This is a genomic window from Agrobacterium sp. 10MFCol1.1 (assembly GCF_000381165.1).
In the GTDB taxonomy this organism is placed as follows: Bacteria; Pseudomonadota; Alphaproteobacteria; order Rhizobiales; family Rhizobiaceae; genus Agrobacterium; species Agrobacterium tumefaciens.
On sequence record NZ_KB906079.1, the window covers coordinates 173,015 to 230,685 of the forward strand.

Genomic DNA, 57,671 nt, shown 5'->3' on the forward strand with positions numbered 1-57,671 from the left:
CAGTTTTCAATTGTCTGGCCATCAGCCCGCTTCATGGCGCCGCGGCTGCGCGCCTTCATCGATTTTGCGATCGAAAAGCTGTTTGTCGAAACCTGACTGGAGTATCTGCGCATGACATATGCCAGCGGGCTTATGCGCGCCGGTGGAGTTCGTCCATTGAAGCCATCGGCGGACTAGTACGGTGCATTTCTTGACCGATAAGACGATGGTGGGTAAATAAAGGATGCTGATGAGGAGTTTATGACCATGGACGAAGATCGCCGATAATCCGGACTTACGTCGATGACAGCGCAGTCTTTTCAAAACGACGCGTTGGCTGGCTCAGCATTTGCATCAAAGGAACATTCATGCCCAGACTTTCTGGAAAGACCGCACTCGTGACCGGCGCGGCGCGCGGAATTGGTGCGGCTATCGCCCAAGCGTTTGCTGACGAGGGGGCACAGGTCATCGTTACCGATATAGACGTGGATGGCGGCTTGTTGACCGCAAGCTCAATCGGCGGGAGGTTTGTCCGTCTCGACGTCGCATGCGAGGCAGACTGGGCGAAAATTGCTAGTCAATTTCCCAAGATGGACGTCGTCGTCAACAATGCGGGAATAACAGGCTTTGAAGGACCATTCGAAGGGGCCCCGCCAGCCCATGATCCAGAAAATGCCCAACTTGCTGATTGGCACAAGGTCCATGCGGTCAACCTGGATGGCACCTTTCTGGGCTGCCGTTATGCAATCCGCGCCATGCGAGCAAATGGTGCGGGGTCGATTATCAACATTTCCTCACGCTCAGGGCTTGTCGGAATTCCAATGGCAGCGGCCTATGCCTCATCCAAGGCCGCCATCCGCAACCACACCAAGAGCGTGGCCCTATACTGCGCCGGTCAGGGCCTGAACATCCGGTGCAATTCAATTCACCCTGCGGCCGTGATGACACCGATGTGGGAGCCGATGTTGGGAAATGGCCCGGATCGCAAAGATCGTGAAGCCGCGCTGGTCAAAGAAACGCCCATGCAACGCTTTGGCAGGGCCGAGGAGGTAGCCGCACTCGCAGTCCTGCTCGCATCTGACGAGGCAACTTATATGACTGGGGCCGAACTGAACATCGATGGCGGCATTCTTGCAGGATCAGCCGCAGCACCGGGAAACTAGAATAACGGGCTATGGAATGACCGCACCTTCTTGGTCCATTGCCCCCGATAGTAAAGGTCGAACTTCCACCGACCAGTTCTGTGGCACTCCCGGCAAACGCGTCAAAACCTTGGATCATTTGGGAAGAGTTCGGCCCAAATGATTTATGACGGCAATTGGCGCAAACCGATCAATCTATGCGTTGAAGATCGTCGCTAAAAACTCAAGACGCACCCAGACGGAAAAGGCCCTCCCGGTTCGGAGAGGGCCTGTTTTCATTACCATCGATAGTCGCGACGGTCTCGCCATTCGCGATGTTCGCGCCAATCTCTGCGCTCGCGCCATTCTCTGCGGGCCTGACGTTCACGCCACTCCCTGCGGGCTTCCCAGCGATCACGTCTGTCCCAGCCGCGCTCATATCTCGGCGGTCCATTGGGCCGGCAATATCCGCGCGGCGATAGATGAAAGCCGCGTCCGCAAGCATAGTCCACACTTTGAACGTTGGATGCCAGGGGTGCGGCCGGTTGACCGACAGGCATCGCGTTCGCGCCACTGCCGAACAGGGCACCGAGAATTATTCCAGCGCTTAAAATCATCTTACGCATTTCATCTCCCTCCTTCCGGGATGGAGGGATTTAGCGCCCTTGCCGGTGAACTGTGGCTGAATGAATCTTGATGTTTTCGTGGCAAAAACTCCACAATTGTGGCAGATGCCGGCTTCGCGTTCCGACCGCTGCGAAAGGGTTAAGCGGCGTCAAAGCGGCGCGGCTCACTGCCCCGCCCCAGTCAATGCAGACCTGTTATTCTTTTATGTGCCAGTGGGTTGAAGGGGCGCGATGTATCCCCTCCGGTTGCAGTCCCGCGGTTTTCGTCATAGTCCTCAAGCGAATGAGGAGACGGTGATTGAACCCCAATCTGGACACAAAGCCCGAACCAAAGCCAAAGAGCAAACGCCTCATCTGGCCTTGGGTGCTGTTGGCCGTTCTAACGCTTGCAGCCGTTCTCACGCTTGCGGGCATCTATATTTACAGGGAGCTGACATCGACGGCCGAGGATCTGGCTCGAACCTGGCGCGACCTCGTGCAATTGTTCTGGCTGATAATGCCGGACCGCCAGCCCTAGTCTAGGGTAACAGACAGGCGCTAGTGGCAAAGCCTCAGCGCAGCATGGAATCCCAAAAAAATTGAAGAGTTTGCGGCGGCGGTGTATCGGATCGCAAACTCTGTTTTTGGGAACCTGAATGCAACCGTCTTTTAGATTGCCGCCGCTGGAGGCGCTTGTTGTTTTTGAGGCAGCGTCCCGTTTGGGCAGCTTCTCCCGCGCGGGCAACGAGCTGGGCCTGACGCAGAGCGCCGTCAGCCGGCAGATCGGCAAGCTGGAAGCGTTCATTGGCTCCAAGCTTTTCGAGCGCGTGCCGACAGGCGTGCGACTGACGACCATCGGCGAAAACTACTCGATCGATATATCGCGGCTGATCCTCGATATCGCAAGTGTCACGGACGGCGTCCGCTCGTGGACCGGCGCCAGCCAGATCACTATTGCCTGCTCTCGCGGGATTGCGGATCAATGGTTCATGCCTCGCCTGCAGAAACTGAAACGCGATATTCCCGGCATCGAATTGCGGGTGCGGGTAACTGACGATGTGGCGCATCTGCGTCTGGATGAATTCGACCTGGCTATTTTCTATCGCAAGGAAAGACCGATTGGCGTCTGGCTATCGGAACTCGGCCAGGAGGAGGTCGTCCCCGTTTCTGCGCGCGGCATGACCAATCTTATGGAGCAGAGGGCACCGGTTTTGATCTCCATCGAAGATTCGATGCGGGAATGGCAGGATTGGAGCGACTGGTGGCGCTCGTCACACCTGTTGCCGCCACAGGATGCAATCCAGTGGAAACTCGGAGACTATGGCCTCTGCGTCGCGGCGGCGTCGCAGGGGCTTGGTGCAACGCTTGGGTGGACCTGGCTCATCCGCGACCAACTGGATAGCGGAGCGCTCGTTCCTGTGCATTCCCATGCCATGCGCTCGGAAGGCAAATTTTACCTGATGCGACCGGCAGATCGCCACCAGCGTAAAATTGTGCGCGAGGTGTCCGATTGGCTGATTGCAGACAACCATAAAACCGCGCGCTGAAACCCGTCATGCCTGCGCAGGAGGTGTCTTGCGGCGCCGGTCCAGGAGGAACCGCGCGTAGCCGATGATGGTGAACAGCAGCCAGGCGACCTGTGAAATCAGCGAGCCGAGGTTGAAATTCCATATCAGCGAGTAGATCAGAAACACGCCACCCAGAACGTTTAAGAGAGTGTAGCGCCAGTCTTCTATCGTCAGAAGTCGTAGCTGCAACAGGGCATAGGCGAAGAGATAAAAAAACGCTCCTGCAAGGCCGACAAGATCCGCTAGCCCCATTTGTATCCACTCCATAAACACGCCCGCCCGGCGAGCGCCTGCTACACCGGACCCGCTCCGGCGCATCCCTTTACTCCGCTTCGCAGATAACCGGATGCGCTCAGATTTCATGACCCCATGCGCAAAAATCATACCCCCCTGCGCGCATCGGTATCTAGTGCCGAACCGTCGAGTACGATACGCCACTGCCAGCCGCGCCTCGTCCGGCCCCGATAAAAAACAGGGAACCCAAACATGACATCCTCCCCCTTTTCCTTCTCGCTCGACCGGCGGCATTTTCTTGCCGGCGCGGCCAGCCTCGCGGCGCTTTCTGCCGGTTTCATCACAGACGCCAGTGCGCAAGGCGCGGACACACCGAAGAAGGGTGGCGTTTTGAAATTGGGTATCGGCGGCGGCAGCACCACGGATAACCTCGATCCCCGCATCCTGAAAGACTGGGTGCCGGTCAATCAGGCCTTCATGATCATGAACGGCCTTGTCGAGATCGATGCCAGCAATCACGCTGTGCCTGAATTGTTCGAAAGCTGGGAAGCGCAGCCCGGCGCCGTGGAGTGGGTCTTCAAGCTGCGTCAGGGTGTCACCTTCCACAACGGCAAGACCCTGACGGTGGAAGACGTCATCTACTCCATCAACCTGCACCGTGGCGAAACCACCTCTGCGGCACGCTCGGTCGCGTCTGCGCTCAAGAGCGTCGACAAGCTTTCCGACACCGAGGTCAAGATCGTCCTCGAAAGCGGCAATGCCGACCTTCCTTACATCCTGTCCGACTACCATTTCCTCGTTGTGCCCGAAGGCTGGACGGATTTCAGCAAACCTGTCGGCACCGGGCCGTTCGTGTTCGAAAGCTACGATCCGGGCGTTCGTTCGCGCTTTACCCGTAATCCGAATTACTGGAAGCCGAATGCCGCTCACGTTGACGCCGTGGAAGTCATCGTCATCAACGATATCGCCGCACGCACCAATGCCATGATGTCGGGTCAGGTCCATGCGATCAACCAACTCGACTTCAAGACAGTAGACCTGCTGCGCCGTAACCCCAACCTCAACATCGTCCAATCGGCTGGCGGCCAGCACTTCACATTCCTGATGGATTGCACGCAGGCGCCATACAAGGACAACAATATCCGCCTTGCCATCAAGCACGCCATCGACCGCGAGCAGCTTTTGAAAACCGCGCTGCGTGGCTACGGCCGCATCGGGAACGATCATCCGATCCCGAGTTCTGACCGCTTTTATGCCGCGGATCTGGCGCAGCGTCCCTACGACCCCGAGAAGGCGAAGTTTTATCTGAAGCAGGCTGGCCTCGATACGCTCAAGGTAGAGATTTCCGCTTCCGACGCCGCCTTCTCCGGCGCTGTGGATGCAGCGGCGATTTTCCGCACGAGTGCGGCCAAGGGCGGCATCGATGTTTCTATCAAGCGCGAACCCGCCGATGGCTACTGGGACAACGTCTGGATGAAAGCTCCATTCTGCATGTCATACTGGGGCGGACGCCCGACAGCAGACCAGATGCTGACCATCGCTTACCAGTCCACCTCGGCGCAAAATGATACGCACTGGAAGAACGAAAACTTCGACAGGAAACTCATTGAGGCGCGTGCACTTCTCGATGATGCGAAGCGCAAGGAAATCTATGCCGAGCTTCAGGCGCTCATCTCCAATGAGGGCGGCGCCATGATCCCGATGTTCGGAGATTATCTGGATGCGACATCCAAGAAACTGAAGGGCGTGACCACGCATCCGATGTTCAACTTCATGGGTGCCCGTCTCGCTGAAAAGGTCTGGTTGGACGCATAATGACTAAGCTTATCCTGAAGCGCATTGCTTTGGGTATTTTGACGCTTCTGCTGGTGTCGGCGCTTATTTTCGCCGGCACTCAGCTTCTTCCCGGAGATGTGGCGTCAGCAATACTCGGACAGAATGCGACGCCTGAATCTCTCGCAGTGCTGCGCGCCGATCTCGGTCTGGAGCAGCCCCTTCTGCAACGTTATCTTTCCTGGCTCGGCGGTTTCGTAACCGGCGACCTTGGAAATTCGCTGGCAAACCACCAGCCTGTCGCAGCTCTCTTATGGCCGCGGTTCTGGAACACCATGGCGCTGGCGCTGTATGCCGCCGTCGTGTCCGTTCCGGTTGCCGTACTTCTGGGTCTGTTCAGTGCCATCTGGCGCGGCAGCCTGTTCGATCGGGCTGTCAACATCGTTGCGCTGGGCTTTGTTTCCCTTCCGGAATATTTTCTGGGCCTGTTGCTGATCCTTTTCGTGTCCGTGCAGTACAATCTTTTGCCGAGCCTAGCCGACACTTATCCGGGCATGGGCTTTGCGGATTGGCTGAAAGCCACCACGCTTCCTGCTCTGACGCTGGTTCTGGTTACTGTGGCGCAGATGCTGCGCATGACCCGTACCGCCGTTCTTGCGGTGATGGATCAGGCCTATGTCGAAACAGCCTATCTCAAGGGATTGCGGACCAAACGCGTGGTTCTTCGCCACGCGCTTCCCAACGCCGCGGCCCCGATCGTCAACGTCGTATCGTTCAACATCGCCTATCTCATCACCGGTGTGGTTCTGGTAGAGGCCGTGTTCAACTATAACGGCCTTGGCCGTTTCATGGTCGATGCCGTTTCGAAGCGGGACCTTCCGCTGGTACAGGCAGCAGCCCTCGTTTTCGGCGCAACCTACGTCATTCTAAACATCATTGCCGATGTGTCGGCAATTGCGCTTAACCCGCGCCTGAGGCATCCGCGATGAAAATGCTCCGCACCATCACTCCAACCGCATGGGTCGGTCTTTTCATCATTTCGGTCAACATCGTCCTGTTCGCAGCCGGTCCGCATATCGCGCCTTTCGGGCAGGAGGAGATCGTCGGTTCGCCTTTCGATCCGCCTTCGGCAATGCACTGGTTTGGCCTTGATCAGAACGGACGCGATATGCTGTCGCGCCTTTTGGCCGGTGCGCAAATCTCCATCGGCGTTTCGCTGGCGGCGTCCCTGCTCTCCTTCACAATCGGCATCACGCTTGGTTTCATCGCGGCCATCTTTGGCGGCTGGCTCGATATGGTTCTTTCGCGCATCGTCGACACTGTCATGTGTATTCCAGTGCTGATCTCGGCTCTTGTCGTGCTGCAGGCGCTAGGCTCGTCCATCCCCGTGCTGATAGTGACCATTGCGCTTCTGGATTCCACCCGCGTCTTCCGTCTGGCGCGCATTGTCGCCCAGGGCGTGAATGTGCTGGAATATGCCGAGACCGCGCGCCTGCGCGGAGAAGGCCTGATCTGGCTGGTGTTCAGGGAGATACTGCCCAATGCCCTGCCGCCGCTCATTGCGGAATTCGGCTTGCGTTTCTGCTTCACCTTTCTGTTCGTGGCCGGTCTGTCCTTTCTCGGGCTTGGCGTTCAGCCGCCTTTCGCAGACTGGGGCGGCATGGTGAAGGACAACCAGCAGGCCATTCTTTACGGTCTCTACGCACCGCTATATCCGGCCGCTGCCATCGCCGTTCTCACCATCGGCGTCAATCTCGTCGTGGACTGGCTGCTGGCTGGCCGCAGCGCAATTCAGGGAGCAGACCGATGAGTAACAATGAGGTCCTGCAAATTCGCGGCCTGAAAGTTGCTGCACCGAATGGAGCAATTCTGGTTGATGGTATCGATCTGGATCTCAAGCGCGGTGAGGTCAAAGGGCTGATCGGTGAATCCGGCGCCGGTAAATCCACCATCGGGCTTGCCGCCATGGGATATGGCCGAAACGGTTGCCGAATCGTTGGTGGAGAAATCGTCGTGAATGGCGTTTCGCTGATGACGGTGGATCGCGCCGGTCGTGAGGCGGCGCGCGGTGCGCGCATCGCTTATGTGGCGCAAAGTGCAGCTGCGGCGTTCAACCCTGCCATGAAGATTGGCGAACAGATTATCGAGGGGCCGCTTTACCACGGCGTCATGAACCGGCGGGAAGCCGAAGCCTGGATGCTGGAACTGCTGCAAGCGCTGCAACTTCCCGATTATCAGAATTTCGGCGACCGTTACCCGCATCAGGTCTCCGGTGGGCAGTTACAGCGCGCGATGGTGGCCATGGCGATGTCATGCCGCCCTGACATACTCGTGCTGGACGAACCCACAACGGCACTCGATGTCACCACGCAGATAGAGGTTCTGGCCCTGCTCCGCAGCCTCATCCAGCGCTACAATACCGCCGCCCTCTACATCACGCATGACCTTGCCGTCGTCGCGCAGATTGCTGACAGCATCATGGTCTTGCGCCATGGCAAAAAGGTAGAAGCCGGTTCTGCCGAGGATATCCTCGAGCACCCGCAGGAAGACTACACGCGCCGTCTTGTTTCCGAACGCCAAGCCAGCATGTCCGGCGAATCCGTCCAGAACAGGGGTGGTGAAATCCTGCTGGAAGCGCGTGGCGTCACCGCCTACTACGGTCGCAAGAAGGTGCTGGACAACGTTCACTGCGAAATCCGAAAGGGCGAAACACTGGCAGTCGTGGGTGAATCCGGTTCGGGAAAATCCACTTTGGCCAGGGTTATTGCCGGGTTGCCGCCGCAATCCTCCGGAGTCATTTCGCTGGCTGGACACCGGCTTGCGGACAAGTACTCCAGGCGTTCGCGCGAAGATCTGCGCCGTATCCAGCTCGTCTACCAGCTTCCGGATGTGGCGCTCAATCCACGCCACACCGTTGGCGAGATCATCGGCCGTCCCATGTCGTTCTATTTCGGAATGAATGAAGATGAGCGCGCCTCCGAGGTGAACCGGTTGCTGGACCTGATCGGTCTGCCCCGGGAGTTTGCAGAGCGCCTGCCAAAAGCGCTTTCCGGGGGGCAGAAGCAGCGCGTGTGTATCGCACGCGCACTTGCCGCAAGACCCGATCTTATCATCTGCGACGAGGTGACATCGGCACTTGATCCTCTCGTGGCGGAAGAAATTCTCAGACTGTTGCGCTCGTTGCAGGATGAACTGGGCGTCTCCTATCTGTTCATCACCCATGACCTCGGCGTCGTTCGCCGGCTCGCCGACAGGACGATGGTGATGCAGCATGGCCGCATTGTCGAAACCGGCACGACCAAGGAGGTTTTTGCACCTCCTTACCAACCCTATACCGAACAGCTCATCACCTCGGTCCCCGAACTGCGGCGCGACTGGCTGGATGGCGTGCTGGCAAAACGTGGCCTCCCCGCCGCATGATCTGCGGGGCGGTTCACTCTTTGATGGGTGTCGCCTCGCATTCTTTCATTGTTGTCTCCCGGCAAAGCGATGCCCGCTTCAAATGACCCGACTGGAATACCCCAAATGACAATACGTGTTGAAGAACATATCTGGATTCCCATGAGCGATGGCGTACGCCTTGGTGCTCGCCTTTGGCTGCCGGAGGGCGCGGAACAATCGCCGGTTCCCGCCATTCTCGAGTATATTCCCTATCGCAAGCGAGACGGAACCCGCGGGCGCGACGAGCCGATGCACGGCTATTTTGCCAGCCAGGGATATGCCGCAATTCGCGTGGACATGCGCGGCACCGGCGAATCCGATGGCCACATGGCAGACGAATATCTGAAGCAGGAACAGGACGACGCACTCGAGGTGATCGACTGGATTTCCCGGCAGCCGTGGTGCAGCGGCAATGTCGGCATGATGGGTAAGAGCTGGGGCGGCTTCAACGGCCTGCAGGTCGCCGCCCGCCGTCCGCCGGCACTGAAAGCCGTTATCACCGCCTATTCGACCGACAACCGTTATACCGACGACATTCACTACATGGGCGGCCTGCTGCTGAACGACAATCTGTGGTGGGGCACCATCATGCTTGCTTATCAGAGCCGTCCGCTCGATCCGGAGATCGTCGGTGACACGTGGCGCGACAGCTGGATCGAGCGCCTGGAGAAGCTTCCCTTCTTTCCCGCACTCTGGCTGGAACACCAACGTTACGACGATTACTGGAAACACGGCTCGGTCTGCGAAGACTGGAGCGCAATTGAATGCCCGGTCCTTGCCATCGGCGCATGGGCGGACAGCTATACCAATGCCGTCCCGCGGCTTCTGGAGAACCTTCAGGTCCCGCGTCGCGGCATCATCGGTCCGTGGGGCCATATCTACCCCCAAGATGGTGTTCCCGGTCCCGCAATTGGCTTCCTGCAGGAAGCAACGCGCTGGTGGGACCATTGGCTGAAAGGCAAGGAAACCGGCGTCATGGACGAGCCGATGCTGCGCGCCTTCGTCAGCGACACGATCGAACCGACCGGTACGCGCACGACGACGCAAGGCCGCTGGGTTGGTGAAGCAACATGGCCTTCGCCTGAAATTGCAACCCGCTCGCTTTACCTCGGTGCAGCGAAGAAACTGCGCGATACGGCAAGCGAACCGGCAATTCTCAGCATTCGTTCGCCGCAAAGCCACGGCAAGGCGGGCGGGGAATGGATGGCGACCGGATGCCCCGGTGAACATCCAACCGATCAGCGGCTCGACAACGGTGGCGCGCTCGTTTTCGAAACCGCCTTGATGGAAGAGGATTTCGATATTCTCGGTGCGCCGGTAGCGCGTCTGCGCATTGCCGCAGATTGCCCTGTCGCGCAGATTTCACTGCGCCTCAACGACGTCTTGCCGGATGGTCGTGTCACACGTGTCAGTTATCAGGTTTTCAACCTGACCCACCGCGATAGCCACGAAAATCCGGAAGCGTTGGAACCCGGCAAATTTTACGATGTCGCAATCAAGCTCAATGATTGCGGTTATCGTTTTGCCAAAGGGCACCGGCTGCAACTCGCCATCGCCACGGCCTACTGGCCGATGGTATGGACATCGCCTTACGATGCGACGATCAGCGTTTCCGTTGCAGAAAGCGCGCTTGACCTGCCCGTGCGTGCCACCGGTGACGACAAGCCTGTGCGTTTCGAGTCCCCTGCCCACGGCCCATCGACACCCATGACGCAGGTCGATCCCGGCACGGTCCGCCGCTGGACCGAACAGGACCATGAGACGGGTATCAACACCTATGTCACGGAAGGCGTGGGCGGCTTGTTCGGCGAGGGCGTGTTGCGGTTTGACGACATCGACACCGAACTCAGCCATAGCCTGCGGCGTGAATTGACCATTCGCGACGGAGATCCCCTCTCCGCGAAATACGTCCTCACCCAGACATATGAAATTGGCCGGGATGGGTGGCGCATCAAGATCGAGAGCCGCACCGAGATGCGCTCCGACAGGGAAAATTTCTACCTGACCGGAGAACTTTCGGCACTCGAAAATGGCAACCTCGTCAAAACGCGGAAGTGGGATGAGCGCTACAAGCGCGACCTCATCTGATGTCGCATGGCCCTTGCAGCTATTTGCGGGGGCCTACAACATACCATTGCCTCGGTACCGTATCTGTCAGCTTTCCTGCTCAGGAGCGATCAATGTCACGGTTGGGAAACAGGATCGATATCGGCCTAGGTCTCGTGTCAGAAGCGGGAGACCTTGAACTGCGGCATGAGCCCCAACAAAAGAGTCTGGCAAAACGTCTGTGCGGGATCCGCCTGCACGGCGATACTGCGTGAAGACCTTCCCGCTAAAAACAATGCGGAGCGAGTAAAAGGGATGGCCAAGCACAACTTTTTGTCGAGACGCAAAAATTAGAAAAACTAATAGTTGACGCAACCGTGCAAGCACGCTATAACGAACCATCGAATTTGCTTGCTTAGCTTTGCTTGTTGCGCGATTGGCACCGCGTTCTGAACGAACCTTTCCTTTCAAAATCGCTATCAATGTTCGCAGCGCTTTTTAGTGCTGTGGCTCCTCTATCGCTATGAAAGGGTTCATCATGACCACTGGCACAGTTAAATGGTTTAATTCCACTAAAGGCTTCGGCTTCATTCAGCCTGACAACGGCGGCACAGATGCCTTCGTTCATATATCCGCCGTTGAGCGGGCTGGTATGCGCGAACTCGTCGAAGGCCAGAAGATCGGCTTCGACCTGGAACGCGACAACAAGTCCGGCAAAATGTCGGCCTGCAATCTGCAGGCTGCCTAACGGGTTTTGCTTCCCTTTGACCACGGATGTACTGGCACTGCCGGAAGCACCCCGAACCAATCAAGGCCAGGCAAATTGCCTGGCCTTTTGTTTTCCGCTCGCATGCCGAGCCTTACCACCGGAACACCCATGACAGAAAAATACAGTATCTCGCGCCAGAAGGCCGAGGTTGCCTTCAGCAACATCCAGACGCCGTTCTTCGCAAAAGACAAAGCGCTCGACGAGCTTGATTCGATCACGCAATCCCGCGACGCCAAGACCTTGCGCCTTCGGGAAGCACGTCTTGCAAAGGAACAGTCTGATCGCATTTCTGCGACATCCGCTCTTCTTGCCAAGCGTGCCCGTGCACGATGATGGTTTTGACGGCATCGTCAGAACAGGTGCCTGAAGCCAATTCGCATCAGACGGCGTCCTGACCATCCCGGTATATACAGACGCCGGGCCTTGAGCTGTTGCATGCCTGTCAACTCCCAGGCAAGCTTACGTTCCAGCTGCCCAAGCGCGGCGCCAGTTATATTAAATCACTAAATTAGAATTATATTTAAAAACCGAAGCTATCGGCGTTTACATCTCGCTCCAGGTCATCGTGTAACGCGTTCCCTTGGCCTGTTCCGGGTGCGTATGCGTTTGCTCGACGCGAGCACCAATGTTCTGAGCCATTGCCATAATCAGCTTTGTTCCGAGGCCAGTACCACGCGGAGATGCGTCGGGCTTTGAACCGACACCATCGTCTTCGACAACGAGAACAAATTGCCGATTTTCTTCCGAAAGTCCGACGCGAACCGTACCGGATTGATCTGGATAAGCGTATTTCAGCGCGTTGGTCAGCAGCTCGGTGATGATGACACCCAGAGCTACGGCATGGTCTGCCTTGAGGCTGATGTCACAAAGCGATGTTTCGACGGTAATGGACGAAGATCCGGGAACCGCCTGAAACAACCCATCGATGATCGACGTCAGGTACGAATTGAGCGATACCAGACCTATATTGTCGGTATTGTAAAGGCTGCGGTGAACGCCGGCGATCGCCGAAATCCTGCTTTGGGTTTCCAGCAAGGCGACTTCGGCTTCCTCAGACTTAATGGTGTTTATCTGCAGGCGAATCATGGCGGATACCAGCGAGAGGCTGTTGGCCACCCGATGGTTCATCTCCTTCACCATCATTTCCGCATGTTCCTTGGCCTTCACCAGCAACCGGTCGGATTCCTCCTTCGTCTGACGCAGACGATGGTTTTCCAGCGACTGATCGATAGCCGTAAGCAACAGCGGGAAAAAGTCGTCACCGACATTCTTTATGACGTAGTCGGCGGCACCCGCCTTGAGGGCGTCGATCGCGATCTGGGCTTCGTTCGATCCCGTTACATAAAGAACGGGAACCCGCCCCGGCAAGGACTGAATCGCGGCAAGGAACTCCATTCCCGTCGATGTCTGGAAGTAATGGTCCAGAACGACGATATCGAACTGCTCGTCTTGAAACATCTTGAGCCCGGACGCCACGGATGCGGCATGGACCACCTCCATTCCGTGACGACCGAGGATCCGGCTGGAAAGCCGCGCCAGAGCCGGATCATCATCAACATACAAAACGCGCAATGCCATCATGCCTTCAAGGTACTTGAATTACGGAGAAGAACAGGCCGAGGTTCTTTATCGCACTCGCAAAGCCTTCGTAGTCGACCGGCTTGGTTATATAGACATTTGCACCAAGGTCATAACATTTCTGAATCTCGGTTTCGTCATCCGTCGTCGTCAAAACGACCACCGGCAAACGGCGCGTATATTCGTTACTCTTGATCTCCTCGAGAATTCGGATACCCGACATATCAGGGAGGTTAAGATCGAGCAAAACGAGAAGATATCGATCTTTGCTGACAACGCCATCGCGGTTTTCACCGAGGATGTAGTCGAGTGCCTTTGCACCGAGCGTAAAGGGCATGATCTCGTTATTCACACCTGCGCGACGTACGTTCTTCTCGATCAGCCGAGCATGACCTTCGTCATCCTCGATCATAATGATCGTTACCTCTTGACCGGTTGCCTTCATTTTTCGCCTTCTTTCGTCACTTTTCTGAGATCGCTCGGCAACAGCAATGTAAATGTACTGCCTTTGCCAAGTTCGGAACTCACCTTAATGTCTCCTCCTAAACTTCTTATTAGCGACCGAACATGGGCAAGGCCGATGCCTTCCCCCGGCTGATCCTGATCACCGGCGCGGCGAAAGAGTTCGAACACCCGTTCCAGATCATGCTCGCCAATGCCACGCCCGTTGTCGCTGACTTCGATGCTGATGGCACCCCGCCCGGACGGATAAGCACGGGCAGTCAATCGCAGCGGTCGTCCCGGCATCTGGTATTTCACCGCATTGTCGAAAAGATTGCCAAGGATTTGGTCGAGAGAGATACGATCCGTCACGACTGTCAGCTTTGATGTCTCGACACTGATCTCGCCGCCATTGGCATTGATCTGGTGACGAACCGTCTCGGAGAGCGATGACAGCAATGTCTCTATGTCGACTTTTTCCGGTTGCAGCTTTCGCTGACCATCGCGCGATATCTTCAAGATCGCATTGATCAGCTGGTCCATCTTGCGTGTCGAAGAGCGGATGAAACTGATCGCCTCGGGAAGATCTTCCTCGACAGCCAGTCTGGCATCCCGAACCACGTCGTCGGAAGGCATTTTGCCGTCTGCGAGCACATAGGCGGTGACCGGCTTCAGGGACGTATCGAATTCGGAGAGGAACCCCATGATATTGACGAGCGGCGCACGCAAATCATGCGTGACGATATAGGCGAAGCGCTGAATTTCCTGATTGGCGCTGCGAAGATCACGGGTTCTTTCCTCAACCCGCTCCTCCAGATGGCGATTTAGCTCGTCAACATCTTCCCGAGACCGGTTCAACGCACGGATATATGTGAAGACCAGAAAGATTGAACCGCCGACAACAAGCAGGATCGCCAGCGTGCCGCCGAGCGTTACCCATTGCAATGTATTGGCGGCGCCAAGTTGGTCTCCGACGATGATTCGGAGCCGATCGTCGGTCTGCGATTGCAGCTTCGACAAGATCGCCCTGATTTCGTTCATGAACCGTTTGCCGTCATTCTCACGGACGACTTCGACTGCCTCGGTGATGCGTCCTGCCTTTTGCAGATCGATGGTTTCCTGGGTTTCAGCCAGCTTGTTGGCGACGGCATTACCGAGATCCGTCAGATCCTGCTCGTATTGCTTCTGGTCCTTCAGCACTTCGAGAAGTCTGGACTGCCTCTGCGGCAACAGGCTCAAGGCCTCCTGATAAGGGCCCAGATACTCGATGTTGTTGGTCAGCAGATAACCCCTCTGCCCCGTTTCAATGTCCTGCATCGACGTCAGGATATCGAGAATGGCTGCCCGCACACGGCGTAACTCGGCTGTTTCTTGCGAGTACCGGTTGTTCACCTGCACCAGCCACAGCGAAGTGGCGACCATTCCGGTCAATATTGCAACACCCACAGCGAGCATAAACAGGCTTCGCTGAGCAAAAGGCGAGAAACTAATCACAGTTGTAAATTCCCGGCATGCACCTCATTCGCGCGCAAACTAGAATATGCGGCGCATTGAATCGAACGTTTTATTTTCGATTCATATGGGAACAACTTTTGACGACGCGCGTTAAGCAAGGCTGTAAAAAATATTCCGCTCATAAAAGCGGATAGAGGTGCGAAACTTCACGGTTTTTCAATCCGCAATGCTAGAATTACCTTAAACAACCTGAACCAGATGGCCCGGGGAAACGGTTTTATAGTTTCGCGTCGGCGTTTGAAATCCCATCGGCCGTATCGGGCTTTTCAGTTCATCGTTGGATATGCCGCGCTTTATTCCGCGTCGCGCCGGATCGGGTACCGGCACTGCCGCCATGAGTTTCTTCGTGTAGGCATGTTGCGGATTGTCGAAAACAGCAGCGCGCGGACCGATCTCCACAATCTCACCGAGATACATCACCGCGACGCGATGGCTGACACGCTCCACCACCGCCATATCGTGGGAGATGAAGAGGAAAGCGAGATTGAGGCTCTGTTGCAGGTCGAGGAGCAGGTTGCAGACCTGCGCCTTGATCGAAACATCGAGAGCCGACACGCTTTCGTCGGCAACAATGACCTTCGGATCGAGGGCAAGCGCACGGGCAATCGCGATGCGCTGGCGCTGGCCGCCGGAAAATTCGTGAGGATAGCGGCTCGCCATGTCGGCGGTTAGACCAACCTTTTCGAGGAGATCGGCAGTCTTTTCTTTCGCCTGCTTCGTGGTGCCCAGTTTGTGCTTGATGAAGGGTTCGGAAATCGCCGTACCCACCGTCATGCGCGGATTGAGCGACGAGAACGGATCCTGAAAGATCATCTGTACGGACTTACGCATATTGCGCAGGCCGACGGTATCGAGCCGCATCACATCGTAACCATCGAGCGAAACCTCGCCGGCCGTCGGTTCGACAAGACGCATGATCGAGCGGCCGGTCGTCGACTTTCCGCAACCGGACTCGCCGACCAGTGCAAGCGTCTCCCCCTGAAACAGATCGAAGGAGACGTTTTCGACCGCGTGAACCGCACCCGTCTGCCGGGCCAAAAGGCCGGAGCGGATGGGAAACCGCGTCACGAGGTTCTTGACCGACAGGACAGGTGTCTGTCCGCTCGCAACCGTTTCGGCTATTTCTACCGGATCGGTCGACAGGCCGGTTTTCATGTCGAGGACCGGAAAGCGCGTCGGCCACTGCCGGTCGCGCATCGAGCCGAGCTTCGGCACCGCCGAAAGCAGCGCCCGCGTATAGGGATGCTTGCCGCGCTGGAATATATCCCCGGTTGGTCCGGTCTCGACCTCATCGCCCCGGAACATGACAATGGTGCGGTCGGCGATCTCCGCCACGACGCCCATATCATGAGTAATGAAGAGGACCGACATGCCCTCCTCTTCCTGAAGCAGTTTGATCAGATCGAGAATCTGGCCCTGAATGGTGACGTCGAGCGCGGTCGTCGGTTCATCGGCGATCAGCAGTTTCGGCCGGGAAGCGAGCGCCATTGCGATCATCACGCGCTGGCGCATGCCACCGGAAAACTGATGCGGATACTCGTCAAAGCGACCGGCCGCGTTGGGAATACGAACCTTTTCGAGAAGCCGGACCGTCTCCGCCCTTGCCTGCTGCTTCGAAAAGCCCTTGTGCCGGATGAGGACCTCGGAAATCTGGCGGCCGATCGTGAAGATCGGATTGAGCGACGTCATAGGCTCCTGAAATATCATCGAGACGTCGTTGCCCCGCACGCCCCGCATTTCCTTCTCGGAAAGCGCCAGAAGATTGCGCCCGTTCAAGAGAACTTCACCCCCAATCCGGCTGAAAGCGGGGCTAAGCAGACGCATTATGGACAGCGAGGTGACGGACTTTCCCGAACCGGACTCGCCGACAATCGCGACGGTTTCGCCCGGAGCAACATCGAAGGAGACGTTACGGACGACGCTCTTCCAAGCATCATCGACGAGAAAAGAAGTGGTCAGGTTTCTAACGGAGAGAACAGGTGTCGTATTCATGATGTCATCGTCCCACAGCATAGGCCTGCATCAGTCGCGGGGTTGCGGCGGCCCGCAGCAGGCCATCGGCATCCCGCTTTGCGGCAGTCAGGCGGCCCACCGACCACGCATCGGCAACGGTGACCTTGTGTCCGCGGCGGCGAAGCTCCTGCAGCGTGATATCACCCACGGTGCTTTCCACCATGATCTCGCCCGGCGAACTGGTGCGCGGATAAAACGAGCCCGGAAAATGCGAGGTATGGAACAGCGGCATGTCTATGGCCGCCTGCAGGTTCTTGCCGTGATGCGCATAACGCAGGAAGAAGGGCAGCTGCCACTGATCCTGCTGATCGCCGCCCGGAGTACCGAACACCATGGAAGGGCGTCCCTGATGCAGCGCAAGCGAGGGTGTCAACGTGGTGCGCGGGCGTTTTCCCGGTGCAAGCGAGGTCGGCAGGCCTTCCTTCAACCAGAACATCTGGGCGCGGGAATTAAGCGCAAAGCCCAATCCCGGAACGATTGGCGATGATTGCAGCCAGCCGCCGGACGGCGTGGTTGAGACCATGTTGCCCCAGCGGTCTATGACATCGATATGCACGGTATCGCCGCGTTTTTCGGTAAGATGCGACATGGTGGGCTCGTAGACGGTGCCCTTGCCGCTCATTTCGGCGAGCATGGCCATGGTGGCGTCCACCTGCTTCTCGTAACCCGGCACGATGCCGGGACGCAGATCGAGCGATGCCTCGCTGCCGATCAGTTTACGACGCCCGGCATTGTAGCTTTCAGAGAGAAGATATTCCGTCGGAATCTGGCCGAAATCAGGATCGCCGTAATAGACCTCACGGTCGGCAAAGGCGAGCTTCATGGCCTCAACGATGGTGTGGATGAAATCGGGGCCGGACGGGTCCATGGCCGCAAGATCGAAGCCTTTCAAAAGGGCGAGCGACTGCAACAGAACCGGTCCCTGCCCCCAGGCAGGCGTCTTTGCAATCGTCCAGTCATGATAATCAAGCGTCTGCGGCGCTTCGATGGTCGCGCTCCAGTCCGCCATATCCTGCGCCGTCAGCACGCCCTTGTGCTTGGTGCCGCTTGCATCCATGACTTCAGCGGTCTTGACGTAAGTGTCGATGGCTTCCGCTACGAAACCCCGATAGAAAGCGTCGCGTGCGGCTTCAATCTGGTTTTCGCGACCCGAACGCGCTTCGGATTCAGTGACGATCCGCTTGTAGGTTTCCGCAAGTACAGGATTCCTGAAAAGGGCGTGCGGCTCGGGTGCGGCACCACCCGGCAGCCAGGTCTCGTAGGATGTCGGCCATTCCTTCTCGAAGAATTCCGCCAGCCCCTTGATGGTGGCGGAAACGCGCGGCAGAGTCGGATGTCCGTATTCCGCATAATAGATGGCTGGTTCCAGCACCTCGCGCACGCTCATCGTGCCGTAGTCGCGCAGCATCAGCATCCAGCCATCGAAGGCTCCGGGAATGACGGTTGCAAGCAGACCATCGCCGGGGATCAGCTTGAGCCCCTCCGAGGTATAGTGCTCGATGGTGGCGCCACTCGGAGCAGGCCCCTGCGCGCAGATGACTTCGACCTTGTCCTTCTTCTTTGAATAAAAGACGGCAGGCATGTCGCCGCCGGGACCACAGAGATGCGGTTCGACGATCTGCAGCACGAAGCCGGTGGCAACCGCTGCGTCGAAGGCGTTACCTCCCTTTTCGAGGATTGCCATGCCCACGGCCGATGCGATCCAGTGCGTCGAGGTGACGACGCCGAATGTGCCAAGGATCTCGGGGCGTGTGGTAAATTCGGTCATTCAGTCAGTTCCTTATGAGAAATCATGCTTCGCGCGGATCGAGCGCATCACGCAGGCCATCGCCCAGGAGATTGAAGCCTATGACGACGAGGAAAATTGCAATGCCGGGCCACATCGTCATCCACGGTGCCTGGCTCAGAAAGTTCTTCGCGGTGTTCAGCATGGAACCCCACGACGGCGCCGGTGCCTGCTGGCCAAGGCCGAGGAAGGACAGGCTCGCTTCCGCAATGATGGCCGTCGCAACCGTCAAGGTCGCCTGCACGATGATGGGAGCAAAGACATTTGGCAGGATGTATCGTGTCATGATGTCGAAGTGGTTGAGGCCAATCGACCTTGCCCCCTCGACATAATCTTCCATCTTGACCGCCAGCACCTGACCACGGGTCAACCGAACGAAAATCGGCATGGCGGAAAGCCCGATGGCGATCATCGCGTTGGTAAGGCTCGGGCCGAGGAAGGCCGCAAGGGCAATAGCCATGATGAGGAACGGCATAGCCAGCAGCGCTTCGGTGATGCGCGATATGACCATATCCACCCAGCCACCGAAATAACCGGCGATCAACCCGAAGGGCACGCCGATGACCACCGCAATCATGACGGAGACAACACCCGCCATCAGCGAAGCGCGCGCGCCATAAATCATGCGCGAAAGGATATCACGGCCAAGATCGTCGGTGCCGAGCCAGTGGGCGGCGGACGGCGCCTTGCGGATGGCCGACCAGCTGGTCGCAATAGGGTCAGCAATCGGCAGGATCGGTGCTGCGACGGCAAGTACCGTGAAGAAAAGCACGATAATCAGACCGGCGAGCGCCGATTTGTTGCGCTTCATTTTCTTCCAGGCGCGGCTTTCCTGCCGCGGCACCGGTACGGACATGTTTTGATCGAGAGCGGTCATGATATCAGGCCTCAGATCGTCGCCCTGAGGCGAGGGTTAAGCAGGACATAGGCAATGTCCGCCAGCAGGTTCATGAGGATGAAGCCGACCGCGGTGCAGAGCACGATGCCCTGGACGACGGCGTAATCGCGGGTGAAGACCGCATCGACGGTCATCTTGCCGAAGCCGGGAATGGTAAATATCTGCTCCGTCAGAACCGCACCGGCCAGCAACTCACCGAAAAGCAGTGCCAACAGCGTGATGACGGGCAGAAGCGCGTTGCGAAAACTGTGCGACAGGATGATCTCGCGCGGCGAAAGCCCCTTGGCGCGGGCGGTGCGGATATAGTCTGAACTCAAAACCGCGACCATTGCCGAACGCGTGTGGCGCATCAACGTTGCCGCAAGCGCATTGCCGAGCACGAAGGCGGGCATGATCATCGTCTCGATGGAGCGAACGGGGTCGACGAATATCGATTCATATCCGGATGCCGGCAGCCAGCCGAGCTTCACTGAAACCAGCAGGATCAGCATGATACCGAGCCAGAAATTCGGGATCGACAGGCCGGAAAGCGCCACGATATTGGCGGTGTAGTCGATCCATGTGTTTTTCTTGACGGCGGCCAGAATGCCGATCGGGATACCGATGACCATCGCAAAGAACATCGCCATCACAGCCAGCTGGATGGTGACCGGCAGCTTCTGGCCGATCAGTTCCAGCACTGGCTGGTTGGTCCTCAGCGAAATACCGAAATCGCCGGTCACCACGCCGCCCAGCCAGTTGATGTACTGGAGCGGCACCGGGTCGTTCAGGCGATACTTCTCCCGCAGGAATTCAATCGTCGCCGGATCACGCTCCTCACCCGCCATGGCGAGAACAGGATCACCCGGCAACAGTTTCTGCAGCGAGAAGACGAAGATGGAGATGATCAAAAGCGTCGGGATCGCGACCAGCAGTCGCTTGCCGATATAGACAGGCATGGCATTGCCCCCGTTCGTGCACGTTCTGGAGGGCCGCACGGCAAGCCGTGCGGCGGATTTGAAGCGCTTAGTCCTTGCTGACGCCGAGAAGGCGGATCATGCCATCAGGCGAAGGCTCCCAGCCCTTGACCTTCTTGGAAATGGCATAGGCATAGGGCTGGTGGCCGAGATAGATGATCGGCATGTCGTCGTTTAGGATGACGCTTGCCGCATCGTATTTCTCCTTGCGGACCGCATCTTCAGTCGAGGCGCGTGCTTCGTTCAGCAGCTTGTCGACTTCAGGATTACAATATTTCACATCGTTGATGCCGCCCTTGCAGGTGACGAACTGGTGAAGATTGCCATCGGGATCGATACGACCAGACCAGTCAGAACGGCTGAGCTGATAGTTGCCGGCGGTCTGTTCGGAAAGAAGCGTCGCAAATTCGGTGGCCTTCAGCGTCACGTTGAAGCCAGCCTCCGCCACCATGGACTGGATCACCTGCATCATCTGCGTCTGCGTGGTGTTGTTGGCGTGCTGAAGTTCGATATCGAGCTTCTCGTAGCCAGCCTCCTTCATCAGCTGCTTGGCTTTGTCGATGTCGCGGGGCGGCACCGGCAGGTTCTGGTTGAACCATGGGCTTGTCGGCGGGAATGACTGATTGCCGGCCTTGGACGTACCCTCAAACACGATCTGGCCGATCGCTTCGCGGTCAATCGCATAAGAGAAGGCCTGACGCAGGCGCTTGTCCTTGCCGAGCGGATTGTCAGCGCGCGCGCCGTTGTTGATGTTGACATACATGGCCATGTAGCCCGGACCGATCACATCCGCATAGGTCAATTTGGGGTCATTCTTGACGGATTCCGCATCGGACGCCGAGATACGTTCGGCAATGTCGAGATCGCCAGAGCGGAGGTTTGCAAGCTTCACAGTGGTATCGGGAATTGGCAGGTAGACGATCTTGTCGACCTTGATCTTGTCCTTGTCCCAATAATCCGCGAATTTTTCGAGGACGATACGGTCCTGCTGGATGCGCTCGACGAATTTGAACGGTCCGGCGCAAACCGGCTTGGAGCCGAAATTCGCGCCCAGCTCCTTGGCGGCCTTCGGCGCGACGATCATGCCCGCGCGATCTGAAAGCTGGGCAAGCAGCGTGACATCGGGCGTCTTCAGCGTGAACTTGACTTCCAGCGGCCCGGTGGCCTCAACCTTTTCAACCGAGGATAACTCGCTCTTACGGCGGGATTCCGGAAGGGTCATGTTGCGCTCGATGGTGGCGACGACGGCGGCCGCATCCAGCGTCTCGCCGTCGTGGAACTTCACGCCGTCGCGAATTTTCATCGTCAGCACCTTGCCACCCTCGGACCAGGCCCATTCGGTGGCAAGCTGGGGAACGATCTTCATGTCCTGCGAGATATCCACCAGCTTGTCGCACATGGAGGTGTAGACGATACGGCCGACGAAGGTGCGCGATTGCGCGGGATCAAGCACGTCCGCGTCATCGTTGAGGCCGATGCGCAATTCGGAAGACATGGCTGGTGCGGTCAGAAACGCGCTTGCCAACAGCGCCGCAGTCAGTGTGTAGATTTTCTTCATGTTCGATCCTCTGGTCTGGTTTTCTTTGACTTTTATCATTGGCCGGCCCCGAAGGACCGGCGGGTTTACGTCCGCGGCCTAAGAGGCCGGGGTAAGCGGATTGTCGGCTTCGTTGATGCTCTTCGCCGCACGGTCTTCCGCAGCGCTCTCCTCCTGAAACCCGAGCGAAGTGGCGCGGATCAATCGTTCCTGATGCATGAGAAGGTGCTGGCGCATCGCCTCTCCGGCACGCGCCGGATCGCGATTGGCAATGGCATCGACGATGGCGACATGCTGTTCGAAAGACGCCTTGCCATTCGTGCCACTGCGCCGGGCGAGTTCGCGTATCGACTGCCAGGCATCGTCCTGGCGAATACGGTTCACGACATCGAAGATCGACAGGAACAGTTTGTTGCCAGCACTCTGGGCTATCTGGCGGTGGAGCGAGCCGTCCCACAATTCCTTGGCATCGGCATCCGTGCTTTCGCCGGTCTTCTTGACGAGCGCGCGCATGCGCTCTACCTCGGCGGGCTTGGCGCGCATGGCTGCAAGCTGCGCCAGTTGCGGTTCGATGCGCAGGCGGACTTCCATGATTTCCATGATATCGGTGCTGGCGACCATTTCGGTAACCTGGGTGGACCAATCGTCCGGCTTTTCACCCACAAAGGTTCCGGCCCCCTGGCGACGCCAGATAAGACCCTCGGCCTCCAGAACCTCCAGAGCACGGCGGATTGACCGGCGGCCGACATTGAAGGTCTCGGCAAATGCCCGCTCCGTCGGCAGACGGCCGTCATTCGAGAGATTCTTCGTCTGAATATACTCGCGAAGCTTCGCCAGCGCGTAGTTTGAATTGTCGTTAGGGTTTGTCGCCAAGCCGCACCACTTGTGTGAACCAATCGAACATTGGTTCATTTGGTGAGAAATTTCGGCAGACGTCAAGCCCATTTTTGAGCCTTGATTACAAGCGCTCAAAATATGGGCATACGCCGATTTTCAGGGTCGGGAATGCATGTTTTCAAGGCAAGGATGACAATGCAGGCGAGCAAATGAATTACGACCGAAATGCCACCCTTGTCCTGTACGCGTTTACGCCAGCATTGACATCATTCGGAGCTTTTGAGTCCGTTCAAAATCTCGTAAGCCACGGCAACACGATCCTCATTGGGATAGTTTTTATTGGCCAGAATGACGATACCGAGTTTCTGCTCCGGTATGAACGCCACATAGGCTCCGAAACCGTTGGTGGAGCCGGTCTTGTTGATGAAGACATCGCCACGCGGCTTCATCGGCGGCGAAATTTCCGATACCGGCACCGTCTTGAGCAAGGCGCCGGAGTTCGTTTCGATCAGTGTTTTCAGCGCGGCTGGGTAGGCATATTGCTCCCAGATCATATCCTGCGTCATCGCGCCAACGCTGAAATATCCCGCATGAGTGTTGGCGATCGCCTGCTGGAGTTTTCCGTCCAGCTTTTCCAGCCCCATATTCGCATTGACGAAACGGATCATGTCGGTCGCCGTCGATCTGACCCCGTAAGCCTCCGATGAGAGAATGGCTGGCGTCATGCGGGCCGGTTCGCCGGTTCTCTTATAACCCTGCGCATAATCGGCCATCTTTGCCTTGGGCACCATGGTGAAGGTGCTCTTCAATCCAAGCGCCGGAAACAGTACGTCCTGCATAGCGCTGTCATAGCTTTGGCCCATGGCCTTTGCGGTGACGTATCCGAGCATTCCGATGCTGGGATTGGCGTAGGTTCTGTGCGTTCCCGCCTCGTATGCAGGCTTCCAGGCCTTGAGATAGGCCAAAAGCTGCGGCTCCGTCTTGACATTGTCCGGCACCTGCAACGGAAAGCCGCCGGCGGTGTGGGTGCCAAGATGCATCAGCGTGACATCGCCAAACGGTTTGCCCTTCATGGAGGGAAGATAGTCTTCGACCTTGCCAGATAGTGACAGTTTGCCCTGCGTCTCCGCATAGGTACTGAGCGTGACCGTGAATGTCTTGCTGATGGAACCCAGCTCGAAAAGCGTCTGCGGGGTAACCGGCTGGCCCGTAGTTTTGGACATGACACCGTAGGTGAAGACGTGGTTTTCGCCATCGACACTGATGCCAACGGCCAGACCCGGAATACCGTTCTTCTCCATCACCGGCTTGATCGCTGCATCCGTTATCGCTTTCAGCCTGGCATCATCAGCGGCAAAAGCCTGCGTGAACAGGCTCGTCGAGATCAATGTGGCCAATGCAATATGTCTGCGATTAAGTTTCATCTTTCGCGTTCTCCAAAACCTCAAGTGGATTTTCGGCGCCTGCGCCGTCCCCAGCGAAAGACGTTTAACCGCCCTACATTGCACGAACAAATCATGATATCTCGGACGAGGCATAACAAAATCTAGGTCTTGAATGGTTCGGCAATTTCTTCCACTGAACGGCTTGAGGGCATTTGAGGCATCAGCGCGGCACCTCAGTTTCACCCGCGCGGCCATAGAACTCTGCGTGACGCAGGCGGCTGTGAGCCAACAGGTGAAGGGCCTCGAAAAACGACTGGGGGTTTCCCTTTTTCAACGGCTTCCAAGAGGCCTGAAAATCACCGCGGAAGGCGAAGCCCTGCTACCGACGGTCACCAGCTCTTTCGACCAGATGGCGATCACGCTCGACAGGATCGAAGCCGGTCAGGTGCGCGAACTGCTGTTTCTGGGCGTCGTGGGAACCTTTGCCGTGGGCTGGCTGCTGCCGCGGCTGAGGGAATTTCAAAAGCGGCACCCGTTCATCGACGTGCGCGTTTCCACCAACAACAACCGCGTGGACATGGCCGCCGAAGGCCTGGATTTCGCCATTCGATTCGGCCAGGGCTCTTGGCATGGCACGGATGCATTCCGGCTTTTCGAGGCGCCCCTTTCGCCTCTCTGTACGCCGAAACTGGCGGAGACACTGAAATCCCCCGCTGATCTCGCGGACGCCACGCTGTTGCGCAGCTACAGGTCTGACGAATGGGCCACGTGGTTTGCCGCGGCTGGCGTGACGCCGGTTGCGCAGGTGAATGCCGGCATCGTTTTCGATACCTCGCTCGGCATGATGGAGGCCGCATTGCAAGGGCTCGGCGTGGCGCTCGCCCCGCCATCAATGTTCTCGCGGCATCTTGCATCCGGGACTATCGTGCAGCCCTTCCCCGTCACCATATCGCTTGGCAGCTACTGGCTGACGAGGCTGCAATCAAAGCCGCCGACACCAGCCATGCAGGCCTTCTCGGACTGGATGTTTACCAATATCGGTCCTGCGCAAGACGGTCTATGACAGGGCGAGCAGAACGCCACCAATCGCGCAGATGACCACCACGATCCATGGCGGCGTCTTCCACACCGTCAACAGGATGAAACCCGTCAGCGCAAGTGCAAAATCCTTCGGCATGAATATGGCGCTTGTCCACACCGGATCATAAAGCGCGGCCCCGAGAATGCCAACGACGGCGGCATTTGCGCCGCGCATGGCAGCCTGCGCCAGAAGGTGCTTGCGAAACCCCTCCCAGAAGGGCAGCGCACCGACGAGCAGTAGCATGCCCGGCAGAAAGATCGCGACAAGCGCAATGGCTGCTCCCGCAATACCGTTCGGCTGCGGCCCCACCACAGCGCCGAGGTAGGCCGCGAAGGTGAACAGCGGGCCGGGAACGGCCTGGGTTGCACCGTAACCGGCGATAAACGCATCTTCCGTCACCCAGCCCGTGGAAACCACTGCCGATTGGAGCAACGGCAGCACCACATGGCCGCCACCAAAGACAAGGGCGCCGGCACGATAGAACGCATCGAACAATGAGAGGCCTTGCGAGCCGGCCATCGCCGCGAAGACCGGCAGGAAGGCCAGCAGGAGCGCGAAAGTGGCAAGCGCAATGTATCCGACACTTTTCGGCACCCGGAATGCGAGATGGGATGCCTGACGCGCGGCCTCGCTGCGGCAGAAGCAAAGCCCCGCAATGGCACCCAAGGCAAGCGCCAGAATCTGGCCAAAAGCCCCCGCGACAAACACGACGCAGATGATGCCGACGAGCGCGATGCTGGCACGCTGTCTATCTGGGGCAAGGCTCTTTGCCATGCCCCAGACGGCCTGCGCCACCACGGCGACCGCAACGATCTTGAGGCCATGCAACAGGCCGGTACCGACCGGCCCTTCTATCGACGCGGCGACCATGGCGAAGAGAAGCAGGAGGATAGCGGATGGCAGGGTGAAGGCCGTCCAGGCCGCCAGCGCACCGAGCGGCCCTGCCCGCAGCAACCCAAGGGCAAAACCGACCTGGCTGGAGGCCGGCCCCGGTAAGAACTGGCAGAGCGCCACGAGATCGGCATAACCCGCCTCATCGATCCATTTACGCCGCAAGACCAGCTCATCGCGAAAATAACCGAGATGGGCGATGGGACCGCCGAAGGAGGTGACCCCGAGCTTCAGGAACGCCGTAAAAACTTCGCCGGGCGTGCCGCTTCGAGGGGTGGCCGCTTCAGTGCGGATGGTTTGCGTTGACGACTTCACGAAAAAGCTCCCTGAGCGTGCAACGGCTGTTCGTCTAAACAATGTCCGTATCAAAAACGATATCGATATCAGACACTATTATGACAGGGATATGAAGAGGCGGGAGCGCATCCTCGATGAACAGGATCGTTCGACGCGCTCCATATCTTCGTTTTTACGTCTTTTCGAGCCTCAGACGATCAGTCCCTTCATGGGCCGGATGGCCTCCGAACCGGGAAAGACCGCCTTGTCGAGCATGGCAGCGCTTGCGCCGAGATGATCGACCGCGAGACCCTTGATGATCGCGCGAATATCCGTCGTGGGCGCAAGGTCCCGCCCATCCCGCAACTGCGCGAGCTTGAGGCCGGGCCAATCGGCGATGACACGCCCGCCACGGATGCTGCCGCCGGCGAGAAAGGCCGTTGTTGCCGTTCCGTGGTCAGTTCCTTCCGTACCGTTGATACGGGCGGTGCGGCCAAATTCCGTCGCGACCAATATGGCCGTATCCTTCCAGACCGGTCCCAGCTCCTGCTCGAAGGCGGCAAGCGCATTGTCCAGCCCGCTCAACAATTTTGAAAGACGCTCGACCTCATGGGCATGGGTGTCCCAACCCTCGAAAGCCAGCGCCGCAACGCGCGGCCCTTCCGGGTGCGCAATCAGCCGTGCTGCACCCCGCGCCATCTGTTCCATGCCAACGGGATCACCCGGACCACCGCGGGCCTTAATATCGACGCCGGAGGCGATCCTGCCGGTTTCGATACCCTCGGCGAGCAGTGCCGCCAGCATCGGGTCCGTCTGGCCGTAGAGATCGGCAAGGCGCGGAGCGAGATCGCCATCGGCGGGCTTGAGAACGGATGGCGCCCATCCCAATATCGGTGCCTTGCCGCGAATGACAAGCGGAGCGCTGGCGCCAATGGCAAGGCCGCTCACCCGCTGCCCGGCCGCAGCTGGATTGATGGTTTCACCCGCCGGCAACTGTTCGAGCAGACGGTTCAGCCAACCCGTCTCGACATGGCCGGGGGTCGGAAAACCCGATTCCAGCACATCCTGGCCATCAAAATGCGAACGGTCACGATAACCGGTGGCGCTGGCGTGGACCACCGCTGCCTCGCCCTTCCGGTACAGCCGCTGGAAATTGCGAAGGGATGGATGGAGCGCAAAGAAACCATCCAGCGCGAGGGCTGGATTGTCGCCTTCAGTGCGCATGGCGATCTGTTGCCTTAGCGCCTCATAGTCGGGGTCGCCGACGGGCGGCACGGCGGTCAGCCCGTCGAGCGCGCCGCGCAGGATGATGGTGACGAAACGTGGGTCGCGCCCGCCGGCAGCAAAAGCAAAACGCGGCATGAAGGCCCAGGCAAAAAGCGCGCCGCCTGTGCCAAGAAGAGCGCGGCGGGTTGGGGAAAGATGTTCACACAGCATGGTCAACGCCTCTGGAATTCGGGGGAAAGGAAAGCAATCGTCAGTCCCTGCGGTTTGCTCTCAGCCCGCTGCACGGCCTTTTTCGTCTCCTCGGACAAAAGCGGCCCCAGCCGGTCTGCGACGAAGTCGCGCGGATCGATTGAACCCGCAACCTGATGGGCGAACAGACTGGCGGCATCGATACGCGTCGCCAGGCCCTCGGAAGAACCCCAGCTATCGGTGACATCGGCAAAGCCGTTCGGGCCGGAGGGGTTCCACAGCGGCTGACCCAATGCGTTGAGCACTGAAATTACCTGCTCGGGTTTTGGCACTATTCCACTCGCCCTGATGACGGTCGTCACGAAATCTAACGGGGGTCTGAGCTTGGTCAGCGCCGGGCTCCAAGACTGTTCAGCCTCGATCAGCGCCATATAGGTGGCAGAAAGATCGCCGTGGCTCTTGGTGTAGGCGGCGGCAAGTTTCGCCACCAGCTCCGGCGGTGGCTGGTCGCTGATGAAGTGACGTACGAGCTTGTAGGCGAGATGGCGCGCGGTGGACGGATGGTGCGCAAGATCGCGCAGCACCCACCGCCCCTGCTCTACCCCCGCTTCACCATAGCTGATGCCCATCACGGCATGGTCGCCCGGTTCATGGTTGTAGGCGTTGAAGGAAAAGCGGCCAAGCGGACCGGGGCGCTTCTCGTCGCGATAAACGCTCCAGCCGGTGATGATGCGGGCAAGTGCTGTAACATCAGCCTGACTATAGCCGCCATCCACCCCGAGCGTGTGCAGTTCCATGATTTCGCGCGCGAGGTTTTCGTTGAGCCCGCGCTTGCCATTCCTGTTGGCCTGCGAATTCGGTCCGATCGATTGCTGATTGTCGAGAAAATACAGCATGGCGGGATGGGTCTCGACTGCGACCAGCATATCCTCGAAATTGCCGAAGACATGCGGACGGATCGCCTCACGCTCGAAAGCGCCGGCGAGAATGTGCACATCACCGCCCTTGCCGGTGGCAACCGCGAAGTGATTGGCCCAGAACATTGCCAACCGCTCGCCAAAACCGATCAGCGGCTGGCGTATCGTGCCGTTGAAGCGGGCGTCCGCCTCCGCAAGCAGTATCTGCTGGGGAAAATAGGGGCGCTTGGTGGCCGGCACGTCCGGCTTCTTGTCCTGTGAAGCACTGGCAGGCGGCACCATGCCCGCATTGTCCATAGCGTTTGCGGCAGTTGCCATAGCCGGCGATGATGGGCTCATGGCCCCTGCGGTCGCACCCGCGGCGCCGGTGGTGGCCGCGACGGCAAGGACAGCAGGTTTTTCACGCTCGGCCTTGATCTCCTTGTTATACGCCATCAGCGATATCAGAAGATCGGCGCTGGAATGAAGCTGTGCGCCGACAGGAATTGGTGTGGCGCGTTCGGTAATTTCCAGCCGCAACAGATCGCGCGGGTCGTCTTTGATCGCCTGGATATCGCCTTCACGCGCGCCGAGGCCGAAACGCCACAGACAGAGTGCTGCATCCAATTCCCTGGAATTTGACATGGCCGATACGAACTCCGTTTCGTTATCGACCATTCAACGGGCGCCAGGGCCAAAATCCGTCGCTGTTGAAATGTGATTATTTCGTGGCCGGTTTCGGCGCCTCACGGGCGAGCAAGCCTTCCGCGAGCCGGCGCCGCGCCTCTAGCGACAATGTGCGGGCGAACTCCACGGCCTGCATCTCGGTTGCGGCGCGGACCTCATATTCCGCCTTGCGGGCACGCTCAAGCGCTGCGGACAATGCCTCCGGGTCAAGCGTTTCTGCCCCCATCAGGGACGCCGCCTCGATACGCGCCTGGCGCGCCTCGGCGGAGGTTTCCCGCATGGTCCTGCGTGCATCGCTGAGGCTGCGCCGGAAGGCCTCCCTTTCGGTCTTTGGCAATTGTTCGCCCGCAAGCGGCATGCGGGCAGCGGCAGCGGCCGGGTCGTTCCGCAGATAAACGAACCCTGCACCGGCAAGCGCGCAGACAAGAAATGTATTCGCGACGAGAAGGACAACGACTATCCAGCGGAAATTCTGATCGCTCATTTCGTCTCCTCGGTCATTTCGTTTTCGGTTTGCAGGTTTCCGAACGCGGTCAACGTATCGCCCAATGTCAGGGCGGGCGGTGGCGTGAGGTTGATGACGGCAACCGCTCCCGTCAGCGCGCCCGCAAGGCTGATGCCGATCATGCCCGCACCCAGCCCGTACCGGACGATCCATCTGCGTCTGGTGGTCTGCGCCTTTGCCTGCGCCATGATCTTCGCGTTGAGCATGGCCGAAGGGTCGCGAAGACGATATGCCGACAGCGTAAAATCGAGAGGTGCCGCCTGCGCAATCAGGCGCCTGCCGTCTGCCGTCTCCGCATAAGCCATGGCCTCCAGCCGCCGGTCTTCCGGCCAGCGTTGTGGATCGGCACCATAGGCCGCCACAAGATCGGAAAAAACCTTGTTATCCATGAGCGTCTTCTTCGCCCCGTTCATTGGTCGCCCTCATTCAAAATCGCATGGAGTGCCCGGCGGCCACGCGCCAGAAGGCTTTCCAGTGCGTCCACACTGACATGCATGACATCAGCCGCCTCGCGGTTCGACATCTCCTGATAATAGACCAGAACGATCGCCTCCCTTTGTCGCGCGGGTATGGCCTGCAAGGCGCGCGCCACGGCACCGCTCTCGTCACCATCATATGGCAGGGCGGCATCGGGCAGCACACTGCCGTCAATCTGTTCGGGCGGCTCAGCAACCGATATTTCCCGGCGCTTTCGCAAGCGGTCGTAACAGAGGTTCAGCGCCACCCGGTGGATCCATGTGTCGAATTTCGCACGCCCCTGCCGCCACGTGCCTGCATGTTTCCATATGCGCAGGAAGGTCTCCTGCGCGATGTCTTCCGCCTCTGCCGGATCACCCAGCATACGCGTGGCAAGCGCCATGATCCTCGGCAGTTTGGCCGTCACCAGAGCCTGCATCGCGCGGACATCTCCCGCAGCGACATCCGCCACCAAATCTGCATCCGGATCGCTTACCATGTATCGGGCTTTGTCTCCGTACTGTCCTGTCGGACACGGGCGAAATCCATGCGGAATGACGGCGGCTTCAGTGAGGATGTCCCGCACCTTGCCACTTTAACGCAGACCCGCGCAAAATCCGTCGCCGATTTCTGGGAAATATTCGCGTGCATTTTACGGCAGACCGCGGCACCGTCCGAACACATTGGAACGGCTGTTTCAACCGTCCACAGATACCCCGGCAAGCCTGTCCGGCCCGAACGCTTCAAGCAATCCGCGATAGGGCTTGGCGAGTGGCGTGGCATAGGCGCCGCGCTTGGCGGTCGAAAGCCCCATCGATACCAGCGATTCCGCCTGTTTCACCGCCGCAGCGACGCCATCGATAACAGGCACGCCGAATTCGCTGCGCAACTCGGCGGTGAGATCCGCCATACCGGCGCAGCCAAGCACAATCGCTTCGGCGCGATCTTGACGCAGGGCCAGTGAAATCTCTTCCCGCAGCCTCTCCCTGGCATTTGATGCCGGATCTTCCAGCGACAGGACGGGAATATCGGCGGCACGCACATTGCAGCGGGCAGACATGCCATAACGGTGAACGAGATGTTCGAGCGGCAGCCGCGAACGCTCCATCGTCGTAACGATCGTAAACCTCTGCGCGATGAATGCCGTGGCTGAAACCGCCGCTTCGCAAATCCCAATTACGGGTATGTCGGCGAGCGCGCGGGCCGCATCGAGTCCGGTGTCGTCGAAACAGGCGATGACGGCTGCCCTGGCACCAAGCGTCGGCGCCTTGGCAAGCTCGAGCAGCAGGCCGGGTACCGCGAAAACCTCATCGTAATATCCTTCGATGGAGACAGGCCCCATGGAAGAGGTCACTGCGAAGATTTCCGTATCGCAACTGGCCGCCCGCGTCGCCGCGTCGGCGATCGTCGCTGTCATGGATTGCGTCGTATTCGGATTAATGACGAGGATGCGCATGTTCTGTTTTTTCATCAACGCGAATGGCGACGGTTCAGAGTGACGATCAGGCCAAGCGTGGCCGCAATAACCAGGAAGGAGAAAAGGGTCGTGACGGCTCCGAGCGCGTAAAGCACTGGCGTCGTGACGTTGGTGGTCATGCCGTAGATTTCCAGCGGCAGGGTGTTGTAGGTGCCTGACGTCATCAGCGTACGGGCAAATTCGTCATAGGAAAGCGTAAAGCCGAACAGGCCGACGCCTATCAGGCTCGGTGCAATCATCGGCAGCACCACATGGGCAAAGGTCTGCCAGGCGGATGCCCCGAGATCGCGGGCGGCTTCTTCATAGGATGGAGAAAAGCGGTTGAAAACCGCCAGCATGATGAGCACGCCGAATGGCAGCGTCCAGGTCAGGTGCGCGCCAAATGCTGATGTATACCATGAAGGTTCCAGCCCAAGTTGTTGGAAAAGAACGCCGATACCGAGTGATATGATGATCGATGGCACCACGAGGCTTGCGACGGAAAGATAGAATAGCGGCGTCGCGCCGATGAATTTGCGCCGGAAAGCGAGACCCGCCAAAAGCGAGACGAGCACCGTGACGACCATGACCATAACGCCAAGCCCGAAGGAACGGCGGAACGAGCCGCCAAAATCGCCGACCGCCTGCTGTTCAAAAAGATTGCCGAACCAGTGCAGCGAAACGCCGTTGAGTGGAAAGGTCAGTCCGCCATTCGGCCCCTGAAAGGCAAGGATGAGGATTGCCGACAGCGGGCCGTAGAGGAACAGCACGAAGAGCAGAAAAAAGAAGGCGAGGACATAGAATTCACGGCCGCGTTTTTCCGAATGCATGGGTCACAGCTCCTTGCGGATATCGACGATGCGCAGGATGCCCGCGACCATCAGAAGAACGAGGATGAGCAGGATAACGGCATTTGCGGCCGCCGCGGGATATTGCAGCAGCGACATCTGGTTCTTCATCATCAGTGCCACCGACGCGCTCTGCCCGCCGGACATCACCTGAACCGTGGAGAAATCGGCCATGACAAGCGTCACGACAAAGATGCTGCCGATCGCCATACCGGGTTTGGCAAGCGGAATGATAACGTTCCAGAGGGTCTGCCAGCCAGTCGCCCCGGCATCGCGCGCCGCTTCGATCAGCGATTTGTCGATGCGCATCAGCGTGTTGAAGATGGGTGTGACCATGAACAGCGTATAAAGATGCACCATGGCCAGCACCACGGCAAAATCCGAATAGAGCAGCCATTCGATTGGCGCAGGTACGATGCCGGCGCTGACCAGCGCGCTGTTGACCAGCCCGTTGCGCCCGAGAACGGGAATCCAGGAAATCATGCGGATGATGTTCGACGTCAGGAAAGGCACAGTGCAGACGAGGAACAGAACCATCTGCATGGTGGTGGTGCGGATATGAAAAGCGAGGAAATAAGCGACCCAAAAACCGCAGAACAGCGTGATCGCCCAGACGATGGCGGCGAATTTCAGCGTGTTGATATAGGTTTGCCACGTGACCCAGGAACCAAGCGTCTCGGTATAGTTGAAGGTCACGAAACCCGGATACATCTGGGCAAAATCATAATCCCAGAAACTGACGACGGCGATCATGACGATCGGTAAAAGCAGGAAAAAGCCGAGGATCAGGAAAAGCGGTGTGGCCTGAATATAGGACACAAGCTTCTGTGGCAGGGCGAAGCTGCGGGACGGCTTGTCCTTTTTTTCGCTCACGCCGATGAATCTGACTGTCACCAAGGCTTTTCTCCTGCTGGCTGCCTGTGAAAGAGAGGCCGCGTCGGCGCGGCCTCATGTCTGCGAAAGGCGAGAAGATCAGGCCGCGATGAACTCGTTCCAGCGACGAACCATGTAGCGGTCCTCGTCCATGACGGAGTTCCAGCAGGCGACCTTGCCCATGCGCTCCTGGAACGAACCGCCGTCGCGCACTGCACCGGCCTTTTCCATGACCTTGCCATCAGGCGCGATGATATCGCCCTGCGCGGGCTTGCCTTCGACCCAGTAACCCCACTCGTCGGCCGACATATGTTCCTTCGCCGTATCCATGGCGGCGGAGTAATAGCCCTGACGGTTGAGGTAGGCGCCGACCCAGCCGGACGTGTACCAGTTGATATACTCGTAAGCCGCATCCAGCTTGGCGCCGGAGAGGTGCTTGGCAAGGCCAAGGCCGCCGCCCCACGAGCGATAGCCTTCCTTGAGCGGCTGGTATTTGCAGGCGATGCCCTTCGAGCGAACGGCGGCGACGGCGGGCGACCACATGGACTGGATCACGACTTCACCCGACGCCATGAGGTTGACGCTTTCATCGAAGCTCTTCCAGAAAGCGCGGAACTGCCCGTCCTTCTTGGCCTTGATGAGGAAGTCGATGGTCTTGTCGATCTCCTCCTTCGTCATGTTGCCCTTGTCGGCATATTTGATGTTGCCCATGGCTTCCATGATCATCGCCGCATCCATGATGCCGATGGAGGGGATGTTGAGGATAGAGGCCTTGCCCTTGAACTTGGGGTCCATGATATCGGCCCAGCTGGTGATATCGCGGCCGACGAGATCGGGGCGAATGCCGAGCGTATCGGCATTGTAGATGGTCGGAACCATGGTGAAATAATCGGTTTCGCTTTTCGCAAACTTCTTGTCGCCGGGCTTTTCGACGAAACCGACCGTGTGCGGGGCGGTACCCTGGGCCACGACGCTATCGGGCGTCAGCTTGCCGTTTTTGAACAGCGGAACGATCTTGTCGTAATATTTCAGCTTCTTGATTTCCATCGGCTGAATGACACCCGCCGGGTAGACCTTCTTCAGGATCCAGTATTCGATATCGGCGATATCGTAGGAGTTCGGCTGGGTCACGGCGCGCTGCGCGGCCGCATCCGAATCCGTCGCCGTCATCTCCAGCGTGATACCGAGATCAGCCTTGCACTTTTCGGCAATCGCATTGAGGTTCGAAACACCCGTGCCGAACTGGCGGATCGTGATCGGGTTCTGCGCCCATATGGTCGGGAAACCGGTGACAAGGCCGGAGCCGATGGCCGCGCCTGTTGCGGCAGCACCTGCCTTTAGAAGGCCGCGGCGGGACAGGCCCTTGTTGCTGTTGGAGTTGTCGGTCATTTCAAAGTTCTCCTCTGGTTATTTTTGGGGTCACTTCTCTACCCGGCCGAGCACGATGGCATCGGCCGCATTCCATGAAAGCGGTATGGCGTCGCCGGTCTTTACCGGCTTTTCGAAGAAGGCGACGTCGCTGAGGATGGCGTTGAAATCCTCAATGCCCGCGCCGGTCACGGCGATCTTCACGCTTGCACCGCGATATTCGACATTCGAGACGATGCCGGTAAAACCGAAACCGGGTTGATCTGCCTCGCCGACGCGCACACGGTCGGTACGAACGGCGATATCGACCGCGCCGTCATCCGGGGCAACGCCGCCTGCCGTGAAGGTGCCGCCGCCTGCAACCTCCAGCGTGACGAGATCGCCGTTCTTTTCCTTGAACCGGCCGGAAATGACATTGTGATCGCCCATGAAGCGGGCGACGAAAGCGGTGGCCGGGCGCTCAAACAGCTCGCGCGGCGTCGCTGCCTGCTCGATGCGGCCATCATTCATGACGACGATAACGTCGGCCAGCGCCATTGCCTCTTCCTGACTGTGTGTGACGTGAACAAAGGTGATGCCGAGCGAGGTTTGCAGCTTCTTCAGCTCGGCCCGCATACGGATCTTGAGGAAAGGATCGAGTGCCGAAAGCGGCTCATCCAACAGCAACGCCTCGGGGTCGGTGATAAGCGCGCGAGCCAACGCCACACGCTGCTGCTGCCCGCCGGAAAGCTGGGCCGGGCGCCGGGTGGCATAGGGTTCGAGCTGCATCAGCCGCAGCATCTCCAGCGCCTTGGCGCGGCGCGCTTCCTTGTCCACCCCCTTCATCTTGAGGCTGAAGGCAACGTTGTCGACGAGATCGAGATGCGGAAACAGCGCATAGGACTGGAACATCATTGCCGTGCCGCGTTTGGCGGGCGGCAGATCGGTGACGACCACATTACCAAGCCTGACATCGCCGCTTGAAATGCTTTCGTGGCCGGCGATCATTCGCAGTGTCGAGGTCTTGCCGCAGCCCGAAGGACCGAGCAGGCAGCAGTAACTTCCTGCCGGTATCTTGAGGCTTATGGCATGCACCGCGGTGGTGTTGCCATAAATCTTGGAAACGGAAGCGATGTCGATTGCTGCGGCTTTGCTCATGAACACTCTCCTGCGACGTCTTTGTCATGCAGGAGCCGTGCCAATCGGCTTTGCCATTGATATAAAAAGGGAATTTCGATGTGTCCACCGGTCCCGTCACCGGCCTGCTCAAATTTACATCGATTGTTTTCGATTTGGTGCGGAAATTGTATGCGATCTGAGCGACCGACAGCGAAACATGAAATCGGGAAAAGAGTGCCATCGAAACGAACTGGCTGACACCACTGGAATAGCGGACATTTTCTTGGCAAACACAACACAAAGGCTACTGCCGACGCACGCACCGCTCCGGTCGCGTGCGTCGGTACTGTGCTTAGATCATGCCAAGGAACTGCTTGAGTTCCGGCGTCTGGGGATTGGCAAAAACATCTTCCGGCGGCCCGATCTCGTGCACACGGCCCTGATGCATGAAGACGACGCGCGAGCAGACGTCGCGAGCAAACTTCATTTCATGCGTCACCATCAACAGGGTCATGCCTTCCTTTGCCAGTTCGCGCACGACGGCCAGCACCTCAGACACGAGTTCGGGGTCGAGCGCCGAGGTAATCTCGTCACAGAGAAGGGCGATAGGCTGCATGGCAAGGGCGCGGGCAATCGCCACGCGCTGCTGCTGGCCGCCGGACAGTTCATCCGGATAGGCATCGAACTTGTGCGCCAGCCCGACACGCTCCAGCATCCTGCGCGCCGTCACCTCGGCCTCCGGCTTGGTGACCTTTTTCACCACCATCTGCGAAAGCATGACATTGCCGCCGGCCGTCAGATGCGGAAAGAGGTTGAATTGCTGGAAGATCATGCCGACCTTCAGCCGCAATGCCTTCAGATGCAGCTCATCGTCCAGCAACTGCGCACCTGCCACTTGGATCGAGCCGGCGCTGATCGTCTCCAGTCCGTTGATGCAGCGAAGCAGCGTCGATTTTCCAGAGCCGCTTTTGCCGATGATGGCGATCACCTCGCCGGGTTCGACATCCAGATTTATGCCCTTCAGCACCTCATTGTCGCCAAAGCTCTTGTGGACTTCAGTGATTTCGATGAGCGACATTGAGCTTCCTTTCTAGGAACTGGCTGGATTTCGACAGCGGCCAGCAGAGGGCGAAATAGATGAGAGCAACCAGCCCATAGACGGTGAAGGGCTGGAAGGTGGCATTGGTGACGATCGTGCCGGCCTTGGACAGTTCAACGAAACCGATGATGGAGGTGAGTGCTGTGCCCTTGACGACCTGCACGGAAAAACCGACCGTTGGCGGAATGGCGATCTTGAGCGCCTGCGGCAGGATGACGTAACGCATCTGTTGCAGGCGGCCCATGGCAAGGCTGGCGGACGCCTCCCACTGGCCCTTCGCAATCGCCTCAACGCAGCCACGCCAGATTTCCGCAAGGAAGGCAGCGGTCCAGAGGATAAGCGCCACGCCAGCCGCAAGCCAGGCCGGAACATCAACCCCGAGGAGACCGAGGCCGAAAAAAGCGATGAAAAGCTGCATTAGCAGCGGGGTGCCCTGAAAGACTTCGATATAGATGCGGGCAGCGCGGTTCAAAGCCCGGCGCGGGCTGATGCGCAACCACAGAAGCACGATGCCCACCATACCGCCGCCGATGAAGGAAACGAGCGATAGCAACAGCGTCCAGCGGGTGGAGAGCAGCAGGTTGCGCAGAATGTCCCAAAAGGTGAATTCAGTCATCGTGCCGCCCTCCTCGGGAAAAGAAAGCTGCCGAGCGCCAGCATGCCCTGCCGCAACAAGATGGCGAGCAGCAGGTAGATGACAGTTGACAGGATGTAGGCTTCGAAGGCGCGGAACGTGCGCGACTGGATGAAGTTCGCCGCAAAGGTCAGGTCTTCCACCGCAATCTGCGAGACGACGGCCGAGCCGAGCATGACGATCACCACTTGCGAGGAAAGCGCCGGCCAGATGCGTTGCAGCGAAGGTGTGAGCACCACATGGCGAAACGTTTCGAAGCGCGTCATGGCAAGGCTCGCGCCCGCCTCGAACTGGCCCTTCGGCGTCGCCTGAATACCGGCGCGGATGATCTCGCAACTATAGGCGCCCAGATTGACGATCATCGCCAGATTGGCCGCGGTCAGCTCTGTAAGCTTGAAACCAAGTGAAGGCAGGCCAAAGAAGATGAAAAACAACTGGATCAGAAAAGGCGTATTGCGGATGAGCTCCACATAGGTGCCGACGATGGGCTTCAACCATGAAGGTCCGAGCGCCCGGGCCCAGGCGCAGGCGATGCCAAGTGAAACGCCGACCACGCCGCCGACCAGCGTGAGTTGGCTGGTAATGGCGATGCCTTTGGCAATTTGTGGCCAATATTCGCCAAGCCACAGGAAATCAAATTGATAGCTCAAGAAACAGTCCCCTTGCGCCGGTGGAGAAAGGCGTCATCCCGGCGGATCCGGGATGACCATGGCAAACGATGATCAAAGATCTTTCGGCAGATCCTGGCCAAGCCACTTGGTGGCGATCGCATTCAGCGAGCCGTCGGCCTTGGCTGCAGCTACGGTGGCGTTGACCTTTTCCAGTAAGGCCGGCTCGTTCTTGTTGAGGCCGATGTAGCAGGGAGAGTTCTTGATGAGGAACTTCAATTCCGGACGCTTCGGCGGGTTCTTGGCGAGGATGGCGGCTGCAACCACGTTGCCGGTCGCGACAACTTCCACCTGGCCCGAAAGGAAGGCCGAGATGGTGCCGTTATTGTCCTCGTAACGCTTGATGGTGGCGTCCGAAGGCGCGACCTTCGTCAGTTCCAGGTCCTCGACGGCACCGCGCGTGACGGCGATGGTCTTGCCCTTAAGATCTTCGGCCTTGGAGATCGCGACGTCGGCCGGGCCGAAAACGCCGTTGAAGAAAGGCGCGTAAGCATCCGAGAAATCAATAACTTTTTCACGATCTGGATTCTTGCCGAGGCTGGAGATAACGAGATCGACCTTGTTGGTCTGGAGATAGGGAACACGGTTGGCACTGGTGACCGGGACGAGTTCCACCTTCACGCCCAGCTTGTCGGCGATCATCTTGGCCATGTCGATGTCATAACCCTGCGGGGTCATATCAGCAGCAACGCTGCCGAAGGGCGGGAAATCCTGCGGTACGGCCACACGCAGCGTGCCGCGTGCGGTGATGTCGGCAAGGGCATCCGCCTTGGCGGGCGCGGAAAAACCAAAGGCGGCAGCCATGGCGGCGGCAGCGATGAGGGTCCGTCTGAAGATCATATGTCATTCTCCTTGTGTTGATTGTGTTGCATGTGAATTTTATCCGGATCGCCGCCATTCATTTCCGGTAGGGCGAGCGACCGGCGAAGGCCGGCGAGAGGATCGGGGCGTCGAGTGAGGTCGAGGCCGGTTTCCACCTCGTCCAGATGCTCGATGGAAAGCTCCGCCGCCCTCACGAAATCGCCCGCAGCCATCGCGTCGAAGATACGGCAATGCCCCTCATGGGACTGGAGGGCATGAAACTCCGACTGGTAGAGCATGGAGATCAGAATTGTCCGGGCGGTCAGATCGCGTAGCAGCTCGATGAGCACGGCATTGCCGCAAAGCTCGGCGATGCGGATATGAAAATCGCCCATGAGGCAGGTAAGGCGCTGGCGGTCACCTGCGGCTATTGCGACTTTCTCTTCCTCAAGATGCGCGACGAGGACCTTGCGCCCCTCCTCCGACAGCATCCGCATGCTGCGAAGCAATCCGGATTCGATAATCCGCCGCGCCTCATAGATGGTCATCGCCTCCTCGGCGGAGGGCTCGACGACGAACCACCCTCGCCGCGCGCTGACATGGACGATGCCACGTGTTTCCAGCCGCATCATCGCCTCCCGTACCCGCGTACGTGAAACGGAGAAGAGTCCAGCCAGCTGATTTTCGCTGAGCCGCGTGCCCGGCCGGATGCGCGCCGAAAGAATGCCGGAAACGATGGCTTCTTCGATGTTTATCTGACGGTCCTGCTTGGTATGTAAATCTTGCATACAAGACTGAAAGCAAGGCCCGTGCCAGAACAGATATTGTTTTAAAATCAAAATGCCGCGAAAAAGCTCGCGCGTACTCGCTCAAATTTTGAGCAAGAAAATCGACAAACATCAAAAAAAACGCAGAGCTGTGCAAACTTGACGGTATGGCCGTCGCGGTTTCTCTCTAACCGGCTTTGAACCGATCGAATGCCGTCAGATACTTGACCGTGGGATCGGCGTCCCAGCGGTAAATTTCGGTTCGGAGGAAATGCAGCTCTTCCTCGAGCTTTTCCTCCGCCAGTTCCACCCACCAGGATTTGGGCCGGCCATCGGAACCATCAGACCAGCGATAGCCCCGCTTTTTCAGATGATCCTTCATGTCGAACGGGCTGTTCTCCGCGTAAATGCGAACCCGGGAGTGCTGGCTGGCTTCATGGAGTTCCATGAAGGGCGTCCCGCTTTGGCCGGCGCGTACCTGTTCCAGCACCTCCAGCAGAGCAAAACAATCGTCGACTGCTCGATGGCCGTCATGAAAATAGCCGGATTGCCCGATGAGGTAGGCGAGCTTGCTGCCCTCAAAACCCCGACCACTCCAGTCAACCTCAGAGACGGAGCAGGCCCAGGCCTTATTGCGGAAGATCGGCGAGAAGGCCTCGCAAAACGGACGATCGAAGCCGGCATTGTGGGCAATGATCAGATCAGCACCTTCAACCAGGGAGGTCAGCCGGTCGATGTCTATCGTCTGTCCGGCAACCATTTCATCGGTGATACCCGTCAGGCGCGTGATTTCTTCCGGAATGGAAGTGCCCGGCTGTCGCAGACCGCCATAGACCCCGGTGACATCGCCGATCGTGCCCTGATCGTCGAATGTGAAGGTAATGACGCCGATTTCGATGATCTCGTCAGTTCGGTGGTTGAGGCCCGTGGTCTCGGTGTCGAGGATCACGCCCTGACGTGGAAACCCCGGTCGCGGCTGCTCGCATATCGCGCGCGGCTGCAACTTGCGCAGGACGCGGTAATTGCCTGTGGATTCGAGATATCCGACCAAGGCCTCATCATCAGGAACCGATTTCTGCATCGTTTCACGACCACCCGCTTTTCGCCCGCGCTCAGCCTGAGGAAGCCGCACCGTCGCGGAAGCAAAAAAATCCAACTGGGAGGTCATTGTTCTTCTGTCCGCTTTGGCCGGAAATCGATATTGAGTTTTCCAACATATGCGCAGAGGCTCACACTAACAACAGCGGTTGCCGTGATCCACAGAAACCGGGCGGCGTCCGTTTGGCATTGCCCGCATTGGATTCAGAAAAGGGGCGGAATGTTCCGCCCCCTTTCTGCATTACCTTTATCGATCGAAATACCCGTGGTCAGCGTGTGTGGTGAACCGGTTGCAATGCATAGACAGGTGTAGGGAGCCCCTCCATGCGCGCCTTCAACTGCAAGGCGAGATATTGCGAATAATGCCGCGACTGGTGCAGGTTGCCGCCGTGGAACCACAGCGCCTCCTGCTGCGTCGGCTTCCACATGTTGCGCTGCTCGCCTTCCCACGGCCCCGGGTCTTTCGGCGTATCCGAACCGAGACCCCAGACCTTGCCGACCCTGTCTGCCGTTTCCTGATCGATGAGATCGGCGACCCAGCCATTCATCGAACCATATCCCGTCGCATAGACAATGACGTCAGCAGGGATCTCCTTGCCGTCAGCGAGCTTGATCGAATTTTCGGTGATCTCGTCCACCTGACCGGCGGCAAGCTTCACCTTGCCATCGATGATCAGCTGCGAGGCGCCGATATCAATATAATAACCGGAGCCGCGCCGCAGGTACTTCATGAAGAGGCCCGAGCCATCCGCACCCCAGTCTAGCTGGAACCCGGCTTTTTCCAGTGCGGCGTAAAAATCAGCGTCGCGCTCCCTCATCTTGTCGTAAAGCGGGATCTGGAACTCATGCATGATCCGGTAGGGCAGCGACGCGAAGATGAGATCGGCCTTCGCCGTCGTCACCCCATTCGCCAGGGCCTGTTCGGAATAGAGCGCACCGAGCCCTATATCCATCAGCGTATCGGATTTGACGATATGGGTCGTCGAGCGCTGGATCATGGTCACATCGACACCCGCTTCGTGGAGTGCGGCGCAGATATCATGGGCCGAATTGTTGGAACCGATCACGGCGACCTTCTTTCCCTTGTACCCATCCGGCCCCGGATGCTGCGAGGAATGGTGCTGATCGCCGTTGAAGCGCTCGCGCCCCTTGAAATCCGGAATATTAGCCTTGCCGGACATGCCGGTGGCAAAGACCAGTTGCTTTGGCCGGAGCACGACTTCCTCGCCATCGCGATCGACGACGATCGACCATTCCTTCGCCGCCTCGTCCCACTTGGCGGATTTGGCAGTGGAGCGGGTCCAGTAGTTCAGTTCCATCACCTTGGTGTAGAATTCGAGCCAGTCACCGATCTTGTCCTTGGGGGCAAAGACCGGCCAGTTCTTCGGAAAATCGATGTAAGGCAGATGGTCGTACCAGACCGGGTCATGCAGGCAGAGCGACTTGTAGCGCTTGCGCCAGCTGTCACCCGGCCGCTCGTTCTTTTCGAGTATGATCGTCGGCACGCCGAGCTGGCGCAACCGGGCGCCGAGCGCGATGCCGCCCTGTCCACCGCCGATGATGACGGTATAGGGCTGCTTGTCATAACCGAGCGTGCGCGCTTCCTCCTCGCGCTCCTCCATCCAGGTTTTGGCACCAAGGTTCTGGCCGTGCCTTGCGCCGAGCGGGCGGGTGAAGCCCGATTTTTCCTCATGGCCCTTCAGTTCGGAAAGCGCCGTCAGCAGCGTCCATATCTGCCCGTTCCTGAAGCGCACGAGGCCGTAGCCGCGCCCTGTCGCCGTCTCGAAGGTGATCCAGCTTTCAAGCACACCATCCGCCTCCGTCGCCTCCTCGCCGGTAGCGATGCGCCAGTTTGTGGGTCTGGCAGTCGAAAGCTGCGCCTGCAGCATGTCGCGCACCTGATCGCGACCTTCAACGGTCTTGATGTTCCAGGTAAAGGCAACGAGGTCGCGCCAGTAGCAATCCTCGGCAAACAGATTAACGGCATCATCGATGCGGCCAGCTTCGAGTGCTGCCCCGAACGTATCGAGAAGCGCCTGAAGGCGCGTGGTGGGGGTCTTGTCGAGCATGTATTCCTCCTCCTGCTCAATGTGGAAACGGGACGGCTCCTCAACCGCCCCGCACTTCAAATCGGCCTATCGCGACAGGTCGATCAGGATCTTCAGATGCTTGCCGGCCGGGTCGAGCAGCTGGTCGAACCCTTCCGTGACCGCCTCGCTGAGTGAGACGTTTTTGGTAACGATCCGGCTCGCCGGGATCTGGCCGCTGGCGATCAGCCGGGCAACACGCGGCCAGTAGTGAGTCGGATAGGCCCAGGAGCCGCGGATATCGATGTCCTTGAAGGTCACGTCGAACCAGTTCAGCGGGTTTTCGCCGGGGTGGAGGCCGGTCTGCACCACAACGCCCTGCTTGCGCACGGCATCGGCGCAGTTCTTCAGCGCATGTTCATTGCCGACGCATTCGATGGCGACATCGCAGCCAACATTGCCTTCGGTCTCGGCACGGATGACATCGCCCACCTTTTCCGTCTTGGGATTGATCGTGCGCACCTCGCCAAGCGCCGCCCGCGCCAGCGCCAGACGCGTGTCGTTGAGATCGGAAAGAAATATCTGCGAGGCACCGGCCGCCCTGGCCGCCATGGCGACGAGAATGCCGATCGGCCCGGCACCGGTCACAAGCACGCTGCTGCCGGCCGTGACACCGCCACGGTCGCAGGCATAAACCGCGACTGCCGTCGGCTCGATGAGGGCCGCTTCCTGATCGGAAAGCGCATCGGGTATCGGCTGGACGTTATAGTCGTTGAGAAGAGCGGCCTGCGCCATGCCGCCGGAATGCCAGGACAGACCGGCGAGAGCGAGATTTGTGCTCAGGTGATAAAGACCGCGATCAGCATAATAGTCGCCATGACGCGGCATGATGAGCGGCTGGATCGATACCCGGTCGCCGGGCTTTACATGGCTAACGCCCTCGCCTACGGCCTTGACGACACCGCCGAATTCATGACCGAGAATTTGCGGCCCGTGCGCGCCGGTGAAAGGATGCGGCTCCTTCGGCACGAAGATCGGGCCATAGGCATATTCGTGCAGGTCCGTACCGCAGATGCCGCAGAACTTGTTTTCGACGAGCACCTCACCCGGACCGGGCTCGGGTGGCGTATCCACATCCTCGATGCGTAGGTCCTTGGCGGCGTGAAAGCGCAGTGCCTTCATTGCATTTCCTCCTGTAGTTCTTGCACAGAAGGATCAGCAAGCGGCATGCCAGAATGGCTTGCGCCATATCTTGACGTATTTTCAATTGGTTACAAATTCAGCTCTTAGGCTCGCCGGCAGAATGCAACAGGTTCCGTGCAACAGGTGTTGCAATGGTCGCACCGGTTCGGACGCAGTCAATTCAGGCGTTTGAGACGGCGGTGAATGGTGGAGCGGTTGACGCCGAGGCTTCGCGCCAGCGCCGAGACGTTGTTGCCGCAGTCCTTCAGCGCCCGGCGCAGATCGTCGTCATCGCGCAAAGCATCATCGGTGGCGACTTCGGCAAAGAGGTGTTCAGGCAGGCTACCCGGATCGATCTTGCCGCCATCGGAAAGCGCGGCTGCAACCCGCAGTGCATTGAAGAGTTCGCGCAGATTGCCCGGCCAGTCATGGTCAAGCAGAATTGCCCGTGCCGCCTTATCGATCCTGTAGGTCTCGCCGTTTTCCTTCTCGATGCGGCGGAGAAACTGATCGATCAGCCAGCCGAGATCCTCGCGCTCCCGCAGCGCCGGCAGCGTCACCGTTGCGGCGTTCAGGCGATAATAGAGGTCCTGCCGGAAACGGCCTTCCTTCACCAGCTCGGCAAGATCGCGGTGCGATGCGGACAGTACTCTCAGACGCACCGGCTTGGCTTTCAATGCGCCAACCGGCTGCACCTCGTTTTCCGAAAGCACGCGCAACAGGCGGCTTTGAAGAGAGAGCGGCATGTCGCCAATCTCATCCAGGAACAAAGTGCCGCCACTTGCCTCCTCGATGAGACCGCGCTTGCCCTTCTGGCTGGCGCCGGTGAAGGCACCGGGTGTGTAACCGAACAATTCGGATTCGATCAGATGCTCCGGGATTGCCGCACAATTGACGGCAACGAAATTACCGTCGCTGTTGCAGCTGTCATGGATCGCCCGTGCCAGATATTCCTTGCCGCTGCCCGTCTCACCCTGAATGAGGATGGGAATATCGCGGGCGGCAAGCTTTGCTGCCCGTGCCTGCACCTTTTCCATCGCCGGATCGCCGTTGCTCATGTCCCTCAGCGCTCGCGGCAAGCGTGGCTCAGGCGTGACAGGAGCGCGAATGCTGACGGCGGGCGCGATCGCGCTGGCAAAAAGCACCAGACCGTTGCGGGCGCGCAAAAGCCGCTCGCCATTCGGCCGCCCGCGCATAAAGCGCGGCAGGTCGTCCACATCGATATCGAAGACCGAGGAAATCGGCTGGCCGAGAAAATCGCGGGTGGCAAGGCCGTGCATGTTCATGGAGCGCGCCAGCGCCCCGAAGCCACCATGGGTCATGCCGGTGATACGTCCGCTGCCATCAAGGGCGATCGCCGCATCCGGATCGACGTCAAGAAACTCAGGTGAACGGGCAAGACGCAACACCCAGTCATTGCGGGTGCGGGTCATGAGATTGGCAAGCTCGATGCGCCGCGCGGTGGAGGCAACGAGATGCAGCGCCAGTTGCTGGCTGGCCTTGGCCGTCGGCGAGCGCAGCTGGGAAATGTCGAGCACGGCGGTGAGATCGCCGAGCGTATCGAAGACGGGCGCCGCAGTGCAGGTCAGCCCGATATGGCTGGTATCGAAATGGTCATCCTGATGGATGATCACCGGCTCGCCGGAAACGAGGCAGGCGCCAACAGCGCAGGTGCCGGCCCGGTTTTCCGACCATTCCGAGCCAAGGTAAAGCCCCGCCCTCCGCAACTGGTTGTCGAAGGTCGGGTCGCCCATGAAATCGACGGTAACGCCGCGGGCATCCGACAGCAACAGGACGTAATTCTGCTCGGCAATCTGGTTGAACAGGGCTTCGAGACCGGAGCGGCCGATACGGATGAGCTCCTCGGCCTGCTCGCGATGCTCCCGAAGCTTCAGCTCGGGCACGATATAGGCTTCCTGCGCGATCGTTGGGTCGAGCTTGTAGTCATTGAGGCAGCGCAGCCAGGACTGGATGACCGGCGTATCACGGGGGCTGACCGCGCCCATGCCGACACGTTCGATCTCTCGTATATGCGACAGCGTCGATACCATGCACGCATCCTCCGGCACGAATGGTCGCATATTAGGAGATCGCCCACAATCCACCTCTTACGGTGGTTCGGTCGTTCGAAGCGATGTAACAGTCTCGAATGCGACCGCCTCAGGTGTTTGGGCGATTGATAATGTTCTCGCAATTGGCCGGATTGCCGATGATTTCGCTGGTCTTGATGGTGGAAGCGGGATCCGCGGTGATCTTGATGATGCAGTCGCGGCGATGCTCCTTGATCTTCATGCCTTCCGTTTCCGATATCCGCACCTGCCCGTTCAAGGTGCGGATTTCCCGCTTGTTGGAGAGGCCGGCATAGGTCTCAACATCCACCTTCAGCCAATAGGATTCCGTCGCGCCCTTGTCGATGATCACCTTGTTAGGACGGCCGAGTCTGGCGATAGCCGCATCCAGGGGCTGGCCCACGAGGCTCGCCACCGTTTGCGATGCGTCCGTCTGCCCGGTCGTGGCGCACCCAGAAATGGCGGCCAGCACGCCGACCAGACATCCCGTTTCAAGCCATCTCATTTTCAGTTTTCTTCCCTCACAGAATACCATCAGCCGACACGTTCCGTCGTCAGCGTTGCAATCTAGGCTCGATAATTTTGCTCTGAAAGGAGGTGCGACCCAGATGCTGATCAACTTGTTATGATCGACAGGGTCATACAGGTGTTCTCATCTGTTGCGGAACACGGTGCAGGGAATGCCGGCCTGGCGGATTTCGCCGCAAAGCTCGTTGGCCTGGGCGCGTGTATTGCGGCCGATGCGGGCGGCATAACGCGGGCGCGAACCGAAATTGCCGCCTCGCTGCCGCACGATCAAAGCCCGCTCGGCATTAAGCGGCCCGGATAGTTGGCCAATGGCGCGGGTAAAAAGCCGGTTCGCCACCGCCGGATTATAATGCGCGGCAAGCTGCACGCCCCAGGGCGCCCAGTCGGCCGACGAGATGAGGACAGGATCGTTCATCGTTCGCGTATCGGCCAGACGCAGACAGGCATCGATGAAGGAGCGGGTCTCATCCAATGCCGGGGCCGCCTTTTCCGGCGGATTGTCCTTCCATTTCTCAACCGGATATCCCGTTATCGCAAACACATAATCCCGGGTTTCCGTCGGCAGCCGACCGGTCGCGATAAAATTCCGCAATCCCGCCTCGCCCGCATTATAAGCTGCGGCGGCGAGACCGAAATTGCCAAACTGCGTATTCAGCTCGGACAGATACCGGGAAGAGGCCTCGAGTGCGGCGATTATGTTGAAGCTGTCTTTGAGACCGCGCAGCTTTGCGGTTCCAGGCATGAACTGTGCTATGCCTTCCGCGCCCTTCGGGCTGACCGCATTGGCCCGGAACAGGCTTTCCCGCCAGATGAGCCGGGCGAAATAATCCGGCGGAACGGCGTGGCGCCCGGCCAGAACCTCGATGGCGTGACACAGGTCGTTATTGTAGCTTTCGACACGGATGCACAATTCCGGCGCGACATCATGGGTGTAGGTGCAGGAGACTTTGCCATCGGCCTTCTCCTCGGCCCCGGTCGTGCCACTGGCAAGCGCCAGCAACCACAGAGCAAGACTCACGCAGCGTGTCGATATCCCCGCCAAGCAAAACTCCCCGCAAATCCCACGCCCGATACGCCGATTATCAGGCATTCTGCAAGATATGCCCAGACCTACGGCTCTTCTTCAATGGAAGCTTCGGTTTGGGCCTTGCCGAGGCTTCCATGCGTCCAGAATAAAGGTCGCATTTCCGCGTCGGCAAGGCCATCTTGTGTGCTTAGAAGTCCTGCCAATCCTCATGTTCGACGGCGACTGCAGCGGAACCGCGCACCGCAAGCGGGCGGGATGCCGGGCGACGCGGAGTGGCAAAGGTAGCCTGCTGCTCGAAGCCGCTCCGCGACGACGATGTCGAGTGCGATGCGTCATCGAACCGGAATTGCCCTAAAAGCTCAAACAACGCTGCCGCTTCCCGTGCAAGGCTGTGGCTGGCAGCCGTCTGCTCCTCAACCATCGCGGCATTCTGCTGCGTTCCCTGGTCAACGGTGTTGACCGCCTGATTTATCTCGGCGAGCGCGGTCGACTGTTCGCGCGCGGCATCGACGATCGCTACGACATTGGTGTTGATGTCGCGCACCTGTTCCGCGATTTCCTGCAAGGCAGAGCCCGCTTTGGTAACAAGGCCAACGCCGTTTTCAACCTGCGTGCCAGACGCGTTGATCAGGCTCTTGATTTCCTTTGCGGCAGTCGCCGAGCGTTGCGCAAGTTCGCGAACTTCCTGCGCAACCACGGCAAAACCCTTGCCTGCTTCGCCTGCGCGGGCAGCTTCCACGCCTGCATTCAGCGCAAGCAGATTGGTCTGAAAGGCAATCTCGTCGATAACGCCGATAATATTCGAAATCTCACGCGACGATTTTTCGATCTGGTCCATGGCACTGATCGCATCGCGCACAACCTGACCTGAATGTTCGGCGTGGTCGCGGGCACGGCCGACGATTTTTCCAGCCTCTTCCGCCCGGCGGCTTGAATCATTGACGGTGGTGGTGATCTCCTCGAGGGCCGCAGCCGTCTCCTCGATAGAGGCGGCCTGCTGTTCCGTACGTCTGGCGAGATCGTCGGCCGCGGATCTTATTTCATTTGACCCCGAAGAAATGGCGCCGGCATTTTCAGAGACCAGCGTCATGGCCTTCTTGAGCTTTTTCGAGGCTGCGTTGAAGTCGGACCGCAATCTTTCAAGCGAGGGGATAAAGGGTTTGTCGATGCTCTGCGAAAGATCACCGTCAGCCAGATTGGTCAGGGACTGCGCGAGCTTTTCGACATTTTCAACACGTCCAGTCACGTCGGTGGCAAATTTGACGACCTTGAACACCTTGCCGGACAAATCGAAGATCGGATTATAGGAGGCCTGAATGAAAACCTTGCGACCGCCCTTGCCAAGCCGCATGAATTCATCCGCCACCAGATCGCCGCCGGCAAGCCTTTTCCAGAATTGCGCATATTGCGGGGACTGTGTGTAGGCGGGTTCGCAGAACATCGAATGATGCCTTCCCTGCACCTCGGCGAGCGAATAGCCGAGCGCCGCCAGAAAATTCTCGTTGGCCGTCAGGACCTCGCCGTTAGGAGAGAACTCGATGATGGCCTGCGCCCGCGACAGGGCGTCGATCTTGCCCGCATCTTCCGCCGCCTTCAGCTTGCGCTCGGTAATATCCGTGGCGATCTTGACCACTTTCACCGGCTTGCCGCGACGATACACCGGATTATAGGAGGCCTCGATCCAGACTTCCCTGCCACCCTTGCCAATGCGCTTGTACTGCCGCTGATCGAACTGGCCGGCCGAAAGCTTTGACCAGAAGGCCTTGTAGTCCTGCGATGACACGACTTCAGGTTCAACGAACATGCTGTGATGTCTGCCGACTATTTCCGCCAGCTCGTAACCGAGCGCACGACAGAAATTCTCGTTGGCGGCGAGAATCTTTCCGGCCATATCAAATTCGATGATGGCTTGAGATTTGGAGAGCGCGGCAAGAACCGCGAAAGCATTGGCACCACGATCAAGAAAACTCACGCGCGATCCTCCGATGGCAGCTGGACAGTTTCTACTGAAAATCGTTCACCAACAATATGATTACATTATTAAATAATATTTAAGGATAATCTTGACGTTGATCACGCGAGTTGATGGTAAGGGCGAAATTTGGGCAATACGCGTCTTCCTGCCGCAAAAATCTGCATATTGGGTCAAGCACGCGCTTCACGTTACAAAGAGACATTGTTTCATATTTATTCTTCAGAACGGGCGCGGCTGGGCCCGGCATGATGCCTATCGCCGAAGGGTGAGGCGCTGGATTTAAATATCCATGCGCGTCGTGTTTGATCATCGCGCCGGCACCGTCATGACGCACAACCTTTATTCCTTTGCAAAATTGCACCTTCCCGCCTCCTTTCGGAACGATCGGCGCATGGCGACATTGTTTACCGAATGGGGCTTTCTTTTGGGAGGAACACGCCGTGAAGAAGAACATGATCTGCATCTGGTACGATAGGGATGCCGAGGCCGCAGCCAGATTTTATGCCGAGACCTTTCCCGACAGCACCGTCAATTCCGTCTATCGGGCGCCGGGCGATTTCCCCTCCGGCAAGGAGGGGGACGTGCTGATGGTGGAATTCACGGTGGCAGGCGTCTCCTGTATCGGCCTCAACGGTGGGCCGACATTCAAGCACACCGAGGCTTTCTCGTTCCAGATTTCGACTGAGGATCAGGAAGAGACGGACCGATACTGGAATGCCATCGTCGGCAACGGCGGAGAAGAAAGTGCCTGCGGCTGGTGCAAGGACCGATGGGGCATCTCCTGGCAGATCACCCCGCGGGTGCTGATGGAAGCAATGTCCGCCGGCGGCGCCGAGGCCAAACGTGCCTTCGCGGCAATGATGGATATGAAGAAAATCGACGTCGCCACCATCGAAGCGGCACGTCGAGGTTGATGCTAACAAGTCATTCAGCGAAAAGTAGCGAAGAAAGACATTTTAAGTAAAGAACTGAAAAACAACGGAAAATCAGATAAAACCCGTTTATCTGATTTTCCCTGGACGCCTATGCGTGCCTGTACCTTCACTCATCACAAAACGTTCAACAAAGTGTAAGCGATCCGTCAAAGACGGCTGCTAGCAGAGCCCGTGGCTTCGTGTTGGGGACGTGACGTCCTCGCCGGTCATGCCATTACTCCATCAACGGGGCTCAACTTATGAAATCTTCCGCTCTGACCTCTTTCGTGGCAGGCGTTGCCATTGCCGCCGCCTTCGGCGCCACGGCTGCCCACGCAGAAAAGACCAAATTCGAATTCTGGCACGGCCTTTCCGGCGATCTCGGCGACCGCGTTCAGGAAACCTGCAAGAAGTTCAACGACTCCCAGGCTGAATTCGAAATCGTCTGCACGTCGCAGAACGACTACGACGCCACGCTGCAGAACACCATTGCCGCCTACCGCGCCAAGAAGCAGCCCGCCATTACCCAGATCTACGATGCCGGCACGCTGGACATGATGTTGTCCAAGGCTTTCGTTCCCGCCAAGAAGCTGATGGCCGACAACGGCTACAAGATCGACTGGAACAACTATTTCCCCGGCATTGCCAATTATTATGCAACGGCTGACGGCGAGCTGAACTCCTTCCCCTATAATTCCTCCACCGCGGTCTTCTATTACAATGTCACCGCTTTCGAAAAAGCCGGCATCACCTTCAAGCCCGACACATGGGAACAGGTTGAAGAAGCCGCCCGGAAGCTCAAGACGGCCGGTTTCGAATGCCCGCTGGCCTTTAATTTCGACACCTGGATGCTGATGGAACAGTTCTCTGCCATCCACAACCAGCCAATCGCCACCAAGGGCAACGGTTATCAGGGCCTCGACGCCGAACTGACGATCAACAAGACGAAGTTCGTTGATCAGGTCAAATTCTTCAAGAAGATGCAGGACGAGAAGCTGTTCGTCGTCAAGACCAAGCAGCTCGGCATGGACATCCTGCCCGCTTTCACCTCGCAGACCTGCCAGATGTTCATGTCCTCGATTGCCGGCCATGGCACCGTCGGCAAGACCATGCCTGAGGGCGTGAAGTGGGACGTCGCCATGCTGCCGATCTGGAAGGGCACCGAGCGCCACAACTCGCTGGTTGGCGGCGCTTCGCTCTGGGTCATGGCTGGTCGTCCGGAAGCTGAATACAAGGGTGCGGCCGCATTCCTGAACTTCATCGCGCAGCCTGATATGGTTGAGTGGTGGTCGACCGTTACCGGCTACATCCCGGTCACCAAGACCGGCTTCGACGCCATGAAGGCCAACGGCTTCTACGACAAGGCGCCCTACAAGGGCCGTGAAAAGGCAATCGAAAGCCTCACGTTTACGCCGCCGTCCGAATATACCCGCGGCATCCGCCTCGGCGGCTTCACGCAGATCCGCAAGGAAGTCTCGACCTCGCTCGAAGCCATCTTCATGCAGAACGCCGATATTCAGACCGAACTCGACAAGGCTGTCGAGCGCTCGAATGCCGGCCTGCGCCGCTTCGAAAAGACCTATGCCGGCGCCAAGCTGAACTAAGCGGTCCTTTTCGCCTGGGTTTGCCCGTCTCCGCGCGGGCAAACCCTTAATGCCATTTTCTGTTTCGGATATTTCATGGAAAAGCGCGCCGTTTTCAAAAGCACATGGTTGCCGCTGCTGTTCGCATTGCCGCAGCTGGCACTGATCCTCCTGTTCTTCTACTGGCCCGTGGCGGCGGTGATCAACTGGGCCTTCACCCTCCAGCCGCCCTTCGGCGGCGCGGCAGAATTCGTTGGTTTCGCCAATTTCCAGGAAGTCTTTTCTGATCCATTCTACTGGCATTCCGTTACCGTCAGCCTGATCTTCGCGACCGTCGGCCCCTTCGTCGCCATCCTCATCGGCCTCACCCTGGCGCTCTCCGTCGACCGCCAGCTTCCCGGCTCCGGATTTTTCCGGGTTCTGTATATCCTGCCCTTCGCCATCGCAGGTCCCGCCGCAGGCATGACCTTCCGCTTCATCCTGTCGCCGGAACGCGGGTTGGCCGCTTCACTCAACGCCGCCTGGCCAGATATCTGGAACCCGGCGAAATACGGCGAACATGCACTGGCGCTCGTCATCGCCATCTTTATCTGGAAATGGGCGGGCTACACCTTCATCTTCCTGTTTGCCGGCCTGCAATCCGTGCCCCGTTCGCTGACGGAAGCTGCGGCGATGGATGGCTCCGGCCCGATCCGCCGCGCCATAGACATTCAGGTGCCGTTGCTCGCACCCACGCTGTTCTTCCTGATGGTGACGATGATGACCGAGGGTTTCGTCGGCCAGGACACGTTCGGCATCGTGCATTCGCTGACAGCGGGCGGCCCCAACCGCGCCACCGATGTGATGGTTTACCGCATCGTCACCGAGGCCTTCGAAGGGCTGAACTATTCCGGCGCCTCGGCACAAACCATCGTCCTCATCGGCCTCATCATGGTCTTCACCTTCATCCAGTTCCGCTTCATCGAGCGGCGCGTCCATTACAAGTGAGGCCTGAGAGATGATACAGCGCACGCCCTATGCCGACGCCTTTACCTATGTGGTCATGGTCGCGGGACTTCTGCTTCTTATCGGCCCCTTCATCGTGGTATTGGCAGGCGCCAGCCAGACGGTGCAGCAGGTGAACCACACGCCCTTCAGCTTCATGCCGCAGGGCGAGCTTTTCAAAAATCTCAGCACCGCCTGGAACCGCGCCAATCTGGGCAACGCCATGTTCAACAGCCTGGTGATGGCCTCGCTCGTCACAGCGGGCAAGGTAGCCCTTTCCGCTCTGACCGCCTTCGCCATCGTGTTTTTCCGCTCGCCGCTGAAACACCTGTTTTTCTGGTCCGTCTTCATCACGCTGATGCTGCCGCTCGAAATTCGCGCCGTTCCGACCTATGCCGTGGCAGCGGATGTGTTCCAGCCGTTCCGTTACCTTATAGCGCTGGTGAGCGGTGTCGAAGTCAACATCGAATGGAACCTGCTGAATTCCTATGCGGGCCTGTCGCTGCCGCTTGTCGCCACGGCCACCGGCACCTTTCTCTACCGGCAGTTTTTCATGACCCTGCCTGATGAACTTGCGGAGGCGGCGCGCATGGATGGCTCCGGCCCCGTGCGTTTCTTTTTCGACGTGCTGCTGCCGCTCTCGCGCACCAACATGCTGGCCCTCACCACCATTCTCTTCGTCTCCTCGTGGAACCAGTATCTGTGGCCGCTGCTGATGGTCACCGATCCCTCCTACAAGACGGTGATGATGTCGTTGCGTGCCCTTTTGCCTTCGGAGGACGGCACGCCGGACTGGAACGTCACGCTTGCCGGTTCCCTAATCATCATCATGCCGCCGCTTCTCGTCGTGGCGTTCCTGCAACGCTGGTTCGTGCGCGGTCTCGTGTCATCCGACAAGTGACGACGCGACGCGTGGCTCTCAACAACAAGGTTATTAATATCATGGCTCAGATCGATATTCGGCAGGTCCGCAAATCCTATGGCAAGACCCCGACCCTGCACGGCGTGGATCTCACTTTCGAAACCGGCGAATTCGTCGTCATCCTCGGCCCCTCGGGCTGCGGCAAGTCCACACTTCTGCGAATGATCGCCGGGCTGGAGGATATCACGTCGGGTGAAATCGCCATTGGCGGGCGCGTCGTCAACACGCTGGAGCCGCGCGAGCGCGGTTGCGCCATGGTGTTCCAGAACTACGCGCTTTATCCGCATATGACGGTATCAGGCAATATCGGTTATGCGCTGAAGGTCGCAGGCGTTCCGAAGGCTGAGCGCCTGCGCCGCATCGAGGAAACGGCCAAGATCGTTGGCCTTTCCGACTATCTCGAACGCAAGCCTGCCGCCCTTTCCGGTGGCCAGCGCCAGCGCGTGGCCATGGCCCGCGCAATCATCCGCGAACCGCAGGTATTCCTGTTCGATGAACCGCTGTCCAACCTCGATGCAAAGCTGCGTGTGACGATGCGCGCCGAAATCCGCAAACTGCACCAGCGCCTGTCGGCCACCTCCGTCTTCGTCACCCATGATCAGGTGGAAGCCATGACGCTGGCCGACCGGCTGGTGGTGATGAACAAGGGCAATGTGGAGCAGGTCGGTCATCCGCTCGATATCTATCACCGCCCCGCCAGCACCTTCGTAGCCTCCTTCATCGGCTCACCGGCGATGAACCTGTTCAACACGCGGGTGGAGGTCGAATCTCCATCCGTCATGCTGGGCGGCCAGCCGGTGAAACTCTTCCCCGAGACCGCGCTGGAGCTGCGCGGGCGCGACGTGACAGTCGGCATTCGCCCTGAACAATGCCTGGTCAGCATCGAGGGTGCGGGCGTGCCCGCAACCGTGGACTTTGTAGAAGAGCTGGGTTCCGGCCGCATCGTACATGCGGAAATCGCCGGCGAAACTTTCTCCGCAGCCATCGGCGAAGATCTGTTGGTCAAACCCGGCCAGCGCATCCACTTCGAACTGCCCCCGGCCCATCTCCACTTTTTCGATCCGGCCACCGGCAAGCGCATCGAAACGGAGGGTGCCATTGAGACAACCCGCATCGGCAACGAAAAGCTGCTGGCAGTTTGATGGCGGACGTTTGAGCACGGATCAGTCCGGCGCGGTTTGGGGGTGTCCCAACCACGCCGGATTTCCAAACGACGTTTTCGATCTCGAACTACGATTTCGAAATCATCCAATACATTAGCTATATCGACCAATATTCTGAATTTGCGCCATTTTCTCACTAGAGTAATTGCGCGAAATACGTCGAAATTTGCTTGGCGATCACCACGGGAAGCACATCGCCTGCCGGATATTACGTCAACACGATGAGGCAAACCCGTTGCAGGCAAAGCGATCTTGCGAAATGAATGATTTCAGGAAAAATCTTTCTGTTTGGAAATCATAATCGCAATAGTCTTTGCCGCACAGAGCCGCCAGCAAGGCTATCGTCGCGATGAGGACCGAGCCGGTCTTCGATCCTTGGCGGCCGACAGACAAAACGCTCGGGTCAAAACTTCAACGAAAGAGTGAAGCCCAATGGCAAACGATCGCAAACTGCACCTCGGCGCCTTCATGCGGCCCGTCAGTCTTCACACGGGTGCGTGGCGTTATCCCGGATCCTTCCCGGACGCGAACTTCAATTTCGGCCATCTGGCGCGATTTGCGCAACAGCTTGAAGCCGCGAAATTCGATGCATTTTTCATGGCCGATCATCTGGCGGTGCTGAACATGCCGACGGAAGCACTGCGCCGCAGCCATACCGTCACGTCTTTCGAACCCTTCACCCTGCTTTCGGCGCTCGCCGCCGTCACCTCCCGCATCGGGCTGGTTGCCACCGCCTCCACAACATTCGATGAGCCCTACCACGTAGCGCGGCGTTTCGCCTCACTCGATCACCTCAGCAATGGTCGCGCCGGCTGGAACATCGTCACCACAGCGAATCCGGATGCGGCGCTTAATTTCGGCCGGGACGAACAGCCTGACCACACGGAGCGTTATGGAAGAGCGCGGGAATTTTACGACGTCGTTACCGGGCTGTGGGATTCCTTTTCCGATGATGCCTTTCTCCGGGATGTCGATAGCGGGTTGTTCTTTGACCCTGAAAAAATGCATGTGCTTAATCACAAGGGACCGGAATTTTCCGTGCGCGGTCCGCTCAATATAGCGCGTCCGGTGCAGGGCTGGCCCGTCATCGTTCAGGCCGGGGCTTCAGAGCCGGGGCGCCAGCTCGCAGCCGAAACTGCCGAGGTCGTTTTTGCGGCAACACCCACGCTTGCGGCGGGAAAAGCGTTCTACAGGGACGTCAAGGACAGAACCGTTGCGGCAGGCCGTTCCCGCGACGGCATTGTCATCCTGCCGGGCGCTTTCGTTCTGGTCGGCGATAGCGTGGAAGAAGCCAAGGCCAAACGCGCCAGGCTCGACAGCCTCGTCCATTATGAAAGCGCGATAGCCTCGCTTTCGATTGCGCTCGGCCACGATGCTTCGAGTTTCGATCCCGATTGCCCCTTGCCTGACATTCCCGAAACAAATGCAAGCAAATCCAGCCGCGAGAGGGTGATCGAACTTGCAAGGAGCGAGGGGCTGACGGTGCGCCAGCTGGCGCAGCGGCTGGGTGGCTATGGGGGTCTCGCATTTGTCGGCACGGCAAAAACCATCGCCGACGAGATGGAACAATGGCTATACGAAGAGGGGTCGGATGGCTTCAACGTCACCTTCCCGTTCCTGCCTGCCGGACTTGACGATTTCACGAGCCTGCTTGTGCCCGAACTGCAAAGGCGCGGCCTGTTTAGAAAGGACTATGAGGGAACGACATTGCGCGATCATCTCGGTTTGCAACGCCCGGCCAATCGTTTTTTCCCTGAATAACGCGCCGTCGCGCCGATCCGGCCAGCGGTAGGGAGATTTTCCACGCCCGACCTGAAGTTTGGCATGAGGTTCCAGAAGGCTGGATTGACCTCATAAACGCCGGCCCATACCCTTTAAATACACAAATTACATAAAT

54 protein-coding genes and 1 pseudogene (1 of these 55 cut by a window edge) are annotated in these 57,671 nt (G+C 58.5%); 19 read left to right on the plus strand and 36 right to left on the minus strand.

All coding sequences use genetic code 11. From position 1 onward, the window contains the following. Together F617_RS0119380 and F617_RS0119385 are read left to right on the plus strand one after the other, a co-directional pair. Positions 1-96 carry the final stretch of a LysR family transcriptional regulator gene (locus F617_RS0119380; protein ID WP_019566410.1) on the plus strand. It extends 795 nt beyond the left edge of the window, so only the last 96 of its 891 coding nucleotides appear in the window; its start codon lies off the left edge, out of view; its stop codon occupies positions 94-96. Positions 97-347: 251 nt separating this feature from the next. After that, complete coding sequence (locus tag F617_RS0119385) at positions 348-1,142, plus strand: SDR family oxidoreductase (protein ID WP_019566411.1); 795 nt, start codon at positions 348-350, stop codon at positions 1,140-1,142. 257 nt (positions 1,143-1,399) lie between these two features. On the opposite strand, the gene F617_RS29175 is transcribed toward F617_RS0119385, so the two are convergent. Continuing rightward, positions 1,400-1,726, minus strand: coding sequence for a GCG_CRPN prefix-to-repeats domain-containing protein (locus tag F617_RS29175; protein WP_013761339.1), 327 nt, complete (start codon positions 1,724-1,726; stop codon positions 1,400-1,402). A 298-nt stretch (positions 1,727-2,024) separates the two neighbouring features. Here F617_RS29175 and F617_RS0119395 point away from each other — a divergent pair, with 298 nt between their 5' ends. Next, positions 2,025-2,243 carry a hypothetical protein gene (locus tag F617_RS0119395; protein ID WP_003517716.1) on the plus strand — a complete coding sequence of 73 codons (219 nt, stop codon included), beginning with the start codon at positions 2,025-2,027 and terminating at the stop codon, positions 2,241-2,243. A gap of 118 nt (positions 2,244-2,361) precedes the next feature. Further along, on the plus strand, positions 2,362-3,252 hold the full coding sequence (locus tag F617_RS0119400) for a LysR substrate-binding domain-containing protein (RefSeq protein ID WP_013761341.1): 891 nt from the start codon (positions 2,362-2,364) through the stop codon (positions 3,250-3,252). Positions 3,253-3,258: 6 nt separating this feature from the next. Here F617_RS0119400 and F617_RS0119405 read toward each other — a convergent pair whose 3' ends face one another. Beyond that, positions 3,259-3,525, minus strand: coding sequence for a hypothetical protein (locus F617_RS0119405; RefSeq protein ID WP_003517727.1), 267 nt, complete (start codon positions 3,523-3,525; stop codon positions 3,259-3,261). A 234-nt stretch (positions 3,526-3,759) separates the two neighbouring features. On the opposite strand from F617_RS0119405, the gene F617_RS0119410 reads away from it, so the two are divergent. The 5 genes from F617_RS0119410 (at position 3,760) to F617_RS0119430 (ending at position 10,809) form a co-directional block, all read left to right on the plus strand. Then, on the plus strand, positions 3,760-5,322 hold the full coding sequence (locus F617_RS0119410) for an ABC transporter substrate-binding protein (protein ID WP_013761343.1): 1,563 nt from the start codon (positions 3,760-3,762) through the stop codon (positions 5,320-5,322). Next, the gene (locus F617_RS0119415) at positions 5,322-6,269 is read left to right on the plus strand and encodes an ABC transporter permease (protein WP_003517729.1); all 948 of its coding nucleotides are present in this window, start codon (positions 5,322-5,324) and stop codon (positions 6,267-6,269) included. Before F617_RS0119410 ends, F617_RS0119415 begins: the two co-directional genes overlap by 1 nt. Then, a complete protein-coding gene (locus F617_RS0119420; RefSeq protein WP_019566413.1) occupies positions 6,266-7,090 on the plus strand; it encodes an ABC transporter permease in 825 nt (274 codons plus the stop codon). Before F617_RS0119415 ends, F617_RS0119420 begins: the two co-directional genes overlap by 4 nt. After that, positions 7,087-8,700, plus strand: coding sequence for an ABC transporter ATP-binding protein (locus F617_RS0119425; RefSeq protein WP_013761346.1), 1,614 nt, complete (start codon positions 7,087-7,089; stop codon positions 8,698-8,700). Before F617_RS0119420 ends, F617_RS0119425 begins: the two co-directional genes overlap by 4 nt. A gap of 105 nt (positions 8,701-8,805) precedes the next feature. Continuing rightward, the gene (locus F617_RS0119430; RefSeq protein WP_019566414.1) at positions 8,806-10,809 is read left to right on the plus strand and encodes a CocE/NonD family hydrolase; all 2,004 of its coding nucleotides are present in this window, start codon (positions 8,806-8,808) and stop codon (positions 10,807-10,809) included. 66 nt (positions 10,810-10,875) lie between these two features. On the opposite strand, the pseudogene F617_RS28910 reads toward F617_RS0119430, so the two are convergent. Beyond that, positions 10,876-11,081: pseudogene (locus F617_RS28910) on the minus strand (type II toxin-antitoxin system VapC family toxin); the annotation flags it as partial. Between the two features lie 224 nt (positions 11,082-11,305). Here F617_RS28910 and F617_RS0119435 point away from each other — a divergent pair. After that, positions 11,306-11,515: a cold-shock protein gene (locus F617_RS0119435; RefSeq protein WP_003517737.1), complete on the plus strand. Its 210-nt coding sequence runs from the start codon at positions 11,306-11,308 to the stop codon at positions 11,513-11,515. Positions 11,516-11,644: 129 nt separating this feature from the next. Next, positions 11,645-11,869, plus strand: a complete 225-nt coding sequence (locus F617_RS0119440; RefSeq protein ID WP_003517740.1) for a hypothetical protein — start codon at positions 11,645-11,647, stop codon at positions 11,867-11,869. A gap of 210 nt (positions 11,870-12,079) precedes the next feature. Here F617_RS0119440 and F617_RS0119445 read toward each other — a convergent pair whose 3' ends face one another. The 10 genes from F617_RS0119445 to ampC all read right to left on the minus strand — a co-directional run bounded on the left by F617_RS0119445 (position 12,080) and on the right by ampC (position 24,521). Continuing rightward, a complete protein-coding gene (locus F617_RS0119445; RefSeq protein WP_026330965.1) occupies positions 12,080-13,117 on the minus strand; it encodes a sensor histidine kinase in 1,038 nt (345 codons plus the stop codon). Positions 13,118-13,121: 4 nt separating this feature from the next. Beyond that, the gene (locus F617_RS0119450) at positions 13,122-13,559 is read right to left on the minus strand and encodes a response regulator (protein WP_003517744.1); all 438 of its coding nucleotides are present in this window, start codon (positions 13,557-13,559) and stop codon (positions 13,122-13,124) included. Beyond that, positions 13,556-15,010, minus strand: a complete 1,455-nt coding sequence (locus tag F617_RS0119455; RefSeq protein WP_003517745.1) for a CHASE3 domain-containing protein — start codon at positions 15,008-15,010, stop codon at positions 13,556-13,558. Before F617_RS0119455 ends, F617_RS0119450 begins: the two co-directional genes overlap by 4 nt. Before the next feature lie 240 nt (positions 15,011-15,250). After that, positions 15,251-17,062 carry an ABC transporter ATP-binding protein gene (locus F617_RS0119460; protein ID WP_026330966.1) on the minus strand — a complete coding sequence of 604 codons (1,812 nt, stop codon included), beginning with the start codon at positions 17,060-17,062 and terminating at the stop codon, positions 15,251-15,253. Between the two features lie 4 nt (positions 17,063-17,066). Then, positions 17,067-18,851 (minus strand): gamma-glutamyltransferase family protein, encoded by a 1,785-nt coding sequence (locus tag F617_RS0119465; RefSeq protein ID WP_019566417.1) that lies wholly within the window; start codon positions 18,849-18,851, stop codon positions 17,067-17,069. A gap of 22 nt (positions 18,852-18,873) precedes the next feature. After that, positions 18,874-19,746: an ABC transporter permease gene (locus tag F617_RS0119470; RefSeq protein ID WP_019566418.1), complete on the minus strand. Its 873-nt coding sequence runs from the start codon at positions 19,744-19,746 to the stop codon at positions 18,874-18,876. Positions 19,747-19,757: 11 nt separating this feature from the next. Beyond that, positions 19,758-20,705, minus strand: a complete 948-nt coding sequence (locus F617_RS0119475; RefSeq protein ID WP_003499573.1) for an ABC transporter permease — start codon at positions 20,703-20,705, stop codon at positions 19,758-19,760. A 67-nt stretch (positions 20,706-20,772) separates the two neighbouring features. Continuing rightward, positions 20,773-22,281 (minus strand): ABC transporter substrate-binding protein, encoded by a 1,509-nt coding sequence (locus F617_RS0119480; protein WP_019566419.1) that lies wholly within the window; start codon positions 22,279-22,281, stop codon positions 20,773-20,775. 78 nt (positions 22,282-22,359) lie between these two features. Next, complete coding sequence (locus F617_RS0119485) at positions 22,360-23,172, minus strand: FadR/GntR family transcriptional regulator (protein WP_019566420.1); 813 nt, start codon at positions 23,170-23,172, stop codon at positions 22,360-22,362. 191 nt (positions 23,173-23,363) lie between these two features. Next, on the minus strand, positions 23,364-24,521 hold the full coding sequence (ampC, locus tag F617_RS0119490; RefSeq protein WP_019566421.1) for a class C beta-lactamase: 1,158 nt from the start codon (positions 24,519-24,521) through the stop codon (positions 23,364-23,366). Positions 24,522-24,654: 133 nt separating this feature from the next. Here ampC and F617_RS0119495 point away from each other — a divergent pair, with 133 nt between their 5' ends. Beyond that, complete coding sequence (locus F617_RS0119495) at positions 24,655-25,545, plus strand: LysR substrate-binding domain-containing protein (protein ID WP_019566422.1); 891 nt, start codon at positions 24,655-24,657, stop codon at positions 25,543-25,545. On the opposite strand, the gene chrA is transcribed toward F617_RS0119495, so the two are convergent. The 23 genes from chrA to F617_RS0119610 all read right to left on the minus strand — a co-directional run bounded on the left by chrA (position 25,540) and on the right by F617_RS0119610 (position 50,205). Continuing rightward, positions 25,540-26,769 (minus strand): chromate efflux transporter, encoded by a 1,230-nt coding sequence (chrA, locus tag F617_RS0119500; protein WP_019566423.1) that lies wholly within the window; start codon positions 26,767-26,769, stop codon positions 25,540-25,542. The two genes, F617_RS0119495 and chrA, sit on opposite strands and share 6 nt — an antisense overlap. A 171-nt stretch (positions 26,770-26,940) precedes the next feature. Further along, positions 26,941-28,167, minus strand: coding sequence for a DUF1501 domain-containing protein (locus F617_RS0119505; RefSeq protein WP_019566424.1), 1,227 nt, complete (start codon positions 28,165-28,167; stop codon positions 26,941-26,943). A gap of 2 nt (positions 28,168-28,169) precedes the next feature. Beyond that, complete coding sequence (locus tag F617_RS0119510; RefSeq protein WP_019566425.1) at positions 28,170-29,720, minus strand: DUF1800 family protein; 1,551 nt, start codon at positions 29,718-29,720, stop codon at positions 28,170-28,172. A 43-nt stretch (positions 29,721-29,763) separates the two neighbouring features. Further along, positions 29,764-30,213: a periplasmic heavy metal sensor gene (locus F617_RS0119515; RefSeq protein WP_003517770.1), complete on the minus strand. Its 450-nt coding sequence runs from the start codon at positions 30,211-30,213 to the stop codon at positions 29,764-29,766. Continuing rightward, positions 30,210-30,623 carry a hypothetical protein gene (locus tag F617_RS0119520; protein ID WP_236762655.1) on the minus strand — a complete coding sequence of 138 codons (414 nt, stop codon included), beginning with the start codon at positions 30,621-30,623 and terminating at the stop codon, positions 30,210-30,212. Before F617_RS0119520 ends, F617_RS0119515 begins: the two co-directional genes overlap by 4 nt. A 20-nt stretch (positions 30,624-30,643) precedes the next feature. After that, the gene (locus tag F617_RS0119525) at positions 30,644-31,189 is read right to left on the minus strand and encodes an RNA polymerase sigma factor (protein ID WP_019566427.1); all 546 of its coding nucleotides are present in this window, start codon (positions 31,187-31,189) and stop codon (positions 30,644-30,646) included. 198 nt (positions 31,190-31,387) lie between these two features. After that, entirely contained in the window at positions 31,388-32,146 is a 759-nt protein-coding gene (locus F617_RS0119530; protein ID WP_019566428.1) for an aspartate/glutamate racemase family protein, read from the minus strand. Positions 32,147-32,160: 14 nt separating this feature from the next. After that, complete coding sequence (locus tag F617_RS0119535; RefSeq protein WP_003517782.1) at positions 32,161-32,976, minus strand: ABC transporter permease; 816 nt, start codon at positions 32,974-32,976, stop codon at positions 32,161-32,163. Between the two features lie 3 nt (positions 32,977-32,979). Next, the gene (locus F617_RS0119540) at positions 32,980-33,891 is read right to left on the minus strand and encodes an ABC transporter permease (protein WP_019566429.1); all 912 of its coding nucleotides are present in this window, start codon (positions 33,889-33,891) and stop codon (positions 32,980-32,982) included. A gap of 75 nt (positions 33,892-33,966) precedes the next feature. Continuing rightward, positions 33,967-35,256 (minus strand): PotD/PotF family extracellular solute-binding protein, encoded by a 1,290-nt coding sequence (locus tag F617_RS0119545; protein WP_003517786.1) that lies wholly within the window; start codon positions 35,254-35,256, stop codon positions 33,967-33,969. A gap of 30 nt (positions 35,257-35,286) precedes the next feature. Further along, complete coding sequence (locus F617_RS0119550; protein ID WP_019566430.1) at positions 35,287-36,372, minus strand: ABC transporter ATP-binding protein; 1,086 nt, start codon at positions 36,370-36,372, stop codon at positions 35,287-35,289. A 313-nt stretch (positions 36,373-36,685) separates the two neighbouring features. Further along, the gene (locus F617_RS0119555; RefSeq protein WP_019566431.1) at positions 36,686-37,411 is read right to left on the minus strand and encodes an amino acid ABC transporter ATP-binding protein; all 726 of its coding nucleotides are present in this window, start codon (positions 37,409-37,411) and stop codon (positions 36,686-36,688) included. Beyond that, complete coding sequence (locus F617_RS0119560) at positions 37,389-38,048, minus strand: amino acid ABC transporter permease (protein WP_019566432.1); 660 nt, start codon at positions 38,046-38,048, stop codon at positions 37,389-37,391. The genes F617_RS0119555 and F617_RS0119560 overlap by 23 nt, the downstream gene beginning before the upstream one ends. After that, entirely contained in the window at positions 38,045-38,716 is a 672-nt protein-coding gene (locus F617_RS0119565) for an amino acid ABC transporter permease (protein ID WP_003517793.1), read from the minus strand. Before F617_RS0119565 ends, F617_RS0119560 begins: the two co-directional genes overlap by 4 nt. Positions 38,717-38,788: 72 nt before the next feature. Then, positions 38,789-39,574, minus strand: coding sequence for a transporter substrate-binding domain-containing protein (locus tag F617_RS0119570; RefSeq protein ID WP_019566433.1), 786 nt, complete (start codon positions 39,572-39,574; stop codon positions 38,789-38,791). Further along, positions 39,571-40,323 (minus strand): GntR family transcriptional regulator, encoded by a 753-nt coding sequence (locus tag F617_RS0119575; RefSeq protein ID WP_003517798.1) that lies wholly within the window; start codon positions 40,321-40,323, stop codon positions 39,571-39,573. The genes F617_RS0119570 and F617_RS0119575 overlap by 4 nt, the downstream gene beginning before the upstream one ends. Before the next feature lie 166 nt (positions 40,324-40,489). Further along, positions 40,490-41,470 carry a 3'-5' exonuclease gene (locus F617_RS0119580; protein ID WP_019566434.1) on the minus strand — a complete coding sequence of 327 codons (981 nt, stop codon included), beginning with the start codon at positions 41,468-41,470 and terminating at the stop codon, positions 40,490-40,492. Positions 41,471-41,669: 199 nt separating this feature from the next. Further along, positions 41,670-43,469, minus strand: coding sequence for an NAD(P)/FAD-dependent oxidoreductase (locus tag F617_RS0119585; protein ID WP_003517801.1), 1,800 nt, complete (start codon positions 43,467-43,469; stop codon positions 41,670-41,672). A gap of 66 nt (positions 43,470-43,535) precedes the next feature. Further along, complete coding sequence (locus tag F617_RS0119590; RefSeq protein ID WP_019566435.1) at positions 43,536-44,609, minus strand: 2,3-butanediol dehydrogenase; 1,074 nt, start codon at positions 44,607-44,609, stop codon at positions 43,536-43,538. A 176-nt stretch (positions 44,610-44,785) separates the two neighbouring features. Beyond that, positions 44,786-46,660, minus strand: a complete 1,875-nt coding sequence (locus F617_RS0119595; protein WP_019566436.1) for a sigma-54-dependent Fis family transcriptional regulator — start codon at positions 46,658-46,660, stop codon at positions 44,786-44,788. 109 nt (positions 46,661-46,769) lie between these two features. Next, positions 46,770-47,183, minus strand: coding sequence for a hypothetical protein (locus F617_RS0119600; RefSeq protein WP_019566437.1), 414 nt, complete (start codon positions 47,181-47,183; stop codon positions 46,770-46,772). A gap of 147 nt (positions 47,184-47,330) precedes the next feature. Continuing rightward, positions 47,331-48,224: a lytic transglycosylase domain-containing protein gene (locus F617_RS0119605; protein WP_026330969.1), complete on the minus strand. Its 894-nt coding sequence runs from the start codon at positions 48,222-48,224 to the stop codon at positions 47,331-47,333. 196 nt (positions 48,225-48,420) lie between these two features. Continuing rightward, positions 48,421-50,205 (minus strand): PAS domain-containing methyl-accepting chemotaxis protein, encoded by a 1,785-nt coding sequence (locus F617_RS0119610; RefSeq protein WP_003517811.1) that lies wholly within the window; start codon positions 50,203-50,205, stop codon positions 48,421-48,423. 292 nt (positions 50,206-50,497) lie between these two features. On the opposite strand from F617_RS0119610, the gene F617_RS27220 reads away from it, so the two are divergent. The 7 genes from F617_RS27220 (at position 50,498) to F617_RS0119640 (ending at position 57,535) form a co-directional block, all read left to right on the plus strand. Next, on the plus strand, positions 50,498-50,683 hold the full coding sequence (locus F617_RS27220; protein ID WP_019566439.1) for a hypothetical protein: 186 nt from the start codon (positions 50,498-50,500) through the stop codon (positions 50,681-50,683). Further along, positions 50,649-51,122, plus strand: a complete 474-nt coding sequence (locus F617_RS0119615) for a VOC family protein (protein ID WP_026330970.1) — start codon at positions 50,649-50,651, stop codon at positions 51,120-51,122. Before F617_RS27220 ends, F617_RS0119615 begins: the two co-directional genes overlap by 35 nt. 260 nt (positions 51,123-51,382) lie before the next feature. Next, positions 51,383-52,726 (plus strand): extracellular solute-binding protein, encoded by a 1,344-nt coding sequence (locus F617_RS0119620; RefSeq protein ID WP_003517816.1) that lies wholly within the window; start codon positions 51,383-51,385, stop codon positions 52,724-52,726. A gap of 75 nt (positions 52,727-52,801) precedes the next feature. Next, complete coding sequence (locus F617_RS0119625; RefSeq protein ID WP_019566441.1) at positions 52,802-53,692, plus strand: carbohydrate ABC transporter permease; 891 nt, start codon at positions 52,802-52,804, stop codon at positions 53,690-53,692. Positions 53,693-53,702: 10 nt separating this feature from the next. Next, positions 53,703-54,590 (plus strand): ABC transporter permease subunit, encoded by an 888-nt coding sequence (locus F617_RS0119630; protein WP_003517820.1) that lies wholly within the window; start codon positions 53,703-53,705, stop codon positions 54,588-54,590. A 41-nt stretch (positions 54,591-54,631) separates the two neighbouring features. Continuing rightward, positions 54,632-55,753, plus strand: coding sequence for a sn-glycerol-3-phosphate import ATP-binding protein UgpC (locus F617_RS0119635; protein ID WP_025595982.1), 1,122 nt, complete (start codon positions 54,632-54,634; stop codon positions 55,751-55,753). A 453-nt stretch (positions 55,754-56,206) separates the two neighbouring features. After that, positions 56,207-57,535 carry an LLM class flavin-dependent oxidoreductase gene (locus F617_RS0119640; RefSeq protein WP_019566443.1) on the plus strand — a complete coding sequence of 443 codons (1,329 nt, stop codon included), beginning with the start codon at positions 56,207-56,209 and terminating at the stop codon, positions 57,533-57,535. Positions 57,536-57,671 lie beyond the last annotated feature (136 nt).

Coding starts and splice junctions, on each gene's coding strand:
- F617_RS0119385 (WP_019566411.1), top strand. CDS start 348: ATGCCCAGACTTTCTGGAAAGACCGCACTCGTGACCGGCGCGGCGCGC.
- F617_RS29175 (WP_013761339.1), bottom strand. CDS start 1,726: ATGCGTAAGATGATTTTAAGCGCTGGAATAATTCTCGGTGCCCTGTTC.
- F617_RS0119400 (WP_013761341.1), top strand. CDS start 2,362: ATGCAACCGTCTTTTAGATTGCCGCCGCTGGAGGCGCTTGTTGTTTTT.
- F617_RS0119405 (WP_003517727.1), bottom strand. CDS start 3,525: ATGGGGCTAGCGGATCTTGTCGGCCTTGCAGGAGCGTTTTTTTATCTC.
- F617_RS0119410 (WP_013761343.1), top strand. CDS start 3,760: ATGACATCCTCCCCCTTTTCCTTCTCGCTCGACCGGCGGCATTTTCTT.
- F617_RS0119415 (WP_003517729.1), top strand. CDS start 5,322: ATGACTAAGCTTATCCTGAAGCGCATTGCTTTGGGTATTTTGACGCTT.
- F617_RS0119420 (WP_019566413.1), top strand. CDS start 6,266: ATGAAAATGCTCCGCACCATCACTCCAACCGCATGGGTCGGTCTTTTC.
- F617_RS0119425 (WP_013761346.1), top strand. CDS start 7,087: ATGAGTAACAATGAGGTCCTGCAAATTCGCGGCCTGAAAGTTGCTGCA.
- F617_RS0119430 (WP_019566414.1), top strand. CDS start 8,806: ATGACAATACGTGTTGAAGAACATATCTGGATTCCCATGAGCGATGGC.
- F617_RS0119435 (WP_003517737.1), top strand. CDS start 11,306: ATGACCACTGGCACAGTTAAATGGTTTAATTCCACTAAAGGCTTCGGC.
- F617_RS0119440 (WP_003517740.1), top strand. CDS start 11,645: ATGACAGAAAAATACAGTATCTCGCGCCAGAAGGCCGAGGTTGCCTTC.
- F617_RS0119445 (WP_026330965.1), bottom strand. CDS start 13,117: ATGATGGCATTGCGCGTTTTGTATGTTGATGATGATCCGGCTCTGGCG.
- F617_RS0119450 (WP_003517744.1), bottom strand. CDS start 13,559: ATGAAGGCAACCGGTCAAGAGGTAACGATCATTATGATCGAGGATGAC.
- F617_RS0119455 (WP_003517745.1), bottom strand. CDS start 15,010: ATGCTCGCTGTGGGTGTTGCAATATTGACCGGAATGGTCGCCACTTCG.
- F617_RS0119460 (WP_026330966.1), bottom strand. CDS start 17,062: ATGAATACGACACCTGTTCTCTCCGTTAGAAACCTGACCACTTCTTTT.
- F617_RS0119465 (WP_019566417.1), bottom strand. CDS start 18,851: ATGACCGAATTTACCACACGCCCCGAGATCCTTGGCACATTCGGCGTC.
- F617_RS0119470 (WP_019566418.1), bottom strand. CDS start 19,746: ATGACCGCTCTCGATCAAAACATGTCCGTACCGGTGCCGCGGCAGGAA.
- F617_RS0119475 (WP_003499573.1), bottom strand. CDS start 20,705: ATGCCTGTCTATATCGGCAAGCGACTGCTGGTCGCGATCCCGACGCTT.
- F617_RS0119480 (WP_019566419.1), bottom strand. CDS start 22,281: ATGAAGAAAATCTACACACTGACTGCGGCGCTGTTGGCAAGCGCGTTT.
- F617_RS0119485 (WP_019566420.1), bottom strand. CDS start 23,172: ATGAACCAATGTTCGATTGGTTCACACAAGTGGTGCGGCTTGGCGACA.
- ampC (WP_019566421.1), bottom strand. CDS start 24,521: ATGAAACTTAATCGCAGACATATTGCATTGGCCACATTGATCTCGACG.
- F617_RS0119495 (WP_019566422.1), top strand. CDS start 24,655: ATGGTTCGGCAATTTCTTCCACTGAACGGCTTGAGGGCATTTGAGGCA.
- F617_RS0119505 (WP_019566424.1), bottom strand. CDS start 28,167: ATGCTGTGTGAACATCTTTCCCCAACCCGCCGCGCTCTTCTTGGCACA.
- F617_RS0119510 (WP_019566425.1), bottom strand. CDS start 29,720: ATGGTCGATAACGAAACGGAGTTCGTATCGGCCATGTCAAATTCCAGG.
- F617_RS0119515 (WP_003517770.1), bottom strand. CDS start 30,213: ATGAGCGATCAGAATTTCCGCTGGATAGTCGTTGTCCTTCTCGTCGCG.
- F617_RS0119520 (WP_236762655.1), bottom strand. CDS start 30,623: ATGGATAACAAGGTTTTTTCCGATCTTGTGGCGGCCTATGGTGCCGAT.
- F617_RS0119525 (WP_019566427.1), bottom strand. CDS start 31,189: ATGGTAAGCGATCCGGATGCAGATTTGGTGGCGGATGTCGCTGCGGGA.
- F617_RS0119530 (WP_019566428.1), bottom strand. CDS start 32,146: ATGCGCATCCTCGTCATTAATCCGAATACGACGCAATCCATGACAGCG.
- F617_RS0119535 (WP_003517782.1), bottom strand. CDS start 32,976: ATGCATTCGGAAAAACGCGGCCGTGAATTCTATGTCCTCGCCTTCTTT.
- F617_RS0119545 (WP_003517786.1), bottom strand. CDS start 35,256: ATGACCGACAACTCCAACAGCAACAAGGGCCTGTCCCGCCGCGGCCTT.
- F617_RS0119550 (WP_019566430.1), bottom strand. CDS start 36,372: ATGAGCAAAGCCGCAGCAATCGACATCGCTTCCGTTTCCAAGATTTAT.
- F617_RS0119555 (WP_019566431.1), bottom strand. CDS start 37,411: ATGTCGCTCATCGAAATCACTGAAGTCCACAAGAGCTTTGGCGACAAT.
- F617_RS0119560 (WP_019566432.1), bottom strand. CDS start 38,048: ATGACTGAATTCACCTTTTGGGACATTCTGCGCAACCTGCTGCTCTCC.
- F617_RS0119570 (WP_019566433.1), bottom strand. CDS start 39,574: ATGATCTTCAGACGGACCCTCATCGCTGCCGCCGCCATGGCTGCCGCC.
- F617_RS0119575 (WP_003517798.1), bottom strand. CDS start 40,323: ATGCAAGATTTACATACCAAGCAGGACCGTCAGATAAACATCGAAGAA.
- F617_RS0119580 (WP_019566434.1), bottom strand. CDS start 41,470: ATGACCTCCCAGTTGGATTTTTTTGCTTCCGCGACGGTGCGGCTTCCT.
- F617_RS0119585 (WP_003517801.1), bottom strand. CDS start 43,469: ATGCTCGACAAGACCCCCACCACGCGCCTTCAGGCGCTTCTCGATACG.
- F617_RS0119590 (WP_019566435.1), bottom strand. CDS start 44,609: ATGAAGGCACTGCGCTTTCACGCCGCCAAGGACCTACGCATCGAGGAT.
- F617_RS0119595 (WP_019566436.1), bottom strand. CDS start 46,660: ATGGTATCGACGCTGTCGCATATACGAGAGATCGAACGTGTCGGCATG.
- F617_RS0119600 (WP_019566437.1), bottom strand. CDS start 47,183: ATGAGATGGCTTGAAACGGGATGTCTGGTCGGCGTGCTGGCCGCCATT.
- F617_RS27220 (WP_019566439.1), top strand. CDS start 50,498: ATGCGCGTCGTGTTTGATCATCGCGCCGGCACCGTCATGACGCACAAC.
- F617_RS0119620 (WP_003517816.1), top strand. CDS start 51,383: ATGAAATCTTCCGCTCTGACCTCTTTCGTGGCAGGCGTTGCCATTGCC.
- F617_RS0119625 (WP_019566441.1), top strand. CDS start 52,802: ATGGAAAAGCGCGCCGTTTTCAAAAGCACATGGTTGCCGCTGCTGTTC.
- F617_RS0119630 (WP_003517820.1), top strand. CDS start 53,703: ATGATACAGCGCACGCCCTATGCCGACGCCTTTACCTATGTGGTCATG.
- F617_RS0119635 (WP_025595982.1), top strand. CDS start 54,632: ATGGCTCAGATCGATATTCGGCAGGTCCGCAAATCCTATGGCAAGACC.
- F617_RS0119640 (WP_019566443.1), top strand. CDS start 56,207: ATGGCAAACGATCGCAAACTGCACCTCGGCGCCTTCATGCGGCCCGTC.